57 protein-coding genes (1 of these 57 cut by a window edge) are annotated in these 55,015 nt (G+C 63.9%); 31 read left to right on the forward strand and 26 right to left on the reverse strand.

The features are described from left to right. Positions 1-293 precede the first annotated feature (293 nt). Entirely contained in the window at positions 294-1,088 is a 795-nt protein-coding gene (locus VC352_RS21900; RefSeq protein ID WP_322981618.1) for an OmpA family protein, read from the reverse strand. Positions 1,089-1,135: 47 nt separating this feature from the next. Further along, positions 1,136-1,549 carry a DUF4398 domain-containing protein gene (locus VC352_RS21905; protein ID WP_322981619.1) on the reverse strand — a complete coding sequence of 138 codons (414 nt, stop codon included), beginning with the start codon at positions 1,547-1,549 and terminating at the stop codon, positions 1,136-1,138. A gap of 278 nt (positions 1,550-1,827) precedes the next feature. Between VC352_RS21905 and ppc the strand changes: the two genes are divergently transcribed. The 7 genes from ppc to VC352_RS21940 all read left to right on the forward strand — a co-directional run bounded on the left by ppc (position 1,828) and on the right by VC352_RS21940 (position 9,249). Then, on the forward strand, positions 1,828-4,455 hold the full coding sequence (gene ppc, locus VC352_RS21910; protein WP_322981620.1) for a phosphoenolpyruvate carboxylase: 2,628 nt from the start codon (positions 1,828-1,830) through the stop codon (positions 4,453-4,455). Positions 4,456-4,724: 269 nt separating this feature from the next. Beyond that, complete coding sequence (adk, locus tag VC352_RS21915) at positions 4,725-5,372, forward strand: adenylate kinase (RefSeq protein ID WP_322981621.1); 648 nt, start codon at positions 4,725-4,727, stop codon at positions 5,370-5,372. A 220-nt stretch (positions 5,373-5,592) separates the two neighbouring features. Beyond that, positions 5,593-6,378 carry a 5'-nucleotidase, lipoprotein e(P4) family gene (locus VC352_RS21920; RefSeq protein ID WP_322981622.1) on the forward strand — a complete coding sequence of 262 codons (786 nt, stop codon included), beginning with the start codon at positions 5,593-5,595 and terminating at the stop codon, positions 6,376-6,378. 128 nt (positions 6,379-6,506) lie between these two features. Next, positions 6,507-7,187 carry a tRNA (adenosine(37)-N6)-threonylcarbamoyltransferase complex dimerization subunit type 1 TsaB gene (gene tsaB, locus VC352_RS21925; RefSeq protein ID WP_322981623.1) on the forward strand — a complete coding sequence of 227 codons (681 nt, stop codon included), beginning with the start codon at positions 6,507-6,509 and terminating at the stop codon, positions 7,185-7,187. A 104-nt stretch (positions 7,188-7,291) separates the two neighbouring features. Beyond that, positions 7,292-7,636: a hypothetical protein gene (locus VC352_RS21930; protein WP_322981624.1), complete on the forward strand. Its 345-nt coding sequence runs from the start codon at positions 7,292-7,294 to the stop codon at positions 7,634-7,636. Between the two features lie 29 nt (positions 7,637-7,665). After that, entirely contained in the window at positions 7,666-8,535 is an 870-nt protein-coding gene (locus tag VC352_RS21935) for a DUF72 domain-containing protein (RefSeq protein WP_322981625.1), read from the forward strand. Between the two features lie 6 nt (positions 8,536-8,541). Continuing rightward, positions 8,542-9,249, forward strand: a complete 708-nt coding sequence (locus VC352_RS21940) for an extensin family protein (protein ID WP_322981626.1) — start codon at positions 8,542-8,544, stop codon at positions 9,247-9,249. 76 nt (positions 9,250-9,325) lie between these two features. On the opposite strand, the gene VC352_RS21945 is transcribed toward VC352_RS21940, so the two are convergent. Next, positions 9,326-10,093 (reverse strand): hypothetical protein, encoded by a 768-nt coding sequence (locus VC352_RS21945; protein WP_322981627.1) that lies wholly within the window; start codon positions 10,091-10,093, stop codon positions 9,326-9,328. A 106-nt stretch (positions 10,094-10,199) separates the two neighbouring features. Between VC352_RS21945 and VC352_RS21950 the strand changes: the two genes are divergently transcribed. Beyond that, entirely contained in the window at positions 10,200-10,979 is a 780-nt protein-coding gene (locus VC352_RS21950; protein ID WP_322981628.1) for a class I SAM-dependent methyltransferase, read from the forward strand. 18 nt (positions 10,980-10,997) lie between these two features. Here VC352_RS21950 and VC352_RS21955 read toward each other — a convergent pair whose 3' ends face one another. Next, the gene (locus VC352_RS21955) at positions 10,998-11,648 is read right to left on the reverse strand and encodes a TetR/AcrR family transcriptional regulator (protein ID WP_322981629.1); all 651 of its coding nucleotides are present in this window, start codon (positions 11,646-11,648) and stop codon (positions 10,998-11,000) included. 91 nt (positions 11,649-11,739) lie between these two features. Here VC352_RS21955 and VC352_RS21960 point away from each other — a divergent pair, with 91 nt between their 5' ends. Both VC352_RS21960 and VC352_RS21965 read left to right on the forward strand, forming a co-directional pair. Further along, a complete protein-coding gene (locus VC352_RS21960; RefSeq protein ID WP_322981630.1) occupies positions 11,740-12,843 on the forward strand; it encodes an efflux RND transporter periplasmic adaptor subunit in 1,104 nt (367 codons plus the stop codon). 4 nt (positions 12,844-12,847) lie between these two features. Then, complete coding sequence (locus VC352_RS21965; protein ID WP_322981631.1) at positions 12,848-15,919, forward strand: efflux RND transporter permease subunit; 3,072 nt, start codon at positions 12,848-12,850, stop codon at positions 15,917-15,919. A gap of 121 nt (positions 15,920-16,040) precedes the next feature. Here the strand turns inward: VC352_RS21965 and bfr are convergent, their stop codons facing one another. From bfr to VC352_RS21980, 3 genes are all read right to left on the reverse strand, one after another. After that, positions 16,041-16,511, reverse strand: a complete 471-nt coding sequence (bfr, locus tag VC352_RS21970) for a bacterioferritin (RefSeq protein ID WP_322981632.1) — start codon at positions 16,509-16,511, stop codon at positions 16,041-16,043. A gap of 276 nt (positions 16,512-16,787) precedes the next feature. Then, positions 16,788-18,314, reverse strand: a complete 1,527-nt coding sequence (gene glpD / locus VC352_RS21975) for a glycerol-3-phosphate dehydrogenase (protein WP_322981633.1) — start codon at positions 18,312-18,314, stop codon at positions 16,788-16,790. Positions 18,315-18,514: 200 nt separating this feature from the next. Further along, positions 18,515-19,273, reverse strand: a complete 759-nt coding sequence (locus tag VC352_RS21980) for a DeoR/GlpR family DNA-binding transcription regulator (protein WP_322981634.1) — start codon at positions 19,271-19,273, stop codon at positions 18,515-18,517. 98 nt (positions 19,274-19,371) lie between these two features. Here VC352_RS21980 and ybaK point away from each other — a divergent pair, with 98 nt between their 5' ends. The 4 genes from ybaK to VC352_RS22000 all read left to right on the forward strand — a co-directional run bounded on the left by ybaK (position 19,372) and on the right by VC352_RS22000 (position 23,076). Further along, on the forward strand, positions 19,372-19,842 hold the full coding sequence (gene ybaK / locus VC352_RS21985) for a Cys-tRNA(Pro) deacylase (RefSeq protein WP_322981635.1): 471 nt from the start codon (positions 19,372-19,374) through the stop codon (positions 19,840-19,842). 82 nt (positions 19,843-19,924) lie between these two features. Beyond that, a complete protein-coding gene (gene glpK / locus VC352_RS21990) occupies positions 19,925-21,412 on the forward strand; it encodes a glycerol kinase GlpK (RefSeq protein WP_322981636.1) in 1,488 nt (495 codons plus the stop codon). A gap of 8 nt (positions 21,413-21,420) precedes the next feature. Continuing rightward, positions 21,421-22,179, forward strand: coding sequence for a transporter substrate-binding domain-containing protein (locus tag VC352_RS21995; RefSeq protein WP_322981637.1), 759 nt, complete (start codon positions 21,421-21,423; stop codon positions 22,177-22,179). A gap of 90 nt (positions 22,180-22,269) precedes the next feature. Next, entirely contained in the window at positions 22,270-23,076 is an 807-nt protein-coding gene (locus VC352_RS22000; protein WP_322981638.1) for a PhzF family phenazine biosynthesis protein, read from the forward strand. A 3-nt stretch (positions 23,077-23,079) separates the two neighbouring features. Here VC352_RS22000 and VC352_RS22005 read toward each other — a convergent pair whose 3' ends face one another. Further along, on the reverse strand, positions 23,080-24,183 hold the full coding sequence (locus tag VC352_RS22005; RefSeq protein ID WP_322981639.1) for an ABC transporter ATP-binding protein: 1,104 nt from the start codon (positions 24,181-24,183) through the stop codon (positions 23,080-23,082). After that, positions 24,180-25,100: an ornithine carbamoyltransferase gene (gene argF, locus VC352_RS22010; protein ID WP_322981640.1), complete on the reverse strand. Its 921-nt coding sequence runs from the start codon at positions 25,098-25,100 to the stop codon at positions 24,180-24,182. Before argF ends, VC352_RS22005 begins: the two co-directional genes overlap by 4 nt. Before the next feature lie 335 nt (positions 25,101-25,435). Between argF and VC352_RS22015 the strand changes: the two genes are divergently transcribed. From VC352_RS22015 to grxD, 3 genes are all read left to right on the forward strand, one after another. Beyond that, positions 25,436-25,867: a hypothetical protein gene (locus VC352_RS22015; RefSeq protein ID WP_037049308.1), complete on the forward strand. Its 432-nt coding sequence runs from the start codon at positions 25,436-25,438 to the stop codon at positions 25,865-25,867. A 144-nt stretch (positions 25,868-26,011) separates the two neighbouring features. Next, the gene (locus VC352_RS22020; RefSeq protein WP_322981641.1) at positions 26,012-28,120 is read left to right on the forward strand and encodes a molybdopterin oxidoreductase family protein; all 2,109 of its coding nucleotides are present in this window, start codon (positions 26,012-26,014) and stop codon (positions 28,118-28,120) included. A 118-nt stretch (positions 28,121-28,238) separates the two neighbouring features. Continuing rightward, a complete protein-coding gene (grxD, locus tag VC352_RS22025; RefSeq protein WP_322981642.1) occupies positions 28,239-28,565 on the forward strand; it encodes a Grx4 family monothiol glutaredoxin in 327 nt (108 codons plus the stop codon). Between the two features lie 65 nt (positions 28,566-28,630). On the opposite strand, the gene VC352_RS22030 is transcribed toward grxD, so the two are convergent. Genes VC352_RS22030 through VC352_RS22040 form a run of 3 tightly spaced genes read right to left on the reverse strand, consistent with a single transcriptional unit; the run spans position 28,631 to position 31,683 of the window. Further along, a complete protein-coding gene (locus VC352_RS22030) occupies positions 28,631-28,969 on the reverse strand; it encodes a YdbL family protein (protein WP_322981643.1) in 339 nt (112 codons plus the stop codon). Positions 28,970-29,003: 34 nt separating this feature from the next. Continuing rightward, positions 29,004-29,195, reverse strand: a complete 192-nt coding sequence (locus tag VC352_RS22035; RefSeq protein ID WP_322981644.1) for a YnbE family lipoprotein — start codon at positions 29,193-29,195, stop codon at positions 29,004-29,006. 4 nt (positions 29,196-29,199) lie between these two features. Then, a complete protein-coding gene (locus VC352_RS22040; protein ID WP_322981645.1) occupies positions 29,200-31,683 on the reverse strand; it encodes a YdbH domain-containing protein in 2,484 nt (827 codons plus the stop codon). A 181-nt stretch (positions 31,684-31,864) separates the two neighbouring features. Between VC352_RS22040 and VC352_RS22045 the strand changes: the two genes are divergently transcribed. From VC352_RS22045 to rmuC, 4 genes are all read left to right on the forward strand, one after another. Then, the gene (locus VC352_RS22045; protein WP_322981646.1) at positions 31,865-32,233 is read left to right on the forward strand and encodes an antitoxin Xre/MbcA/ParS toxin-binding domain-containing protein; all 369 of its coding nucleotides are present in this window, start codon (positions 31,865-31,867) and stop codon (positions 32,231-32,233) included. A gap of 17 nt (positions 32,234-32,250) precedes the next feature. Beyond that, positions 32,251-33,003 carry an RES family NAD+ phosphorylase gene (locus tag VC352_RS22050; protein ID WP_322981725.1) on the forward strand — a complete coding sequence of 251 codons (753 nt, stop codon included), beginning with the start codon at positions 32,251-32,253 and terminating at the stop codon, positions 33,001-33,003. Between the two features lie 439 nt (positions 33,004-33,442). Continuing rightward, complete coding sequence (locus tag VC352_RS22055; RefSeq protein ID WP_322981647.1) at positions 33,443-33,694, forward strand: sel1 repeat family protein; 252 nt, start codon at positions 33,443-33,445, stop codon at positions 33,692-33,694. A gap of 178 nt (positions 33,695-33,872) precedes the next feature. Then, positions 33,873-35,234: a DNA recombination protein RmuC gene (gene rmuC / locus VC352_RS22060; protein WP_322981726.1), complete on the forward strand. Its 1,362-nt coding sequence runs from the start codon at positions 33,873-33,875 to the stop codon at positions 35,232-35,234. Between the two features lie 184 nt (positions 35,235-35,418). On the opposite strand, the gene VC352_RS22065 is transcribed toward rmuC, so the two are convergent. From VC352_RS22065 to VC352_RS22075, 3 genes are all read right to left on the reverse strand, one after another. Beyond that, on the reverse strand, positions 35,419-36,366 hold the full coding sequence (locus tag VC352_RS22065) for an alpha/beta fold hydrolase (RefSeq protein WP_322981648.1): 948 nt from the start codon (positions 36,364-36,366) through the stop codon (positions 35,419-35,421). Positions 36,367-36,619: 253 nt separating this feature from the next. Continuing rightward, positions 36,620-37,876, reverse strand: coding sequence for an MgtC/SapB family protein (locus tag VC352_RS22070; protein WP_322981649.1), 1,257 nt, complete (start codon positions 37,874-37,876; stop codon positions 36,620-36,622). A gap of 81 nt (positions 37,877-37,957) precedes the next feature. Then, on the reverse strand, positions 37,958-41,446 hold the full coding sequence (locus VC352_RS22075; protein WP_322981650.1) for a PAS domain-containing hybrid sensor histidine kinase/response regulator: 3,489 nt from the start codon (positions 41,444-41,446) through the stop codon (positions 37,958-37,960). A 195-nt stretch (positions 41,447-41,641) separates the two neighbouring features. Here VC352_RS22075 and VC352_RS22080 point away from each other — a divergent pair, with 195 nt between their 5' ends. The 4 genes from VC352_RS22080 (at position 41,642) to VC352_RS22095 (ending at position 44,139) form a co-directional block, all read left to right on the forward strand. Next, positions 41,642-42,211: a GNAT family protein gene (locus tag VC352_RS22080; RefSeq protein WP_322981651.1), complete on the forward strand. Its 570-nt coding sequence runs from the start codon at positions 41,642-41,644 to the stop codon at positions 42,209-42,211. A gap of 2 nt (positions 42,212-42,213) precedes the next feature. After that, a complete protein-coding gene (locus VC352_RS22085; RefSeq protein ID WP_322981652.1) occupies positions 42,214-43,035 on the forward strand; it encodes an AraC family transcriptional regulator in 822 nt (273 codons plus the stop codon). Positions 43,036-43,099: 64 nt separating this feature from the next. Then, entirely contained in the window at positions 43,100-43,810 is a 711-nt protein-coding gene (locus tag VC352_RS22090) for an AzlC family ABC transporter permease (protein ID WP_322981653.1), read from the forward strand. Beyond that, positions 43,810-44,139, forward strand: a complete 330-nt coding sequence (locus VC352_RS22095; protein WP_322981654.1) for an AzlD domain-containing protein — start codon at positions 43,810-43,812, stop codon at positions 44,137-44,139. The genes VC352_RS22090 and VC352_RS22095 overlap by 1 nt, the downstream gene beginning before the upstream one ends. Before the next feature lie 8 nt (positions 44,140-44,147). On the opposite strand, the gene VC352_RS22100 is transcribed toward VC352_RS22095, so the two are convergent. From VC352_RS22100 to VC352_RS22135, 8 genes are all read right to left on the reverse strand, one after another. Beyond that, a complete protein-coding gene (locus VC352_RS22100) occupies positions 44,148-44,735 on the reverse strand; it encodes a putative glycolipid-binding domain-containing protein (protein WP_322981655.1) in 588 nt (195 codons plus the stop codon). Between the two features lie 164 nt (positions 44,736-44,899). Beyond that, complete coding sequence (locus VC352_RS22105; RefSeq protein ID WP_322981656.1) at positions 44,900-45,241, reverse strand: HopJ type III effector protein; 342 nt, start codon at positions 45,239-45,241, stop codon at positions 44,900-44,902. Next, on the reverse strand, positions 45,238-45,531 hold the full coding sequence (locus tag VC352_RS22110; RefSeq protein WP_322981657.1) for a DUF1244 domain-containing protein: 294 nt from the start codon (positions 45,529-45,531) through the stop codon (positions 45,238-45,240). Before VC352_RS22110 ends, VC352_RS22105 begins: the two co-directional genes overlap by 4 nt. An 80-nt stretch (positions 45,532-45,611) precedes the next feature. Then, entirely contained in the window at positions 45,612-45,983 is a 372-nt protein-coding gene (folX, locus tag VC352_RS22115; RefSeq protein ID WP_322981658.1) for a dihydroneopterin triphosphate 2'-epimerase, read from the reverse strand. Beyond that, positions 45,983-46,543, reverse strand: coding sequence for a GTP cyclohydrolase I FolE (folE, locus tag VC352_RS22120; RefSeq protein WP_322981659.1), 561 nt, complete (start codon positions 46,541-46,543; stop codon positions 45,983-45,985). Before folE ends, folX begins: the two co-directional genes overlap by 1 nt. A gap of 21 nt (positions 46,544-46,564) precedes the next feature. Next, positions 46,565-47,275: a dihydromonapterin reductase gene (gene folM / locus VC352_RS22125; protein WP_322981660.1), complete on the reverse strand. Its 711-nt coding sequence runs from the start codon at positions 47,273-47,275 to the stop codon at positions 46,565-46,567. A 319-nt stretch (positions 47,276-47,594) separates the two neighbouring features. Then, a complete protein-coding gene (locus VC352_RS22130; protein WP_322981661.1) occupies positions 47,595-48,161 on the reverse strand; it encodes an antibiotic biosynthesis monooxygenase in 567 nt (188 codons plus the stop codon). Positions 48,162-48,274: 113 nt separating this feature from the next. Beyond that, positions 48,275-48,712: a DUF393 domain-containing protein gene (locus tag VC352_RS22135; RefSeq protein WP_322981662.1), complete on the reverse strand. Its 438-nt coding sequence runs from the start codon at positions 48,710-48,712 to the stop codon at positions 48,275-48,277. An 89-nt stretch (positions 48,713-48,801) separates the two neighbouring features. On the opposite strand from VC352_RS22135, the gene VC352_RS22140 reads away from it, so the two are divergent. Then, a complete protein-coding gene (locus VC352_RS22140; protein ID WP_322981663.1) occupies positions 48,802-49,755 on the forward strand; it encodes a MerR family transcriptional regulator in 954 nt (317 codons plus the stop codon). 5 nt (positions 49,756-49,760) lie between these two features. Here VC352_RS22140 and VC352_RS22145 read toward each other — a convergent pair whose 3' ends face one another. Both VC352_RS22145 and VC352_RS22150 read right to left on the reverse strand, forming a co-directional pair. Continuing rightward, positions 49,761-50,396 (reverse strand): hypothetical protein, encoded by a 636-nt coding sequence (locus VC352_RS22145; RefSeq protein WP_322981664.1) that lies wholly within the window; start codon positions 50,394-50,396, stop codon positions 49,761-49,763. Positions 50,397-50,434: 38 nt separating this feature from the next. Beyond that, a complete protein-coding gene (locus VC352_RS22150) occupies positions 50,435-50,881 on the reverse strand; it encodes a PAS domain-containing protein (protein ID WP_276487160.1) in 447 nt (148 codons plus the stop codon). 101 nt (positions 50,882-50,982) lie between these two features. On the opposite strand from VC352_RS22150, the gene VC352_RS22155 reads away from it, so the two are divergent. Next, positions 50,983-51,432 carry a flavodoxin gene (locus tag VC352_RS22155; protein WP_276487159.1) on the forward strand — a complete coding sequence of 150 codons (450 nt, stop codon included), beginning with the start codon at positions 50,983-50,985 and terminating at the stop codon, positions 51,430-51,432. Between the two features lie 110 nt (positions 51,433-51,542). Here the strand turns inward: VC352_RS22155 and VC352_RS22160 are convergent, their stop codons facing one another. Then, the gene (locus VC352_RS22160; protein ID WP_322981665.1) at positions 51,543-52,475 is read right to left on the reverse strand and encodes a LysR family transcriptional regulator; all 933 of its coding nucleotides are present in this window, start codon (positions 52,473-52,475) and stop codon (positions 51,543-51,545) included. Between the two features lie 87 nt (positions 52,476-52,562). On the opposite strand from VC352_RS22160, the gene VC352_RS22165 reads away from it, so the two are divergent. The 4 genes from VC352_RS22165 to VC352_RS22180 all read left to right on the forward strand — a co-directional run. After that, positions 52,563-52,943, forward strand: coding sequence for a CidA/LrgA family protein (locus VC352_RS22165; RefSeq protein ID WP_322981666.1), 381 nt, complete (start codon positions 52,563-52,565; stop codon positions 52,941-52,943). Next, positions 52,933-53,619 carry an LrgB family protein gene (locus VC352_RS22170; RefSeq protein ID WP_322981667.1) on the forward strand — a complete coding sequence of 229 codons (687 nt, stop codon included), beginning with the start codon at positions 52,933-52,935 and terminating at the stop codon, positions 53,617-53,619. The genes VC352_RS22165 and VC352_RS22170 overlap by 11 nt, the downstream gene beginning before the upstream one ends. Before the next feature lie 147 nt (positions 53,620-53,766). Then, positions 53,767-54,543 (forward strand): class II aldolase/adducin family protein, encoded by a 777-nt coding sequence (locus VC352_RS22175; protein WP_322981668.1) that lies wholly within the window; start codon positions 53,767-53,769, stop codon positions 54,541-54,543. Next, a protein-coding gene (locus VC352_RS22180) for an alpha/beta fold hydrolase (protein WP_322981669.1) crosses the window boundary here: on the forward strand, positions 54,540-55,015 show its 5' portion. It continues 436 nt past the right edge of the window; the window shows 476 of its 912 coding nt (coding positions 1-476); its start codon is at positions 54,540-54,542; its stop codon lies beyond the right edge, outside the window. The genes VC352_RS22175 and VC352_RS22180 overlap by 4 nt, the downstream gene beginning before the upstream one ends.

Genomic DNA, 55,015 nt, shown 5'->3' on the forward strand with positions numbered 1-55,015 from the left:
TGCTCCGTGATCAGGCTCATTTCAGGCCTCAAGTGACTTGACGCTGGACACGGTTGCTCGCCCGGGAGGGCGAAACCAGAAACATCAGCAAAAACGCGGCAACTCGGAACAGACACACAGAACAACCAACACCGAATTGCCAGTCCGGTATCAAACAAGCAGCGCCCTATAAAAATGGCGAGACATAAAAAAGCCGATGCCAAAACCTGGCATCGGCTTTTTAGGGCGGTTCCGTGAAGTAAGCAGCCTTACGCCGTCAGGCGGGTCGCTGCTCTACCTCCGGGGGGAAGGTATCAGGCCCCACTGGCCGAACGCGGCACCACCGGCTGGTTATCGTTGGAGATGGTCACCTCCACCCGGCGATTCTGCGCCCGTCCGGAGTCGGTAGAGTTATCCGCCACCGGATACTCCTTGCCATAACCCTGAGCGACGATGCGTGCCGGGTCGACACCGGCGCGCACCAGCGCCATGCGTACGGTGTTGGCGCGGCGCTCTGACAGGCTCTGGTTGTAGCTGGCCGAGCCGACGCTGTCGGTATAGCCCTCGACGATCACCTTGCGCTCCGGGTTTTCCTGGAGGAAACGCGCCAGCTGGGTGATGTTCGGGTAGGCGCTGCTCTTGAGCTCGGCCTTGTTGAAGTCGAACAGCACATCGCCAAAGGTCACCAGGGTGCCGCGCTCGGTCTGCTTGGTGTTGAGGTCTTTGAGGCTGTCCTGCAACTTGCGGATCTGCGCATCGCGCGCATCCAGCAGAGCCTGGGCGCGCATGGATGAGGCGTTCTTCAGTTCATCTTCAGCCTGGCGCAGGGCGATGGTCTGTTTGGCCACCTCGACGCGTTGGTTGGTCAGGTAGGCGAGCTGATCGACTTTCTTCTCGTCAGCGTCGTTCATGTAGGCCTTGTCGGCCTTATCCAGCCATTCCTTGGCTTCCTTGGTTTCCAGCGCCGCGAGCTTGCTGGCCTGTGGGTCACCCTGCAGCGAGGAGAAATTGCTGCGTGCCGATTCCAGGTTGGGGTTGGGCTGGCTGGCGCAGGCGACCAGGCCGATGCTCAGGGCCAGCAGAGTCGGAAGCATGATGTGTTTACGCATGGCGTTCATCCTTTGATCAGTCGTTGAATGGAGGCGTCGACTGCCCTTTACTGGGCGTTGCGCATGCCTTCTTCACGCAGCTCTTGAACCCCCTGACGGGCATCTTGCAGGGCACGTTCGGCCTTGGCAGCCTCGGCCTTGCGCTCGGCGAGGCGGGCGTCCCACTCAGCCTGTTCGGCCAGGCGGCGAGCCTTTTCGTAGTCCTCGTCATGCATGGCGAACTCGGCTTCCTTGAGTTTGTCCTGCGCGGCTTTCATCTCTACGGGGGCGTATTCGGTACCGCCTGCGCTGATGGCCGAATTGACCGCCGACTGCGTCACGGCGTATTGCTCGCTGGGTGGGTTGCCGGCGCAGCCGGCCAGTACCAGGCTGCTGCCCAGCATCAGGGCCGCCAGCCTGAGCACATATGAACGTGAGCCTGTGGCTTTCGCGTTAAGGGTCTTCATGGTGGTTAACTCCATTTGCAACACTCCTATGAATGACGAGTTCCGTAACGGGTGGCGTATTGACCCTGCGGCGAGCCCTGTTCGAGCTGCCTGGTTTAGCGTCATCGCCTAGGGTTTCCGACAGGCATGTTCAACGGATGGTTCAGAAAAAATGACAGCCTGCTCATGATTTTCTGACTGACTGGTTAGTCATTTTCCTGCGCCAGAGCGGTGTGCAGCAGGCAGCAAACCTTGAACCCATGCCCCTTGCTGGGCCACTCTGTGAGGCACGAATCCGGGGTGGAGAAAGCCTGATGACCGATATCGATCTGCGCTTGCGTAAAGACGTGCATCTGCTTGGCGAGCTGCTTGGCGACACCATTCGCCAGCAGCACGGCGAAGCCTTCCTGCAGAAGATCGAAGCCATCCGCCACAGCGCCAAGGCCGATCGCAGCGGCAGCTCCGAGCGCCTGAGCGCCACGCTTGCCAGCCTGGGCGAAGACGAGCTGCTACCGGTGGCACGAGCGTTCAACCAGTTTCTCAACCTGGCCAATATCGCCGAACAGCAGCACCGGGTGCGTCGCCGCCGGCCAGATGAGCCCACTCTGTTCGAAGATACCGTGCTCGACGAACTGCTCGAACGGCTGAGTGCAGCCGGACAGACACCAGACGATCTCGCTCGGCAGATCGCTCGTCTGGACATTCAACTGGTGCTCACGGCGCACCCCACCGAAGTCGCACGCCGCACGCTGATCCAGAAGTACGATGCCATCGCCGCGCAACTGGCCGCGCTGGATCATGACGACCTGCTGCCGGCCGAGCGCGAAACGGTGGTCGAGCGCCTGCAACGGCTGATCGCCGAGGCCTGGCACACCGAGGAAATCCGCCGCAGCCGGCCGACGCCGGTGGACGAGGCGAAGTGGGGCTTCGCCGTCATCGAGCATTCCCTGTGGCATGCCGTGCCGCAATTCCTGCGCCGCACCGACCGCAGTTTGCAGGCCGCCACTGGCCTGCGCCTGCCGTTGACGGCGGCGCCGATCCGCTTCGCCTCGTGGATGGGCGGTGATCGCGATGGCAACCCCAACGTCACCGCCAGCGTCACCCGCGAAGTGCTGCTGCTGGCGCGTTGGATGGCCGCCGACCTGTACCTGCGCGATGTCGACAGCCTGGCTGCCGAGCTGTCCATGCAGCAGGCCAGTGACGCGTTGAAGAGCCGTGTCGGCGATGTGCCCGAGCCCTATCGGGCGCTGCTCAAGCAGTTGCGCGAGCGTCTGCGCGCCACGCGCCAGTGGGCGCACGAGTCGCTCGCTGGTGAGGTGCCAGCGCCTGCGAGCGTGCTGCAGGACAATCAGGAGCTGCTCGAGCCGCTGCAGCTCTGCTATCACTCGCTGCACGCGTGCGGCATGGGCGTGATTGCCGATGGCCCGCTGCTCGACTGCCTGCGCCGGGCGGCCACCTTCGGCCTGTTCCTGGTGCGCCTGGACGTGCGTCAGGACTCGACGCGACATGCCGCAGCGCTGTCGGAAATCACCGATTACCTCGGCCTCGGACGCTATGCCGACTGGGACGAGGAGCAGCGCCTGAGCTTCCTGCAACGCGAACTGGACAACCGCCGGCCGCTGTTGCCCGGCGACTATCGACCCAGCGCGGATACCGCCGAAGTACTCGCTACCTGCCGCGAGGTCGCGGTTGCACCAGCCGCCTCGCTGGGTTCCTACGTGATTTCCATGGCCGGCGCCGCTTCCGATGTGCTGGCGGTACAACTGCTGCTCAAGGAGGCCGGGTTGCGCCGGCCGATGCGTGTGGTGCCCCTGTTCGAAACCCTGGCCGATCTGGATCATGCCGGCCCGGTGATCGACCGCCTGCTGCAGTTGCCGGGCTATCGGGCCCGGCTGCACGGGCCGCAGGAGGTGATGATCGGCTATTCCGACTCGGCCAAGGATGCCGGCACCACGGCGGCGGCCTGGGCGCAATATCGGGCACAGGAGGAGCTGGTTCGCCTGTGCCGCGAGCATCAGGTCGAACTGCTGCTGTTCCATGGCCGTGGTGGCACCGTCGGGCGAGGCGGTGGTCCAGCGCACGCGGCGATCCTGTCGCAACCGCCGGGCTCGGTGGCCGGGCGTTTCCGCACCACCGAACAGGGGGAAATGATTCGCTTCAAATTCGGCCTGCCGGATATCGCCGTACAGAACCTCAACCTCTACCTGGCGGCGGTTCTGGAGGCCACGTTGTTGCCACCTCCGGTGCCGGAACCCGCCTGGCGGGCGATGATGGATCGCCTGGCTGAAGCGGGCGTGCAGGGCTATCGCGGCGTGGTGCGTGAGCATCCGCAGTTCGTCGAATACTTCCATCAGGCGACGCCGGAGCAGGAACTGGGGCGCCTGCCATTGGGCAGCCGACCGGCCAAGCGGCGCGCCGGTGGCGTGGAAAGCCTGCGGGCGATCCCGTGGATCTTCGCCTGGACGCAGACCCGCCTGATGCTGCCGGCCTGGCTGGGCTGGGAGCAGGCACTGGGCCAGGCGCTGGTGGCAGGGGAGGGCGATCTGCTGCGGCAGATGCGCGAGCGCTGGCCCTTCTTCCGTACCCGCATCGACATGCTGGAGATGGTGCTGGCCAAGGCCGACATGGCCATTGCCGAATTGTACGACAGGCGCCTGGTTGAGGCGGCGCTGCAGCCCCTGGGTGCGCAGTTACGCGACCTATTGTCGCAGGCATGCTCTGGCGTGCTGGAAGTGACCGGCCAGTCTCAGCTGCTTGCGCACAGCCCGGAGACCCTGCAATCGATCAGCGTGCGCAACACTTACCTCGATCCCCTGCACCTGCTGCAGGCCGAGCTGCTGGCGCGCTGCCGACTGCGCGAACAGGCGCCGGAGAGCCCTCTGGAGCAGGCGTTGCTGGTCAGTGTGGCGGGTATCGCCGCGGGCTTGCGCAATACCGGTTGAGGACTGAGCAGGGGCCCGAATCCTCTGTCTGGACGAGGCCCCATGCGCTCGAGAGTAGGGGTTTGCTGCGACTTTTGGCTGCTTGTGCAGCAGGGGGGCGCTGTGTATCTTGGACAGCCTTTTGGCCGCTTCGGCAGCCATAAACCACTTGAGAGATTGGCACCACGAGGGTGCTTCTAAAAACCTGGCGCTGACAGCTCAGGCCGTTTTTAGAAGTGCCCACGAGGCGAATCCGACCGATAACTATACAAATCTTGAGGAGCACATCGATGCGCGTGATTCTGCTGGGGGCGCCCGGTGCCGGCAAAGGTACCCAGGCTCGCTACATCACCGAGAAATTCGGCATTCCGCAAATCTCCACGGGTGACATGCTGCGCGCAGCGGTCAAGGCGGGTACCGAACTGGGCCTGAAGGCCAAGAGCGTCATGGACGCCGGTGGCCTGGTCTCCGATGACCTGATCATCAATCTGGTCAAGGAGCGTATCGCTCAGGCCGATTGCGCCAATGGCTTCCTCTTCGATGGCTTCCCGCGCACCATTCCCCAGGCCGAAGCCCTGCGTGACGCCGGCGTTGCCCTCGACCACGTGGTGGAAATCGCCGTGGACGACGAGGAAATCGTCAAGCGCCTGTCCGGTCGTCGCGTACACCCGGCTTCCGGCCGCGTCTACCACACCGAGTACAACCCGCCTAAGGTCGCCGGCAAGGACGACATCAGCGGTGAAGAGCTGGTTCAGCGCGAAGACGACAAGGAAGAAACCGTGCGTCATCGCCTGTCCGTCTACCACTCGCAAACCAAGCCGCTGGTGGACTTCTACCAGAAGCTCTCGGCCGAGACCGGTACGCCCAAGTACACCCACATCCCGGGTGTTGGCAGCGTCGAGCAGATCACCGAGAAGACCCTGGCTGCACTGTCCTGAGTCGATCCGCAGCATCCCGAGCCCTGCCTGACAGCAGGTGCTCTGCACAAAGGCCCGTTACGGGCCTTTGTCGTTTCTGAGGGGTTGACCCGCGGTTTCGGTCGGCAGCGGGTATGAAGCTCTCGGCCAGGCGCGTTAGCATCAGTCTGCTGTCTTCGGCTCAGGCCGCTTCGTGACACGCGCGCGGCATGGGTCATCACCCCAGGAAAGAGGACATTCAATGACCGAGAAATCAGCGCATCGCCGTATCTGGTTGGGGCTGGCTGCAGCCCTGTTGAGCGTTCCCGCAGTGCAGGCCGCGGACACATCGTCTGCCAAGCCCGATTGCGCGGTGTCGGAATTCACCATGGGGCTGCGTTTCCAGCAGCAGTCGGCAGAAATCCAGGCGCTGCAACTGCAGGCCTACAACATCGCCACGGAGAAGCTGGACAAGGCCGTCGCGGCCGCCAAGGATCCCTCGAAGTTGGCCATCGTCACCGACCTCGATGAAACCGTGATCGACAACAGCGCCCTGCTGGCGCGTGACCTGGCCAACTGTCACCAGTACGACGCCTGGGACACCTGGCTGCCCTGGGAGCGTGAAGGTACGCCGGCATTGATTCCTGGTGCCAAGCAGTTCCTCGATCATGCCGACAAGCTCGGCGTGACCATCCGCTACATCTCGGATCGCGCCGACGAGCAGAAGAAGTACACCCTTGCCACCCTGAGCAAACTGGGCCTGCCGCAGGTTTCCGAAGAGAGCGTGCTGTTGCTCGGCCCGCCCAAGGTGGAGCGCCGCGCCCTGGTCAGCGCCGATCATCAGATCGTCCTGCTGCTCGGCGATACCCTGCACGATTTCGATGCGCGTTTCCGCAAGACGCCGCTCGATGAGCAGCGCAAGACACTTGCTGAGGAAGCCGGCAAGTGGGGCACCGAGTGGATCGTGTTCCCCAATGCGGCCTACGGCACCTGGTCCAAGGCACCGCTCAAGGGCTGGGACGCCAAGATGGAAATCCAGCCCTGGTAACGGCCTGCTGAGCCTGGCGGCATGGCCAACCGGCCATGCCGGTCGTCCCGGGTGCCGCTACCGTGCTGGAAAAAAAAGCGCTGAGCCGGTCTAATGCCGGCTCTTTTTCATTGCGCCGTACAAACACGATGACCACTCTCCTGGCCCTGGATACCGCCACCGAAGCCTGTTCCGTTGCTCTGCTGCATGACGGCCGTGTGCTCAGCCACTACGAAGTGGCGCCGCGCCTGCATGCGCAGCGTCTGCTGCCGATGATCCAGCAGATGCTCGGTGAGGCGGGCATCGCCGCAGCGGCGCTGGACGCCATCGCCTTTGGGCGTGGCCCCGGTGCCTTCACCGGGGTGCGTATCGCCATCGGTGTCGTGCAGGGGCTGGCTTTCGCTCTGGATCGACCAGTGCTGCCAGTGTCCAACCTGGCCGTGCTGGCGCAACGCGCACTGCGCGAGCAGGGTGCGCGACAGGTGGCTGCCGCCATCGATGCGCGCATGGACGAGGTCTATTGGGGCTGTTACCGCGAAGAGAGCGGTGAGATGCGCCTGTTCGGCCAGGAAGCGGTGCTGCCGCCGGAACAGGCCGAGGCGCCGCGTGGTGCCGAGGGCGACTGGTTCGGTGCGGGTACCGGCTGGGGCACGCATGCTGCGCGTATCGCCCTAAAGCCGAACGCTATTGACGGCAGCCTCCTGCCGCACGCAGAAGACCTGCTCAGCCTGGCGCGCTTCGCCTGGGCCCGAGGTGAGGCCGTGGCGGCCGATCAGGCGCAACCGGTGTACCTGCGTGATCAGGTGGCGACACCGAAAGCCCCTGCATGAGGCTGAGCCGAACACGCTGTCTGCTGACGTTTGCCAAGGCGCCTCAGCACCGCTACATTGCCAGCACCCTTTCCGTTTTTATCGAGTTCGCCGAGCACTTCTGAATGCGCATCGACGGTTATCTTCCCTCCTATTCGCCTGATCGCGGCCCCCGTTCGGGGACGGCGGTCACGCCTTATCGCGAGGCGCAGCGTGAGGTGGAGGTGCGGCGTGAACAACCCGCCGCACCGTCGAACAGCCAGGGGCTGGAGCAACAGCCGCAGATTCGTCGCGTCCAGGCCAGCAGCGCCAATACCGACAGCCTGCCGGCGCGCACCCAGAATGCCAGCTACGCCCAGCCGCAACTGAGCAGCCGCAGCGCTCAGGCGCTTGCCAGCTACAGCACCACGGCCAGCTACGCCAACGAATCCGACGCACAGGAAGTGCTCGGGCTCGATCTCTACGCCTGACGCCCTCCCGGCGCGGCGCGCATCATTCGATGACTTCGACACTTCCCTATTACCTCGGTTGTCCGTCCTGGAGCGAGGCTGCCTGGCGCGCCACGCTCTATCCCGCCGATACCCGGCCCAACGATTTTCTCGCGCGCTACACCGAGGTGTTCAACGCGGTGGAAGGCAACACCACCTTCTACGCCCGGCCCAGCGAGCAGACGGTGGCGCGCTGGGCGCTGGCGATGCCGGCGCATTTTCGCTTCTGCGCCAAGCTGCCGCGTGACATCAGCCATAGCGACGACCTGTACCAGCAACTGGAGTCAAGCCTCGACTTTCGTCAGTTGCTGGCGCCGCTGGGCGAGCGGGTGGCGCCCTATTGGTTACAGCTTCCGGCCAGTTTCGGCCCTTCGCGCCTGGCCGAACTCGAGGCCTTCATCGAGGCCTGGGGCGATACGGCACTGGCCGTCGAAGTGCGTCATGGCGAGTTCTTCGCCAAGGGCGATGCCGAACGTATGCTCAATCGCCTGCTGCATGAACGCGGGGTCGAGCGCATCTGCCTGGATTCGCGCGCGCTGTTCAGTTGCGCTTCGCAGGAACCTGCGGTGCTGCACGCACAGGCCAAGAAACCGCGCCTGCCGACTCGGCCAACCGCCTTCAGCCAGAGCCCGCAACTGCGCTTCATCGGCCATCCCGAGCTGCTGGCCAACGACCCCTTCATGACGCCCTGGCTGGACAAGGTCGCCGGCTGGATCGAGCAGGGTCTGAGCCCCTACGTATTCCTGCACACCTCGGACAATCGCTTCGCCCCCGAGCTGGCGCGGCGCTTCCACCAGCGGCTGAGCGAGCGCCTGCCTGGCTTACCCGAACTGCCCCAATTGCAGATGGAGCCGGAACTGGAGCAACTGGGCCTGCTCTGAGAGTGCATGAGCATCTTGATGAGGATCGTCGGTCGCACCCTGTTACTGGCGCTGTTGCTGGGCGCCGCGCTGCTCCTGGCGATCTGGCGTGGTTGGCTGGAAGTGCCGCCGCGCTTCGATCCCTGGGCGCTGCTGGACGTGCGCGACACACCGAACCTGCTGACCCGCTTCAAGCTCTGGCGCCTGAGCGATGATCGCGCCTTGTGTGACCAGGCCCTGGCGACTTCCGGGCTGCGTGTCACGCGTCTGGCCGACAGCACGCCGCAGCCGGGCTGCCCGATCGAGAACGCGGTGCGTTTCCACAGCGCCGAGGTCGGTTTGAGCAGCAGCTTCATGGCCACCTGCCCGCTGGCGGTGAGTTTCGCCCTGTTCGAGCGTCATGGCCTGCAGCCGGCTGCGCAGGCCGTATTTGGCCAGCCCGTGGTGCGTCTCGAACACGTCGGCAGTTTCGCTTGTCGCAGCATCGCCGGCAGCCAACGGCCCAGTCAGCACGCCTATGCCAACGCGCTGGATATGGTCGGCTTCCGTCTGCGTGATGGCCGGCACATCAGCGTGCTGCATGACTGGACGGGGCAGGGCGACAAGGCGCGCTTTCTGCGCCTGGTGCAGGAAGCCGCCTGTGACAGCTTCAATGTCACCCTGGGGCCGCAATACAACGCTGCGCACCGTGATCACTTTCACGTGGACATGGGCCTGTGGCGGATGTGTCGCTAAGGCGCTTGCGATCCGTAGGGCGGTACAACCCGCCACAGCGCCAATGGCGGGTTGTACCCGCCCTACGGAGCAGACTCTAGCGTTTGGCCAAGAGCAGGTCGGCGGCCTGTCCGCTGCGCCCGTCGGCGAACTGGAATTGACCCAGTTGCGCGATCTGGTCGTAAGCACCCAGCGCGATATTCACATCACGGGCACGCAGATCGATGGCGCTGACACCTGCCTCGCTCAGGGACTGCAGTTGCTGTCGACCCTGGGCGTCGAAACGCAGCAGGCGTAGCTGGTCGAAGACGCTGTCGGCGGCGTCGATGCGGCCGTCGCCGTTGTCATCGAAACGGGCCAGCTCGGCGAAGCCATTGGCGGCGCCATGCTGATCACCGAATACCTCGCGGCCATCGTCGATGCGTCCGTTAGCGTTACGATCCAGCGCCAGCAAGGCATCGTCACCGCTGGGGGCGCTGATAGAGTCCATGCGTCCATCGGCATCGAGATCGAAACGCACCGGGCGACCCAGCCCACTGGTGGCAAAGCCGTTGCCAGCCAAGTCCAGCACCAGCGGATCCACCTGCTGAGGTGTCACTGTTGCTGTCACGTTGAGCTCCAGGCTGCGCTGTTCGACCACGGCCTGGCTGAGCGTCGCTGCGCTGCTGGAGACGGCGGGCGGTTCCGGCGTCTGGCCGAGTTCGCGGGAGAGGTCGCCTGGTGTGGGCTGATCCTCGATCCCCAGGGTGCGGCGCAGAATCTGATAGTCGACCGATTCGCGCGTGGCGCGGTCGAGCTCATCGTCCGAGGGGCGCAGTCGGGCCGATGCGCTGCTTGCACGTGGAGCGGAGAGGGCGTCGAACATGATCACACTCGATGCGGCTGTTGGCGGCCGGGTCTGGCAGAATGCCGCTTCTTCGATATCGGCCGAGTGGCTGATGCTTTGAGTGATTTTTGAGCAGAACGAGCCAATGACCGACGAGCGGCACAACGCCAGTATTCGCATGCAAGCCTTGCATCCTCAGTACGCCGAAGCAGCCACCCAGTGGGCGACGCGGCTCGGCCTGGCTGTCGAGGGGGACACCGAGTACGCCTTGCAGTTGGGCGATGAAGGGCTGCAACTGGTCGAGCTGGGCGATAAGGCGCCTGGCCCGGTGCGGGTGGATTTCGTCGAGGGTGCGGCCGCCCATCGCCGTCAGTTCGGCGGCGGCAGCGGCCAGATGATCGCCAAGGCCGTCGGTGTGCAGTCCGGCATTCGCCCGCGTATTCTCGATGCAACGGCCGGGCTGGGGCGCGATGCCTTCGTGCTCGCCAGTCTGGGCTGCGACATGACGCTGATCGAGCGGCAGCCGCTGGTTGCCGCGCTGCTGGAGGATGGCCTGCAGCGGGCGGCGCTGAATCTGGAGGTTGCGCCGATTGCGGCGCGCATGCGCCTGCTCACCGGTAATGCCATCGAGCTGATGCAGGGCTGGCAGGATGAGGCGCCACAGGTGATCTACCTCGATCCGATGTTCCCGCACCGCGACAAGAGCGCGCTGGTGAAGAAGGAGATGCGTCTGTTCCGGCCCTTCGTCGGTGACGATCTGGATGCACCGGCGCTGCTGGCGGCGGCGCTGGCGCTGGCGACTCATCGAGTGGTGGTCAAGCGTCCGCGCAAGGCGCCGGCCATCGAGGGGTTCAAGCCGGGTTACGTGCTGGAGGGCAAGTCCAGCCGTTATGACATCTACCCGAAGAAAACGCTGGAAGCCTGAACCTCGGACAGAGCCTCGTTACTGCGCGCCAAGTTCTGGTCGATAGGCGCGCAGGAACAGCTGCACGGCATCCTGGACATGGTATTCGGCATCTGCGTCTTGCAGCGGGGCGCCGCAGCCGATCAGCAGGCGGAAGTGCGCGCCACCCTTGAGCAGACAGAAGAAATGATCCGCCGCGCGCGGCGCGTCATCGATGTCCAGCAGGCCGCGCTGCGCGGCCTTGCCCAGCAGCAGTTCCATCTCCTGCTGAATGCGCAGGGGGCCTGCCTCGTAGAACATCTGCGCCAGCTTCGAACCCTGGCTGGCCAGGTTGACCATCATGCGGTGCATTTCCACCGACTCGCGACTGTTGATCAGCGTGAGGAAGCCACGGCCGATCTCGAGTAGCTGCTTTTCCAGCGGTACGTCATCCGGCAGTTCGAACAACAGCTCGGGCAGTTGCTCTTCGCACTTGGCCTTGACCGCTGCGGAGAACAGCGTCTCCTTGTCGGTGAAGTGGCTGTACACCGTGAGCTTGGAAACGCCAGCCTCGGCGGCGATGGCGTCCATGCTGCTGCCGTCGTAGCCATGGCGCAGGAACAGGCATTTGGCCGCATCCAGAATGGCGCGGCGCTTGGCAGGATCCTTTGGTCGACCGGGTCCGGAAGGCTGTAACAACTTGTTGGGCATTGGCGGATTTTAATACTGGACTGGCGAGTTTGCTATTTTTACTATACCCGGCAGTACAAATATTCCAAACCTTCCCCGAAAGGTCGCCAACATGTTTCGCCACGCCCTTCCGCTCGTTGCGTCTCTGGGTCTCGCCATGCTGCTCGCTGCCTGCAGCAACGATGAGCAGACCGAACAATCCCTTCGTCCTGCCATGGTGGTTCAACCACAACCTGCCGCCGCTCTGGTCGACAGCTACCCCGGTGAGGTGCGGGCACGTTTCGAGCCGGAGCTGGCCTTCCGTATCGCGGGCAAGGTGAGCAAACGCCTGGTGGATGTCGGTGATCGGGTGAAGAAGGATCAACCGCTGGCCCAGCTCGATCCTCAGGACGTGCGTTTGCAGCTCGACGCTTCGCGTGCCCAGGTGGCGGCAGCCGAAGCCAATCTGCAGACCGTGCGCGCCGAGCGTGAGCGCTACAAGACCCTGCTGGCCCGCAACCTGGTCAGCCGCTCGCAATTCGACAACATCGAAAATCAGTACCGCTCCGGCGAGGCGCGACTGAACCAGGTCAAGGCGGAGTACGACGTGGCCCGCAACCAGACCGACTACGCCGTGCTACGCGCGTCTCAGGACGGTGTGATCGCCCGCCGTTCGCTGGAGGTCGGGCAGGTGGTGGCGGCCGGGCAGGGCGTTTTCACCCTGGCGGCCGATGGCGAGCGTGAGGTGCTGATCAGCCTGCCGGAGCAGAGCGTTGGGCGGTTCCAGATCGGCCAGGCGGTTGAGGTGGAGCTGTGGTCACAGCCGGGGCAGCGCTTTCCCGGTCGAATCCGCGAGATGGCGCCAGCGGCTGACTCGCAGTCGCGTACCTTCGCCACGCGCGTGGCCTTCACCGAGGGCCAGGTGCCCGCCGAGCTGGGGCAGAGCGCGCGGGTCTTCATCGTCAGCGATGGTCAGGTGCCACTGGCCGTCCCTCTGTCTGCGCTCAGTTCCGAGCAGGGCCAGCCGTTCGTCTGGGTGGTCACTCCAAGTGAGCACAAGGTCGAACGGCGGGCGGTGCGCGTCGGCGCTTATGGTGACAACCAGGTACCGGTGCTGGAGGGGCTGAAGGCGTCCGACTGGGTGGTGGCTGCAGGCGTGCAGGTGCTGCGCGAAGGGATGCAGGTGCGGCCGGTGGATCGCGCCAATCGCAACGTCGAAATGGCCGCCAAGGAGTAAGCCGATGAGCTTCAACCTCTCTGCCTGGGCGCTGCGCCACCGCGAGATCGTGCTCTATATCATGCTGCTGCTGGCCATCGTCGGTGGGCTTTCCTACACCAAGCTGGGGCAGAGCGAAGACCCGCCTTTCACCTTCAAGGCCATGGTGATCCGCACCCTCTGGCCGGGCGCCAGTGCCGAAGAAGTGTCGCGTCAGGTCACCGAACGCATCGAGAAGAAGCTGATGGAAACCGGCGAATACGACCGTATCGTCAGTTTCTCCCGGCCGGGTGAGTCGCAGGTCACCTTCATGGCGCGCGACTCCATGCACAGTTCGGAGATTCCCGACCTGTGGTACCAGGTTCGCAAGAAGATCGGCGACATTCGTTACACCTTGCCCTCCGGCATCCAGGGCCCGTTCTTCAACGACGAGTTCGGTACCACCTTTGGCAACATCTATGCGTTGACCGGCAAGGGGTTCGACTACGCAGTGCTCAAGGACTACGCCGACCGCATCCAGTTGCAGCTGCAGCGCGTCAAGGACGTGGGCAAGGTGGAACTGGTCGGCCTGCAGGACGAGAAAATCTGGATCGAACTGTCCAACACCAAGCTGGCCACTCTCGGTCTGCCGCTGTCTGCGGTGCAGCAGGCGCTGGAGGCGCAGAATGCGGTGGCGGCCGCTGGCTTCTTTGAAACCGATAGCGAGCGCATCCAGTTGCGTGTCACCGGCCGTTTCGAGTCGGTGGACGAGATCCGCAGCTTCCCCATTCGCGTCGGTGACCGCACCTTCCGTATCGCCGACGTGGCCGAGGTCAAGCGCGGCTTCAACGATCCGCCCGCGCCGCGCATGCGCTTTATGGGTGAGGATGCCATCGGCATCGCCGTATCGATGAAGGACGGTGGCGACATCCTCGTGCTGGGCAAGGCGCTGGAGGGAGAGTTCGCCCGTCTGCAGCAGACCCTGCCGTTGGGTATGGAGCTGGGCAAGGTGTCCGATCAGCCGGCTGCGGTGAAGACTGGCGTGGGCGAGTTCGTCAAGGTTCTGGTGGAGGCATTGACCATCGTCCTGCTGGTCAGCTTCTTCTCCCTCGGCCTGCGCACCGGGCTGGTGGTGGCGTTGGTCATCCCGCTGGTACTGGCCATGACCTTCGCGGCCATGTACTACTTAGGGATAGGCCTGCACAAGATTTCCCTCGGCGCGCTGGTGTTGGGCCTGGGCTTGCTGGTGGACGACGCGATCATCGCGGTGGAGATGATGGCCATCAAGATGGAGCAGGGCTATGACCGTCTCAAGGCGGCCAGCTTCGCCTGGACCAGCACGGCCTTCCCGATGCTCACCGGCACGCTGATCACGGCGGCGGGCTTTCTACCCATCGCCACGGCGCAGTCGGGCACCGGCGAGTACACCCGCTCGATCTTCCAGGTGGTGGTGATTTCCCTGGTGGCATCGTGGATCGCTGCGGTGATGTTCGTGCCCTATCTGGGCGACAAGCTGTTGCCGGATCTGGCCAAGCTGCATGCCTCCAAACATGGCGATGGTGGCGCTCACGATCCGTATGCGACCCCCTTCTATCGACGTGTCAGAGCGCTGGTGGAGTGGTGCGTACGCCGCCGCAAGACGGTGATCGTGCTGACCCTGGGCTTGTTCGTGGCTTCAATCGTGCTGTTCCGCTTCGTCCCGCAGCAGTTCTTCCCGGCCTCCGGGCGGCTGGAGCTGATGGTCGACATCAAGCTGGAGGAGGGCGCCTCGCTGCTGGCCACCGAGGCTGAGGTCAAGCGTCTGGAAGAGATGCTCAAGGCGCAGAGCGGGATCGACAACTACGTGGCCTACGTGGGAACCGGTTCGCCGCGTTTCTACCTGCCACTCGATCAGCAATTGCCTGCAGCCAGTTTTGCCCAGTTCGTCGTGCTGGCCAGCAGCATCGAAGAGCGTGAACGGCTGCGTACTTGGCTGATCCAGGTGATGCGTGACGAATTCCCCACGCTGCGCAGCCGTGTCAGCCGTCTGGAAAATGGCCCGCCGGTGGGCTATCCGGTGCAGTTCCGCGTCAGTGGCGAGCACATCGACGAGGTGCGCGCCCTGGCTCGCCAGGTGGCGGACAAGGTGCGGGAGAACCCGCACGTGGCCAACGTGCACCTGGATTGGGAAGAACCGAGCAAGGTGGTCATCCTCAATATCGACCAGGATCGCGCGCGGGCGCTGGGCGTCAACACGGCCGAGCTGTCGCGCTTTCTGCAAGGGTCGCTATCCGGTACCAGTGTCAGCCAGTACCGTGAGGACAACGAGCTGATCGAGATTCTGCAGCGTGGCACGCCCGAGGAGCGCAAGGCGCTGAGCCAGCTACCGAGCCTGGCGGTGCCGACCGACAGCGGGCGTAGCGTGGCGCTGTCGCAGGTGGCGACGCTGGAGTACGGCTTCGAGGAAGGCATCATCTGGCACCGTAACCGCCTGCCTACCGTGACCGTGCGCGCCGATGTCTATGGTAAGGAGCAGCCGGCCAGTCTGGTGATGCAGATTTCCCCGACGCTGGATCCGATCCGCGCCGAACTGCCCAGTGGTTACCTGCTGGAAGTCGGCGGTACCGTGGAGGACTCCGCACGCGGGCAGAAGTCGGTCAATGCCGGCATTCCGCTGTTCATCGTGGTGGTGCTGACCCTGCTGATGCTGCAGCTGCGCAGTTTCTCTCGCTCGGCCATGGTGTTTCTCACCGCGCCGCTCGGGCTGATCGGGGTGACCCTGTTCCTGCTGCTCTTCCGTCAGCCGTTCGGCTTCGTCGCCATGCTCGGCACCATCGCCCTGGCGGGGATGATCATGCGTAACTCGGTGATTCTGGTCGACCAGATCGAACAGGACATCAGCCATGGACTGGGGCGCTGGCAGGCCATCATCGAGGCCACCGTCAGGCGTTTCCGCCCCATCGTGCTGACGGCCCTGGCCGCCGTACTGGCGATGATTCCGCTGTCGCGCAGCGTATTCTTCGGGCCGATGGCGGTCGCCATCATGGGCGGCCTGATCGTCGCCACGGCATTGACCTTGCTGTTTCTGCCGGCGCTGTATGCGGCCTGGTTCCGGGTCAAGGAAAACGAAGCGCATTGATTGGCATGAGGTGCTTCAGCGGTTGTCGTGGCTGAAGCCTTACCATGCAATGCCTTGCAAGCGGATAGCGGCAATAAAAAACGGGAGCCCTTGGCTCCCGTTTTTCGTGTTGCGGATGGAATTATTCGTCCATCTGCGATTGCAGGTAGTTCTGCAGGCCAACGGCGTCGATCAGGCTCAGCTGGGTTTCCAGCCAGTCGATGTGCTCTTCCTCGGACTCCAGAATGTCTTCCAGCAACTCGCGGCTGGCGTAGTCACCGGCACTTTCGCAGTAGGCGATGGCGGCTTTCAGGTCGGCATGGGCCTTGTGCTCGATCTTCAGGTCGCACTCGAGCATTTCCTTGGTGTTTTCACCGATCAGGATCTTGCCCAGATCCTGCAGATTGGGAATGCCTTCGAGGAACAGGATGCGCTTGATCAGCTTGTCGGCATGCTTCATCTCGTCGATGGACTCGTGATACTCGTGCTCGCCGAGTTTCTTCAGGCCCCAATCTTCGTACATGCGCGCATGCAGAAAATACTGGTTGATCGCGACCAGCTCGTTACCAAGGATCTTGTTCAGGTGTTGGATAACTTTCTTGTCGCCTTTCATGGTCGCTCCTGCTGATGTAGCCGATAGGTTTACAAGACGGGATTTTCAGCCTCGTTCTACCAACTGTCAAACCTAAGTATTTGAAAGATAAGCGAAAATAAAACTGAATAAGAATGTTTAGATTCCGCATCGAAGCGCAAGTATCTGAATTCAAATAACAAATAAAACGGGGCAGGGCGCGCCGCGTCAAAAACGGCGAAAGATGACAGAAAAAATAATTTCTGCCGCGCGATAAAAAGCCCCGCTGAGCAGGGCCTGGGTGTACGCAAGAAGTCGTCAGGCCGCCACGGCGGAGGGGTGATGCTGTTGCAGGTACTGCTGCAGGCGCGTTTGCTGACCGGGGTTCATGAACAGGCCGAGCTTGCTGCGCCGCCAGAGGATATCGCTGCTGCTGCGCGCCCATTCCTCGCGGCAGAGATAGTCCACTTCGCGGGTATAGAGCCCTGCGCCCAGGTGTTCGCCGAGGTCGGTCAGGTTGTTCACGCCTTCGAGCAGGCGCCAGGCCCGGCTGCCGTAGCTGCTGGCCCAGCGCTGAGCCAAGGGGCTTGGTAGCCAGCCGAAACGCGCGCTCAGCGCTTCGCTGAGGCTGGCAACGTCCTGCATCTGCTCGCCGCCAGGCAGCGTGGCACTGGCCGTCCAGCTACCGCCCATGTGGGCAAAGCTCGGTTGCAGCAGTTTCATCGCCGATTCAGCCAGCTTGCGATAGGTGGTCAGCTTGCCGCCGAATACCGACAACAGCGGCGCTTCGCCCGGAGCGCCGGCCAGCGACAGGGTGTAGTCACGGGTAATCGCCGAGGGTTCGTCGGATTCGTCATCGCACAGCGGGCGCACCCCGGCGAAGCTGTGCAGCACATCGTCACGCGCAAGCTGCTTGCGGAAATGGTCGTTGACCACCTTGAGCAGGTAGTCGGTCTCCTCGGCGGTGATCGTCACCTTGGCCGGGTCGCCCTGGTACTCGCGATCAGTCGTGCCGATCAGGGTGAAGCGCTCCAGGTAGGGAATGGCGAAGACGATGCGGCGATCCTCGTTCTGCAGGATATAGGCCTGTTCGCCCTCGTAGAGCTTGGGCACCACGATATGGCTGCCCTGGATCAAACGGATGCCATAAGGCGATTGCTGCTTGAAGTCTTCGCGCAGCAGACGCGCGACCCAGGGGCCGGCGGCATTGACCAGGCCACGCGCGCGGATCGAGAACAAGCTGCCATCGGCACGCTCCAGATGCACATGCCAGAGGCCCTTGCTGCGCCTGGCGCTGACGCAGCGCGTGCGCGGGTGAATGTGTGCGCCGTGCTCGCGTGCGGCCATGGCGTTGAGCACCACCAGGCGGGCGTCGTCCACCCAGCAGTCGGAGTATTCGAAACCGCGGGTGATCTCGCGCTTCAGCGGGCTGCCGGCACCGAAGCGCAGGCCTCGCGAACTTGGTAGACGTTCGCGCTTGCCCAGGTGGTCATAGAGGAAAAGCCCGGCGCGGATCATCCAGGCCGGGCGCAGGTGCGGGCGGTGCGGCAGGACGAAGCGCATGGGTTTGACGATGTGCGGCGCCTTGGCCAGCAATACTTCGCGCTCGGCCAGAGCCTCGCGCACCAGGCGAAATTCGTGATGCTCCAGATAGCGCAGGCCGCCATGGATCAGCTTGCTGCTGGCCGAGGAGGTATGGCTGGCCAGGTCGTCCTTTTCGCAAAGGAACACGGATAGCCCTCGACCCGCCGCATCGGCGGCGATCCCCACACCATTGATACCACCGCCGACGACGGCGAGGTCATAGACTTCTGCAACTGGGCTGGCGAGATGGTCGTGAGGCATGGCGGCACGCTCGGCTATTGAATTCGAATGTAGTGATGTTCACTTTCGAAAATATGCTAGACGAAGATGTGCGCTTCCGCCAGTCGGCTGCACAGTGACGCGCCGAGCGGTAGTCAAGGGATGGGTTTGCTGTGGGGCGGGTGCAACCCGCCGGCGTGTTGATGGCGGGTTGCGCCAGCCCTACTTGAAACCTTCGTCAATCAAACCAGGTCGAGCTGAACCTTGTTGGCCCGCAGCAGGCGTTGCACCGCGCTGGGTGGCTCGCTATCGGTGAAGACGCGGTCGACCAGGGTGATGGAGCCCAGGCGTACCACGGCGTTGCGGCCGAACTTGCTCGAGTCGGCAGCCAGGAAAACCTGCCGGGCATTGTCGATGATGGCTTGGGAGACGCGCACTTCCTGATAGTCGAAGTCGAGCAGGCTGCCGTCTTCGTCGATGCCACTGATGCCGACGATGGCGTAGTCGACCTTGAACTGCTGGATGAAATCCACCGCTGCCTGGCCGACGATGCCGCCATCGCCGCGCACCGTGCCGCCGGCCACCAGCACTTCGAAGTCCGCCTTGGCACTGAGTTGGGCGGCGACATGCAGGTTGTTGGTGATGATCTTCAGGCCCTTGTGGTTCTGCAGCTCGCGAGCGATGGCTTCGGTGGTGGTGCCGATGTTGATGAACAGCGAGGCATGATCAGGGATCTGCGCTGCCACGGCTTCGGCGATGCGCTGTTTCTCCTCCCGCATCTGTCCGGCACGCATGCCGTAGGCGGTGTTCTGGATGCTCGAAGCCTCGCAGGCCGCACCGCCGTGAGTGCGTCGCAGCAAGCCATGCTCGGCCAACTGGTTGATATCGCGGCGGATGGTCTGCGGCGTGACGGCGAAGGCCTGTGCCAGTTCGTCGATGCTGACATAGCCGCGTTCGCGGGCGAGATTGAGGATGTCGTGCTGGCGCGGAGCGAGGTTCATGAGCGCTTCCTGTGAGGGTTGCCCATTATAGGGTGTAGCGATGGGCGTTTTCCGCCTGCTACTGTAAGGCATCTTCCCTCGCGTTTTCACATTCGAACATGACGCCTGCAATCGATCTGTTGAAGAAGGCCAAGGCCGAACACCGTGTGCACAGCTACCAGCATGACCCCAAGGCGCCGTCCTACGGGCTGGAAGCAGCGGAAAAACTGGGGCTGGCGCCGGAAACGGTGTTCAAGACGCTGCTCGCCGCCACCGAGAAGGGCGAGCTGCTGGTGGCGGTGGTGCCGGTGGCCGGCACCCTCGACCTGAAGGCGCTGGCCAGTGCGGCCGGTGCGAAGAAGGCGGATATGGCCGACCCGGCAGCCGCACAGCGGGCGACCGGTTACCTGGTCGGAGGCATCAGCCCATTGGGGCAGAAGAAGCGTCTGCGCACCTTCATCGACGAGTCGGCCCGGTTGTACCCAACCATCCATGTCAGCGGCGGCCGCCGCGGACTGGAGCTGGAACTGGCGGCCGAAACCCTGGCCCTGCACACGCAGGGACAATTCGCTGCTATCGGCAAGGCTTGAACAGCGGGTTATGCTGCCCCTCAGAATGATTCAACATGTAGGCAAAAGCGGCGAACGTTGCCGATAACAACAAGGAAATGCCATGTCTCACTACCTGTTAGCCATCGATCAGGGCACCACCAGCTCGCGCGCCATCGTCTTCGATCGCGAAGGGCGGCCGGTGGCCCGCGCGCAGCAGGAGTTCCGGCAGTTTTTTCCGCAGGATGGCTGGGTCGAGCACGATGCCGAGGAGATCTGGACGTCCACCCTCGAGGTCTGTCGCAGCGCCATCGTCAGCAGTGGGCTGAGCAGTCAGGCCATCGCCGGCATCGGTATCACCAATCAGCGGGAAACCACCCTGGTGTGGGATGCCAGCAGCGGCGAGGCCATTCATCCGGCCATCGTCTGGCAGGATCGTCGCACCGCCGACTATTGCGCGCGCCTCAAGGCCGATGGCCACGAGGCCGACGTCACGGCGCGTACGGGTTTGCTGATCGACCCCTATTTCTCCGCCACCAAGCTGCGCTGGATCCTCGAGAACGTACCGGGTGCGCGCCAGCGGGCCGAACGCGGTGAGCTGCGCTTCGGCACCGTCGACAGCTTCCTGCTCTGGCGTCTGACCGGTGGCAAGGTGCACCGCACCGATGCCAGCAATGCCTCGCGCACGCTGATGTTCAACATCCATACCCAGCAGTGGGATGACAAGCTGCTGGAGCTGTTCGACATCCCCGCCAGCCTGCTGCCTGAGGTGCTCGACTGCGCCGCCGAGTTCGGCCATACCGATGCCGAGCTGCTCGGTTCGTCCATTGCCGTGCTGGGCATGGCGGGTGATCAGCAGGCCGCCTTGATCGGCCAGGCCTGTTTCCAGCCAGGCATGGTCAAGAGCACCTATGGCACGGGCTGCTTCATGATTCAAAACACCGGCAGCGAGCCGGTCAGCTCGAAGAATCGTCTGCTCACTACGGTTGGTTACCGCCTCGGTGGCAAGGTTACCTATGCGGTCGAGGGCAGCATTTTCGTAGCGGGCGCGGCCGTGCAATGGTTGCGCGATGGGATCAAGCTGATTGGCCATGCTCGCGATAGCGAAGCGCTGGCCGAAGCCACTGGCGAGGCATGTGGTGTCTACCTGGTGCCGGCCTTCACCGGTCTCGGTGCGCCGTACTGGGATCCCAAGGCGCGCGGTGCGATCTTCGGTCTGACTCGTGATACCGGGATCAAGGAGATCGTCACTGCCGGTCTGCAATCGGTGTGCTACCAGACTCTCGATCTGCTCGAAGCCATGCGCCAGGACGGTGCGGCCGCGCCCAGCGCCTTGCGCGTAGATGGCGGCATGGTGGAGAACAACTGGGTCATGCAGTTTCTTGCCGACATCCTCGGCGTCAGTGTCGAGCGGCCTGAGGTGACCGAGACCACTGCGCTCGGCGTGGCCTACCTGGCTGGTCTGCAGTTGGGCTTGTACGCCGATCTCGACGCCATTGCCCGCCACTGGCATCGCCAGCAACGCTTCGAGCCGAAGATGGACGAGGCCACGCGAGGACGCCTGTACGCCGGTTGGCTGGATGCCGTGCAGCGCGTGCGCAGCGGCGGCTGAGCAGAGCCATGCGCGCCTGGCTGCTGGCGATGCTATGGCTGCTGAGCGCCGGCACCTTGCGTGCCGAAACCCTGGTTATCGCCGGTGACCTGTGGTGCCCGGTCAACTGCGCAGCCGATGCCGAGCGCCCGGGAATCTTCGTCGAATTGGCGCAGCAGATTTTCGCTGAGTCGGGTATCGAGGTCGAATACCGCGTGCTCAATTGGGCGCGGGCCGTCGCCGATACTCGCAGTGGGCGCCTGGGTGCGGTCATCGGCGCCGGTGTGCAGGATGCGCCTGACTTCGTCTTCACGCCGACCGCCCCGGGGCTCTCGCGCATGTGTTTCTACGCCCTGCGTGGCGATTCGTGGCGTTATCAGGGCTTGGAATCCTTGGGGCAGCGGCGCCTGGGGGCGATCAACGGCTACAGCTACGGTGCCGAGCTGGATCTGTATCTGAACCGTCATCTGCAATCGCCCCAGGTGCAACTGGTGATAGGTGATAAGGCCCTGGCCACCAACCTGCGCAAGCTGCGTCGCGGGCGCGTCGATGTACTGGTGGAGAACGCCTGGGTGATGGAGGCCGTGCTCGCCGAGCGTCATCTGTTCAATGAAATTGTCGAGGTGGGCTGCCGACAGGGTGATATCCCCATCTATCTCGCCTTTTCGCCGCGCCTGCCGCGAAGCGCCGACTATGCGCGGCTTTTCGAGCAGGGGCTGCAGCGCTTTCAGGCCGATGGTCGCCTGCAGGCGCTGATGAGCCGTTACGGCGTGAGCAGCATGCGCTGATCCAACTGTTATGCGCCAGCTGTGTCTGGTTTGCGCGCTGGCTTGCAGGCAAGCTCGGTCGACTTGTCTTTCAGCCAGGAACCGCTGCCCATGCCCCTCGACTTTCATCAGATCGATGCCTTCACCGACCAGCCCTTCGCCGGTAATCCTGCCATGGTCTACCGCCTGGATAGCTGGCTCGATGACGCCCGGATGCAGCGTATCGCCGCCGAACACAACCTGGCGGAAACCGCCTTCGTGGTGAAGGAGGGCGACGTCTGGCATATCCGCTGGTTCACCCCCGGCAGTGAAGTGCCGCTATGTGGGCATGCCACGCTGGCGACCGCCAAGGTGCTGTTCGATCTGTATGACGAACCCGGCGAGTCGCTGGACTTTACCTGCCTGTCCGGATCGCTGCGCGTGACCCGTCAGGGCGAGCGCCTGGAGCTGGATTTCCCGGTACGCCCGACCGTGCCGGTGACGCCTGCGCTACAGGCCGATGTCGAGGCGGCGCTGGGCCGTCCGGCGCGCGAGATTCGCGCATTGCTCAATCCCGACGGTAGCGTGCAGGAGTTGATGGCCGTGCTGAGCAGCGAGGCAGAGGTGCGCACATTCGAGCCTGACCTGCAGGCGCTGGCGGCCCTGCCGGGACTCGGTGTGCTGATCACTGCGCCAGGTGAGCGGCATGATTTCGTCTCGCGTTATTTCGCCCCGGCTATCGGTATCAACGAAGACCCGGTGACCGGCTCGACGCACTGCATGCTGGTGCCTTACTGGGCCGAGCAGCTTGGGCGTGAGCGCTTCAACGCCTTCCAGTGCTCGGCGCGTGGTGGCGAGCTGCACTGCCAACTGCAGGGTGAGCGGGTGAAGATCGCCGGGCATGCCTGGCATGTTGCCAGCGGTCAGTTGTTCGTCTGACGCTCAGTCGCTGCTGGCCCGGCGTACGCCGCTGGGCTCGCCGAGGCTGATCTGGGCGGCCACGCTGCCCTGAGCCGGGAACGCCACCAGATGGTCGGCGGCGATGCGGATTCCCACTTCGTCGCCCGGCTGATGGTCGGCATGGCTGGGGAAGATCGACTCCAGCTGGCTGCCGGTGGGCAGTTGCAGGCGATACAGGGTGGCGGCGCCGAGGAAGGTCTTGCCGACGATGCGCGCCTTCAGTGCGCTGCCTTCGTCCGGCACGATGTCGTCCGGGCGCAGCAGTACGTCGACCGCGCTGCCTGTTGCCCAGGTATAGGCGCGGTTGCCACGGATCTCGCCCAGTTCGGTCTGCACCGTGTCCGGGCTGCGCAGTTGGCCACGGATGAAGTAGCCCTGGCCGATGAAGCTGGCGACGAAAGGTGTCAGCGGCTCATGGTAGAGGTTGAAGGGGGTGTCCCACTGCTCCAGGTGGCCGCTTTTGAATACGCCGACGTGATCGCTGACGGCGAAGGCTTCTTCCTGATCATGGGTGACCAGAATGGCGCTGGTGCCGCGCGCCTTGAGAATCTCGCGCACCTCATGGCTCAGGCGTCGGCGCAGTTCGCCATCGAGATTGGAGAAGGGCTCGTCGAGCAGCAACAGTTGCGGTGAGGGTGCCAGCGCGCGAGCCAGGGCGACACGCTGTTGCTGACCGCCAGACAGCTCGTGTGGGTAGCGCTTGGCCAGATGGCCGAGCTTGACCAGATCGAGCAGTTCCTGGGTGACGCGCTCGGCGTCCGCTTGCTGGCGGATGCCGAAGGCGACGTTCTGCGCCACGTTCAGGTGCGGGAAGAGGGCATAGTCCTGAAACACCATGCCGATGCGGCGTTTCTCCGGTGCCAGGGTGAAGCCGGGACGAGAGATGATCTCGCCACCCAGTTCGATCTCACCCGTCAGGATCGGCTCGAAGCCAGCGATGGCACGCAAGGTGGTGGTCTTGCCGCAGCCGGAGGGGCCGAGCAAGCAGCCGATATCGCCGGCGTTGAGGTGCAGATCGAGTTTCTGCACCACGGTGTGCGCGTGGTAGCCGCAGCTCAGCCCGCGCAGCTGCAGCAATACACTCATGCGTGGTGGTACGCCGGCTCGACCAGCAGCTCCAGCAGCGCCTTCTGCGCGTGCAGGCGGTTCTCGGCCTGATTCCAGGCGACCGAGCGCGGATCATCGAGCAGGTCGACGCTGATTTCTTCGCCACGGTGCGCCGGCAGGCAGTGCATGAACAGCACGTCATCGGCGGCGAGATCGAGCAGGGCAGGGGTGACCTGATAGGGGCGGAACAGCGCCATGCGCTGCTCGGCTTCGTCTTCCTGGCCCATCGAGGCCCACACGTCGGTGCTGACCAGATGAGCGCCGGCCACGGCTTCGCGCGGGTCACGCACGACCTGCACGCGGTCACCGGCCAGGGCCAGGAAGCGCGCATCCGGTTCGTAGCCTTCTGGGCAGGCGACCTTCAACTGGAAGTCGAACTGGATCGCCGACTCGATGTAGGAATTGCACATATTGTTGCCGTCGCCGATCCAGGCCACCGTCTTGCCAGCGATGCTGCCGCGGTGCTCGAGGAAGGTCTGCATGTCGGCCAGCAACTGGCAGGGGTGCAGGTCATCGGACAGGCCATTGATCACCGGTACTCTGGATTTGGCGGCGAACTCGGTGAGGTTGCTGTGGGCGAAGGTGCGGATCATCACGGCATCGAGCATGCTCGACATGACGATGGCAGCGTCGCCGATCGGCTCGCCACGGCCCAACTGGGTATCGCGTGGCGAAAGGAAGATGGCCTGGCCGCCGAGCTGGATCATGCCGGCCTCGAAGGACAGGCGAGTGCGGGTCGAGGCCTTCTCGAAGATCATGCCCAGCACGCGATTCTTCAGCGGCTCGAACAGCACGCCGCGATTGCGCAGATCCTTCAGCTCGATGGCTCGGCGGATCAGCCCCACCAGTTCGTCCGGTGTGTAATCCATCATCGAGAGAAAGTGTCTGACGCTCATCGTTAACTACCTATATGACTACAGTTCGCAAGTTTGGGCCTTCGGCGTAACCGCTGAAAACGGCGAAACTTGCGGCAAGAGGCCGCAGGATGCGACGAAACAGGGGGAGGCGCGATCTTATAAGGAAATGACGAGACGGCGCAAATTGCCGCCCCATAACCGACAAATTCCTGTTTTGTAAGCCTTTTCCCAAAGGCGCGTGCGAGATGTCACAAAACTGACATTCTCGCTTGCGCCGCTCTAGCGCGCGCTTCTAGGATTGCGCCGCCTTTCCAAGGCAATGCATTGCCCCCGTAATGGGGTACCCATGGAAAAATTGTGCAAAGGAGTTTTGCATGAAACACGTAGCCTACGCCGCAGCCTTCTCCGCTCTCGCCCTGCTGACTGGCTGTGCCAGCCAGAACGTTAGCCAACCCACTCTGCCCCTGGGCGGTGATGTTGAAACTAACCTGAAGGCAGACGTCAAGGTCGGCGAATCCATCTCCGGTCAATCCTCTGTGAACATCCTGTTCGGTGTTCTGAAGCTGGGTGGCGACACTCAGTTCGCCGACGGCGTGACCTACGGTGGTGGCGAGGGTGGTTTCGCGCTGGGTCTGGATCCGGTCGCTTCCGCCAAGTCCGCAGCTGCTTACAAGGCAGTCAAGGCCTCGGGTGCTGACGTAATCGTCGCCCCGCGTTACGAAGTGAACGTTCAGGATTACTTCGTATTCAAGACCGTTAACGTCAGCGTTACCGGCAAGAAAGGCACCGTTACCTCCATCCGTTGATCGGATCGGTAATTGCCTGAATCGGCAGGCTTGATGCCTGCCGATTCATGAGACGAACGCTGCTGGCGTCGTCGTCTCGCCCGGCCCATAGTTCTAGACCTGCGACCTGACCGGTCGTCTCGGATCAGAACAAGAGGCCAGGCCATGACCAAGTCCCTCCATTACCGTGCATGCCATTTGTGCGAAGCCATCTGCGGCCTCGCCATCGAAACCGAAACCCAGCCTGACGGCAGCACGCAGATTCGCTCGATCAAGGGCGATCCTCAGGACAGTTTCAGCCGTGGTCACATCTGCCCCAAGGCCGTGGCCCTGCAAGACATCCAGCACGATCCCGACCGTATCCGCCAACCCATGCGCCGCATTGGTGAGCAGTGGCACGCTATTGCCTGGGATGACGCCTTCGCGTTGGTCGCTGAACGCCTGAGTGCGATCCAGGCTGAACACGGCGCGAACGCCGTGGCGGTCTATCAGGGCAACCCCAGCGTGCATAACTATGGGCTGATGACCCACAGCAACTATTTCCTCGGTCTGCTGAAAACCCGCAGCCGTTTCTCCGCTACCTCGGTGGATCAGTTGCCCCACCACCTTACCAGCTACCTCATGTACGGCCATGGTTTGCTGATCCCGATTCCCGACATCGATCACACCGATTTCATGCTGATCCTCGGCGGCAATCCGCTGGCGTCCAATGGCAGCATCATGACCGTGCCGGATGTGGAGAAGCGTCTGAAGGCCATCCAGGCCCGTGGCGGCAAGGTGGTGGTGGTCGACCCACGGCGCAGCGAAACGGCCGCTATCGCCGATCAGCATCTGTTCGTACGGCCCGGCAGCGATGCTGCCTTGCTGCTGGGCATGCTCAATACCCTGTTCGAGGAGGGGTTGACCCGTACCAGTCACTTGCCGGTCGAGGGGCTGGAGCAGGTGCGTGCCGCCATCGCCGGGTTCCCCGCCGAGGCCATGAGCGCCCGTTGTGGCGTGCCGGCGCACAGCATCCGCCAACTGGCGCGTGACTTCGCCGCTGCCGACAAGGCGGTGTGCTACGGGCGCATGGGCGTCTCCACTCAGGCCTTCGGTACCCTGTGCCAGTGGCTGGTGCAGGTGATCAACCTGGTCACCGGCAATCTCGATCGCGTGGGCGGTGTGCTGTGTACCTCGCCGGCGGTGGATCTGGTCGCCAGCACCTCGGGTGGGCATTTCAATCGCTGGCAGAGCCGCGTGTCCGGCCTGCCGGAATATGGCGGCGAACTGCCGGTCTCGGCACTGGCCGAGGAGATGCTGACGCCGGGTGAGGGGCAGATTCGGGCGCTGGTCACGGTGGCCGGCAACCCGGTGCTGTCCACACCCAACGGTCGCCAGTTGGAACAGGCGCTGGACGGCCTGGACTTCATGCTGTCGGTGGATTTCTACATCAACGAGACGACGCGTCATGCCGACCTGATCCTGCCGCCGACCGCGCCGCTGGAACATGATCACTACGACACCACCTTCAATGTGTTCGCGGTGCGCAATGTCACTCGTTTCAACGAGGCGGTGCTGGCCAAGCCGGACGGTGCGCTGCACGACTGGGAAATCTTCGTGGGTCTGGCCAAGGCATTCGCGGCGCGCAACAACCTCGAGCTGAAACCGACCATGGCGCCGGAGCAGATGATCGATATGGGCCTGCGCTTCGGCCCCTATGGTGATCGCAGCGAGCACAAGCTCAGCCTGGCGGCGCTGCGCGAACATCCGCACGGGCTCGACCTGGGGCCACTGCAGCCGAACCTGGCCGCTCGCCTGAAAACCTCGAGCAAGACCGTGCAGACTGCTCCTGAGTTGTTGCTGGCCGATCTTGCGCGTTTTGCCGAGCAGGAGCAGCCGGGCGAGCATGAGCTGCTGCTGATCGGCCGCCGCCATGTGCGCAGCAACAATTCCTGGATGCACAACTATCACCGCCTGGTGAAGGGCAAGCCGCGTCATCAGTTGCTGATGAACCCGACGGATCTGGCCAGCCGTGGCCTGACCGATGGTCAGCGTGTGCAGGTGCGCTCACGTGTTGGCAGCATCGAGGTGGAAGTGGCGGCCAGCGACGAGGTGATGGCCGGTGTGGTCAGTTTGCCGCACGGCTGGGGGCATGCTCGCCCCGGCGTGCAGATGGATATCGCGCGTGCCCAACCTGGCGCCAGCGCCAACGACCTGACCGACGAGCGCCAGCTCGATGAGCTGTCAGGTAATGCAGTGCTCAATGGCGTACCGGTTGAGGTAGTGGCTGCCTGATCCGGGGTCGTATTAAGGCAAGGTGGCGACGGCAAGGCCGAGCATTGTGCTCGGCTTTTCGCTACAATCGCGCCACCGTGGCGACCGTCGGGTCGCGAAGTCTATGCTGAGGTGCCCCATGGATATCATCGAAACCATCAAAGAGCAGATCGCCAACAACACCGTTCTGCTGTACATGAAAGGCTCGCCCAACGCCCCGCAGTGTGGCTTTTCCGCCCGTGCTGCACAGGCTGTGATGGGCTGCGGCGAGAAGTTCGCTTACGTCGACATCCTGCAGAATCCGGAAATCCGCGCCAACCTGCCCAAGTACGCCAACTGGCCGACCTTCCCGCAGCTGTGGGTGGGTGGTGAGCTGGTCGGCGGTAGCGACATCCTCTCCGAGATGTACGAGAAGGGCGAGCTGCAGACCCTGATCAAGGATGCCGTGAGCAAAGCTGGCGCCTGATCGCCGCTCTCGCAAAAAAGAACCCGCCTCGGCGGGTTCTTTCGTTTCTGCGGTTGGCCTGGGCGTTATTTCTGCACCCACTGGCCGTTCAGCTGGATGAACTGGCCCTTGGGCGTACGCTCGAGGGCTTTCTTGCCAGCAATGGCTTCGACGTCGCCAAGTGCGATGCCGTTGTCCTTGGCCACCTTCTGGTATTCGGCGCGCCGTGCCTGGTTGATCAGGCGGGCAATCTCCTCGGCCTGAGCGCCTGGCTTGACCACGCCGAGGTAGCCGTTGGGCTGCTCGCCCAGTTGGCCGCTGGCCTTGGCGTCGCCCAGGGCGCTCATGGCCTGGTTGAGGTTCAGCGCATAGGCCGGCAAGCTCAGGGTCAGCGCCAGCAGCAGGGTCGACAGGTATCGCATCATCGTCTCTCTCCTTGGAGTCTGTGGGTGACCGGGCTCAGAACAGGCCGCTGTCTTCGTTGAATACGTTGTCCAGCGCCTTGTCCACCTTGATGTAGATCTCGTGCTCGACCTTGACGTTGAGGTTGATGTTGATCGGCTCGTTGGGCATGGCCAATTGCACGGTCGGGGTGCAGGCCAGTATCGACAGCCCCAGGCCGAGGACTGCGAGCAAGCGGCACAAAGGCATGGCGCTACTCCTTGTTTTCATGGGGGACACGCTGGCGCATCCGTTGCTGAATCCGTTGCTGGATGATGTCACTGACCTTGTCGGTCAGTTGCAGGCTGGCCAGCAGGGTTGGAATGTCTTCTTCCAGGTTGATGCTGAAGTGAATCGGCCGGCCCTGCTCGATAGCGGGGTTTTGCCCGTGCAGGCGCATACCGAGACGCAGTGTGCCGGACGGTTGGTAGTCGAGGCTACTGCTGAGCAGGTCGTAGTGGAAGTCTTCCAGCGCATCGGTGACCAGCTTCATGCCGGGGTTGGCCTGGCCCATGGCGCGAATGCGTGGCGAGTGAAAGCTGAGCTGTCCACCGGGCGCGCGCGCCTCGATATGGCCCTGCTCGATGCTGATGCCCTGGCCCAGGCGCAAGGGCAGGGTGCCATCGAGTCGCCCACTGCCGGCCAGGCCTTCGGCAGGGTAGACGCGAAACAGCGTCTGCAGATCCAGGCCGCTGAGTTTCAGCGGCAGCACCTGTTCAGGCTGCGCCAGATCCCACTGAGCGGCATCCAGGCTGAGCTGGCCGCCGAGCACACCCAGATCGGCACGTTGCAGGTGGACGTTGCCACGTGCCGGGGCGCTCGCCGCAGCCTGGTATTCGCCCTGCAGATGCAGCGGGCCAAGGGCGATGCCGGGGTTGATTTCGCGGGCGCTGAGGCTCGGTAGTTGCAGATTCAGTTTCTGGCCCTGCTGGTTCAACTGCAGGGTGGCGTCGAGGCCGCTCAAGGTGCTGCGGTCATAGATGCCGGCGAGGCCCTTGGCGACCAGCTCGGCCTTCAGGCGCAGCGGTTGCCCGCTGGTCAGGTCGAGGCGGGCGCTGCCCTGCAGGCGGCCATTGTCCAGCGTCAGCAGCGGTGGCCAGTCGGCCAGAGTGGTTGGCAACGGGTTGCCGGCGCGCAGGAACAGCTCGTCGAGGCGTGCGTCCAGCTGCAGCTTGCCGGACTGTTCACGCTGCAGGTGCAGTTCCAGTTGCAGGCCGGAGTCGGCCAGTAGCGGGCCCTGCAGTGACTGAGCCTGGAGATTGGCCTGTAGCTGGCTTTGCCATTGCCAACCCTGGGTGTGCAGCGCTGCGTGTTGCAGGTCGCCGATGCTGAACTGCAGTGGCCCCAGCAGTTCGGGGGCTTGCGGCGTCCCCCCGATATGCAGACCACTCAGCGCGACCGCCAGGCGTTGCGCCTTGATGCCTTCGACTTGCAGGCGTTGGATCTGCAGGCGTGAGTCTGGCAACAGTTGCAGGCTCAGTTGCTGTGCATCGAGTTTGCCGCTCAATTGCAGGTCAACGCCGGCCTTGTCGAGCTGGCCGTCTGCCAGGCTCAGGCGCTCGCTACTTGCCTGCAGGCGTGCAGCGGCGATCTGCAGCGACCAGTCCGGCTGCTGTCCGAGTAGCAACGTGGCTTCGCCTTGCAAATGCAACGATCCCTGGCTGGTCAGTTGCAGGTGTACACCGAGGTTGGCGTCTTCTGTTGCCGGTAGCGCGGCCAGAGCGAGCGTCAGCAAGCCGGGTTGCAGTCCCTGGGTGACGTCGGCTAGCCAAGGGGTGCCCTGCGGATCGAGCTGCAATTCGCCCTCGGCGCGGTGCGCTTGCCAGCGCCCGCTGTCGTTGATCAGGTTCAGTGTCAGCGCGCCGCTGAGCAGGCCCATTGCCGGCACCGGCCAGGGCTGCGGCAGGCGTGCATCCAGATTCAGCCAGCCGGGTGACGCCAATAGCTGTTGCAGGGGGTTGGCTGCATCGAGCTGTACCTGCCACTGCGCATTGAGCGCCGCTTGTTGCGGCAGGTTGCTCAACGATTGGGTATCGAGCAGCGACCACTCGCCCAGCCAGGCGACGAACCAGGCAATATCGGTGGTGCCCGGCGTATTGAGCCGTCCCTGCCACTGCAGGTGCTCGTCACGACGCTGCACCCGCGTGTCCAGTTGCAGTTGCGCCTGGCCGTCGAGCCGCAGTTCCGCCGACAGATGGCGGGCGCTCAGGGCGGCGGGCTGCAGCCCCTGTAGCGTGGCGTCCAGTTCGGCGTCGTGCTCGCCACGCAGTAGGTGAGTGTGTAGGTGCAAGGTATCTTCACGATGCGACAGTTCCAGGTCGCCTTCGAGCAGGCAGCGGCCGCTGGCGCAGGGCAGCAGGGCGGTGAAGCGCTGTAGCTGGATCTGGCTCGGCAGCCAGGCGAGCGCTTTGACCAGCGACTGCCAGTCGAGAGCGGTGCTGCTGTCCTGCATTTGCGGCGAGGCTGGTTGCAGATCCAGTTGCAGATCGTCGAGCAGCAGGCGCGAGCGCGGCCACAGTTGCCATTGAGCCTGGCCGGCGTGCACCTGCAGGCTGCCGTCCAGGCGTCGCAGCGTCAGGTCATGCATCCGCACACCGTGCAGCGTCGGGCCAAGGCTGCGCCAGTCGAGCTGCAGGCCTTGCTCGTCCAGCAGGCGCTGCAGGCGGTAGCTGGCGTAGCTACCGAGCCCCACCAGCATGACCAGCAGTCCTGCCAGGCTTCTCAGCCAGAGTCGCCGGCTGCCCATTCCTTGTCCTCTTGAGCGGATTTCCGGCGACGGTACCCCAAGGGGCTGATGAGTGCCAGGCCAGGGGGATTCTGCTTTGTGAAAATGCAACTTTATGAGCTAGTATTGATTGAAACAGACGTAGGAGATGAGCATGAGTGCCATCAGCCAGCAGTTGCCGGATGCCGACGCCGTATTGGCCAAGGCGCTGCTCAATACCCGTGAACAACTGGGCCTGACCCAGCAGGAACTGGCTGCCATCGTCGGTGTGCACCGCAGTGCCATCAGCCGCTGGGGAGAGGGTGGTCTACGCCCACAGAGCAAGAGCGGTGAACTGGCCCTGCTGTTGATTCGCGTGTACCGCGCCCTGTTCGCCCTGTTCGGCGGCAACCAGCAGGACATGCGCCATTTCTTGCGCACCGAGAACCACCATCTGGCCGGCGTACCGCTGCAGCTGATGGGGCAGGTGCAGGGCCTGGTGCGGGTGGTGGAATACCTCGACGCGATACGCGGCAAGCTGTGATGAGGGGCGGCATGGCCATGGACATCTGGCAGGCATGTGAGGGCGAGCGACAGATTCGCCCGTTGGGCGGCACCTTGTTGCGCATGGTGGAGAGCCAGGTGCAGGTGGCGACCCTGCAACTGGTGGATAACCTGGCCGAGCAGGCCCTGCTCGAGGAGTTGCTGGAAGGCAGCAAGCCGCCTTTGCCGGCCGGTAGCGAGCCGCTGCATTACCTGCTGAAAACGCCGTTTCGTTATCCGCCGCTACGGTGGGGGTCGCGCTTCGGCAGCGTGCATGAGCCCAGCCTGTTCTATGCCGCGCAGCGCCTGGAAACGGTGCTGGCCGAAGCCGCCTATTACCGCTTCGTGCTGTGGGCCGGCATGGCCAGCCCGCCGCCCAGCGGGCGCATCGTCTCCGAGCATTCCACCTTCGAGGCGCGTTACCGCGTCGAGCGTGGCATTCAATTGCAGCTGCCACCTTTCAGTGAACACCAGGCAGTGCTGGCGCACCCCAGCGATTACCGAGCGACTCAGGCCATTGGCATGGCCATGCGCGCAGCCGAGGTGCAGGCGTTCCAGTTTCGCTCGGCGCGCTGCCCGGTCGGCGGCAGTAATGTCGCGCTGTATACACCTTCGGCCTTCGCCGAGAAGAAACCACGCAATCTGACCCCCTGGCTGTGCGAAACCATGGCCGACTACGTGGCCTTCAAACATGCCCAGGCACCGGATCAGCCTCGTCTGTTTTACCGCGAGCAGTTTCTGGTGCAGGGACGGCTGCCACAGCCTGCCTGAACGATCAGCAAAAGCCCTCCTATGCCCTGAAACAGAGCGCTGCGCGGATTTGCCGCACAGACTTGTGCACAATGGCGGCGCAGCCTGTCATGTCACTGTCAGAAAGTGTCGTAACCGTTTGATTTTTCGTGGAGCCTCAATAAGTCAATGAAAAATATGCAATTTTTTCATTGGTGAAAAAATCGACAGTTTGTCTGGAAGCCCCATTTCATCGGCCTTCAAGCGCCTTTCGCCCAAGTTGTTCACGGAGTTATCCACAGGTTCTGTGGATTGTGCCAAGCAAGCGCTCTGGAACGCGAGTCGGGCCGTCTGGCAAGTCTTTACCTTGGCGAAAAAAGGAGTAGAGTGGCGCGCCCCGGCAGCAACCCCCCCTTTATTTATGCCTCGCGCTCTACCAGCTCCATCGTCCGTAACGCGTTCCAACCGTGCCCGTCTGCCCATGCGTGTCGCGCTGTGGCTGCTCGACCGCCCGCGCCTGGGTCAGGCGCCCAGTGTCAAACGCATCGCCGGCAACCTGCTCAAGCAACCGGCGCGCAAAGGCTGCGTGCAGGCGCAAAGCCGCCTCGGCCAACTGCTGTGCCGTGATTGCGGCAACACCCGTGATCGCCGCATCGGCCTGGAATTGCTGCGTCAGGCTGCCCGCGCCGGCGACTCCGGTGCCCAGCAGGAGCTGGATCGCCTGTCGCGCTGAGCCGTGCTGGCCCCATGCACGAGGCCGGCTGGGTATACTCCCGGCGCTCAAACATGGAGTGTCTATGCCCGTCGATCCCCTTTCCCTCGTCATTGGCGTCACCGTCGCACTGGTTCCGCTGTTGGCTGCTGTCTGGTCGTTGCAGCGCCGCATTGGCCATGAGCAGAGCGAGCAGGCGTTGTTGCAGGAGCGCCTGGAGCATGCCCAGCTGAGCCAGGCCGGCCTGCTCGCCCAACTCGATGCCTGCCGCGCCGAGCTGGCCGAGGTCAGTGAGATCAAGGTCGAGCAACAGACCGAACTGGCCGGCCTGCGCCGCGAGAATGAATTGCTGCAGCAGGAGCGGCAGATCGCCCGTGAGGCGGCGCAATCCTGGAACCAGCAGCGCGAGCGCAGCGAGGCCGAGCTGCGCCGACTGACCGCCGAATGTGCGGCGCTGTCCGCCGAGCTGCAGGAAAATCGCGAGAACCAGCAACAGCGCCTGGATGATCTGCAGGGCGCGCGTGATGAGTTGCGTGCGCAGTTCTCCGAGCTGGCGACGAAGATCTTCGACGAGCGCGAGCAGCGTTTCGCCGAGACCAGCCAGCAGCGCCTCGGGCAATTGCTCGACCCGCTCAAGGAGCGCATCCAGGCCTTCGAGAAGCGCGTCGACGAGAGCTACCAGCAGGAAGCGCGCGAGCGTTTCTCCCTCGGCAAGGAGCTGGAGCGCCTGCAACAGCTCAACCAGCGCCTGGGCGATGAGGCCACCAACCTGACCCGCGCCCTGAAAGGGCAGAAGACCCAGGGCAACTGGGGCGAGCTGGTGCTGGAGCGGGTGCTGGAGCACGCCGGCCTGGAGAAGGGCCGCGAATACCGCACCCAGGTCAGCCTGAAGAGCGCCAGTGGCGAGCGTTACCAGCCGGATGTGCTGGTCAATCTGCCGGGTGATCGCCAGGTGATCGTCGACGCCAAGGTCAGCCTCAGCGCCTATCAGCAGTTCGTCGCGGCCGAGGATGAAGCCAGCCGCCAGCAGGCGCTGCGCCAGCACCTGGTGTCGTTGCGCAGCCACCTCAAAGGACTTTCCGGCAAGGATTACCAGCGCCTGGAAGGCTTGCACAGTCTGGATTTCGTGCTGCTCTTCGTGCCCATCGAAGCCGCCTTCGCCACAGCCCTGCAGGCCGAGCCGGATCTGTTCCAGGAAGCTTTCGAGCAGCAGGTGGTGATCGTCAGCCCGACCACCCTGCTGGCGACCCTGCGCGTGATCGACAGCCTCTGGCGCCAGGAGCGTCAGGGGCAGAACGCCCGTGAGATCGCCGAGCGTGCCGGCCAGCTCTACGACAAGTTCGTGGCCTTCATCGCCGACCTCGACGAAATGGGCAGCCGCCTGCAGCAACTGGACAAAGCCTATGGCGCCGCCCGCAACAAGCTGGTCGATGGGCGCGGTAATCTGGTCGGGCGAGTCGAGAACCTGCGCTTGCTGGGCGCCCGCGCGAGCAAGAACCTGCCGGCTGACCTGCTCGAGCGCTCGGCCGACCTGCCGGCGCTGGACGAGTTGCCAGACTAGGCTCTGTACGAAAAGTCGTCGAGCGAAGGTCAGGCGATACCGATGGCGGCCCCGCAAAAACAGGTTAGGAACGGACTGGGCTCGCATTCGAGTTTACGAGCTGTAAATGAGCATTCGACCGGGCTGGCGTTCCAGCCTGTTTTTAACGAAGCATCACCGAGTGCAGGCACTTTTCGTACAGAACCTAGCTCGTCATGGCCCGTGCCGGCCGCTCGCAGGTACCACGGCCTTCCAATTGCCCGACATAGTCACGCAGCCAGCCGGCCAACTCATGAGGCTTGGCCAATGGCTGCCAGTGGCCGGCGGCGATCTCGCGTCGGGTCAACAGCGGCGCCCACTGCTGCAAGTCCTCGAACAGTTGCGGCCTTACGAAGCGATCATGGCGCGCCACGATCAACTGTACCGGTACCCGGGTCGAGCGCCGTCGCGGCCTGAGCAGGCAGTCGAGGAAATTGGCGCGATACAGCTGCACGCCATGCATGCCATCGGCGCGCTGGCTGGCTGAGCGGTGTGGCGCTTCGACACCTTCGAACTGGCGCAACAGCCAGGGCCAGGCGCGATCCAGGCCCAGACGCCAGCTCAGCTCGGGCAGCAGTGGCAGATGGAAGAAGGCGATGTACCAGGAACTGAGCAATTGCCCGCCCGCTTGCAGCCAGGGGCGCAGGCGGCGTTGGCCCAGGCGCTCGCGCAGCCAGTGACCGACATGATCCAGGCAAGGGCCGGACAGGCTGGTATAGGACGCCAGCAAGGGCTGCATATGCGGTTCGGTCACCGCCTCCCAGGCCTGGATCGAGCCCCAGTCGTGCGCGACCAGGTGCACGGGGCGATCCGGGCTGGTGGCCAGGATCACCGCTTCGAGGTCGCGTGCCAGGTGCTGCAGGCGGTAGGCCTGGCGCTGGCGAGGCTTGTCCGAGGTGCCGAAACCGCGCACGTCATAGGTGATCAGCTGGAAGTCGGCGGCCAGCGCATTGATCAACGGCAGCCACACACCATGCTGATCCGGGTAGCCGTGCACCAGCAACAAGGGTGTCGCGCCAGTCCGACCCCAGCATTGCACCGCCAGATCCACGCCGTCGCCACGTACGATCAGGCGCCGCATGGGCTGTAGAGGTCGCGCCAGTGCTGTGTTCACGCTGCAGTCCACTCGGCTCGGTTGTGGGGAAAGCTCGACATGCTCGGCTCCGCGCAAGGGGTGGGGGGGAGAACGCTCGCCGGCATTGTTGTGCCCAATGCCTGGCTTGCCTAGCCATCGGGATGAGCGTGTGGAGCCGTAACCGCAGCGCTACAACGGCTCTGGCACGCGGCTCTGCGGGCAAATCAGGGACGATGCGCACCGCTTGGGCGGAGGCAAGTCCAGCCCTTGGTTCGGGTGAGTGGACAGCCGCTCAGAGCAGGAGCAGTGTGCTGGCTCCGATGAGCAGGCCGAGCGCCATGATCGGCAATGTGCGGATGGCCAGGTGGCGCCCGCCGATCAGGGCGATCAGCCCGCCCTTGACCAGGCTGTTGCTCAACGCCGCGAGAAAGATGCCGCGCACAGCCACCTGCGGATCCAGTTCCCCCGAGGCGCTGCGGGCCAGCGATAGGGTGATGGCGTCGACGTCCGCCAACCCTGAGAGCAGCGCCACCAGATACACGCCAGCATCGCCTACGCCATGTTGGGCGGCCTCGACGAGGGACAGGATGAGCAGCAACAGGGCTGCGAAGCGCAGTGCGGGTGCCAGCTCGAATGGGTTCTTCAGCGGTGGCTCGCCGGCGTTGGCTGGCTCGCGCCCGGCCAGGCGATAGAAAAGCAGGGCGCCGCCCGCGTAGACCAGCGCGGCGCTGAGCAGCGGCCAGGCCAACTGCATGAGCAGGCTGTGATTGACCAGCCCCACCTCCAGCAACACCCGGGGAAACATCAGCGCCGAGGTCGCCAGCAAGCCGCAGGCGAGCAGCGCCAGCAGCTGGCGTTCGCCCTGCAGGCGTGCCAGGGTGAGGGTCATGGCGGTGGAGGAGACGATCCCGCCGAGCAGCGCCGTGATCAGCAGGCCGTGGCGCGTGCCCACCAGGCGGATGGCGACGTAGGCGGCAAAACCGATGGCGGCGATGGCCACCACCATCCACCAGATCACGTATGGATTGAACACGTCCCAGGGGCCATAGCCCTGATCGGGCAGGGCAGGCAACAGCACCAGGGAGATGAACAGCAGCTTCAGGGCGCCGAGCAGTTCGTTTTCACTCAGATGCTGCAAGGCGCCATGCAGCGTACGTTTGAGACTCAGCAACAAGGCCACCGCCACCGCCCCGGCAGCTGCCAGCGAGGCCTGGTCTGCAACCGCCAGACTGCCAAGGGCGAAGGTGATCAGCAACGCCACCTCGCTGGTCATGCCCAGCTCCTGACGCTGAATCAGATCGCCGATATAGGACGCCAGCACCAGCGCCGTGAAACCGATGAACATGGCGGCCCAGGCCAGTACGCCGAAGCGCTCGCCGAGCAACATGGCGAAGCCACCGAGCAGCCCGGCTAGGCCAAAGGTACGGATGCCTGCCGCCAGGCGCGCATCGTCGTGATTGCGTTCCTGCCAACCGCGCTCGGCACCGATCAATAGCCCTGCAGCCAGGGCGCTGGCGAAGTTGAGCAGCAACTGCAGGGCATCGGGCATGGCACCTCCTTGGAGCGGCAGGACTGCGAACAGTCTAGCCGTGGCCACTGAAGGCGCCTTTGCTTCAGGTCAGCCTCTGCTTCAGCCGCGCAGGGGCAGGTGGCGGCTGAGCAGGGCGCGCAGCGCGGCCGGCTTGACTGGTTTGGGCAGGTAGTCGAGGCCGGCGGCGTGCACTTCGGCGACCAGTTCGGGGCGGCCATCGGCGCTGATCACCACACCGGGCACCGGTTCGCCCAGGCGTGTGCGCAGCCAGGCCATCAGCTCGGTGCCGGTCTCGCCTTCGTCGAGGTGGTAGTCGATCAGTGCCAGTTGTGGGCGCACTTCCTCGCTCAGCAGATGCTCGCACTCCAGGCGATTGCGCGCCGTCCACACCTGGCAGCCCCAGCGTGACAGCAGGCTGTGCATACCGGTGAGAATGCTGTCCTCGTTGTCGATGCAAATCACCTGGGTGCCCTGCAGGGGTTGGCCATCGCTGGCCGGTGAGGGGACGCCCTGAGGTTTGGGCGCAGGCTTGCGCGCCAGCGGCACGCTGACGCTGAACACACTGCCCTTGCCTGGCCAGGAGCGCACCTCCAGGCGATGGCCGAGTACCCGGCACAGTCCGTCGGCAATCGCCAGGCCCAGGCCCAGGCCTTTCTCGGCGCGTGTCTGGTGGCTGTCCAGGCGTTTGAACTCCTCGAAGATCACCTTGCGCTTGTCCTCGGGAATACCGGGGCCGCGATCCCAGACTTCCAGGCGCAGTTGGCTGCCTTCACGGCGCACACCCAGCACCACGCGACCCTTGGCGTAGCGGAAGGCGTTGGTCAGGAAGTTCTGCAGCACCCGGCGCAGCAGCTTGATGTCGCTGTCGATCCACTGACGGCTGCCGTGCACACGCAGATCGATGCCCTGTTCGGCGGCCAGCACGCCGAATTCGGCAGCGAGGGTGTCGAACAGGCTGGAAAGGGCGACCGGGTGGCGATCCGGGGTGATGCGGCCGTTCTCCAGGCGCGAGATGTCGAGCAGGTCGGTGATCAGATCCTCGGCCGAGCGCAGCGAGCTGTCGAGGTGGCGCACCAGTTCCTGGGCTTCACCGGGCAGCGCGTCCTCCTGGTGCGAGAGCGCGGCGGAGAACAGCCGCGCGGCGTTCAGCGGCTGCATCAGGTCATGACTGACTGCGGCGAGAAAGCGCGTCTTGGACTGGTTGGCGGCTTCGGCATGGGCCTTGGCTTCGGTCAGTGCCTGGTTCAGCTGCGACAGTTCAAAGGTGCGTTCGGCGACGCGGCGTTCCAGGCTCTCGTTGGCTTCCTTCAGCGCGCGCTCGGCCTGGCGGAACTCGGTGATGTCGGTGAAGCTCATGACGAAACCGCCGCCCGGCATGGGGTTGCCGATCAGTTCGATCACCCGGCCGTTGGGGAATACCCGCTCATAGCTGTGCGCGGTCCCCTGGCGCATCCAGTACAGGCGCTTGGCCACGTTCTCCTCGACATCGCCGCTGCCGAGCATGCCGCGTTCGGCATTGAAGCGGATGATCTCGGCAATCGGCCGGCCGACGTAGACCAGCCCATCGGGGTACTCGAACAGCTCCAGATAGCGCTGGTTCCAGGCCACCAGACGCAGGTTCTGGTCGACCACGCTGATGCCCTGGGTGATGTTCTCGATCGCGCCTTGGAGCAGGGCGCGGTTGAACTGCAGCACCTCGCTGGCCTCGTCGACGATGCGCACCACGTCCTCGACCTGCATCTCGCGCCCTTCGATGGCCGCCTTGACCACCGCGCGGGTGCTGGAGGCGCCCAGCACACCGGCGAGCAGGCGCTCGGTATGGGCGATCCATTCACTGTTGGCCGGCTGGTTGGGGTCGAAGTCCTTGCCTTTGCCCTGGCGCAGGGCGAAGCGGGTGAAGCTCTGGCGGGCGCGTTCCTCGCCAACGAAACGACTGGACAGGATCAGCAGGTCGGCTACCTGCACCGCCAGCAGGCTGCGGCCGCTGGGCTTGGTGCCGAGGTCATGGCCGATGAAGCGCCCGGCCTGCCAGTGCTCGGACACGCGCGTGCGGGAGAACCACGACACCCAGGCGAACAGCAGCATGTTGCCGGCCAGCGACAGCACCACGCCACGGGTCAACGGGTCGACATGCAGGCCGATGGGGGCATGCAGCAGGGTGGTCAGGCCGGGGAAGCTGGCCAGCGACCAGCCCATGCCGCGTGCGGCCAGCGGCAGCACCAGGGTGTAGAACCACAGCAGCGAACCGACGATCAGCCCGGCGAATACACCGCGACGGTTGGCTTGCTTCCATACCAGGGCGCCGAACATGGCTGGCGCCAACTGGCCGATGGCGGCGAAGGACACCTGGCCGATGGTGGCCAGGCTGGTGCCTTCGCCGAGCAGGCGATAACAAACGTAGGCCAGCAGCAGGATCAGCACGATGCTCACGCGTCGCGCCGTCAGCATCCAGTGGCGGAAGGCCTCGAACGGGCGCTCGGTGTTCTGCCGACGCAGCAGCCAGGGCAGCAGCATGTCGTTGGAGATCATGGTCGACAGCGCCACCGAGGCGACGATCACCATGCCGGTAGCGGCCGACGCTCCGCCGATGAAGGCCAGCACCGCCAGGCCCGGGTGCGCCTCGGCCAGCGGCAGGCTGATGACGAAGGAGTCCGGGGTGACGCCGCTGGGCAGCAATATCTGTCCGGCCAGGGCGATGGGCACCACGAACAGCGCCGCCAGCACCAGGTAGGCCGGGAACACCCAGCGGGCCAGGCGTAGATCCTTCGGCTCGATGTTCTCCACCACGCTGACGTGGAACTGCCGGGGCAGGCAGACGATGGCAATCATCGCCATGCCGGTCTGCACCAGCATCGCCGGCCAGTTCACGGCCTCGTTCCAGAATGCCTCCAGCTCCGGGGCCTCGTGGGCCTGGGCGATCAGGTCGTTGAAACCGTTGTACAGGCCGAAGGTGACGAAGGCGCCGACGGCGAGGAAGGCCAGCAACTTGACCAGCGACTCGAAGGCGATGGCCAGCACCATGCCGCGGTGATGCTCGGTGACGTCCAGGTTGCGCGTACCGAACAGGATGGTGAACAGGGCCAGGGCCAGCGACACGATCAGGGCGGTGTCCTGGGCGCTGGTGCTGATGGTCTGCGAGTCGACGCCGATCAGCAGGTTGACGCCGAGGACGATGCCCTTGAGCTGCAGGGCGATGTAGGGCAGCACACCGACCAGGCAGATCAGCGCCACGACCACGGCCAGCGACTGCGATTTGCCGTAGCGTGCGGCGATGAAGTCGGCGATGGAGGTGATGTTCTCCTGCTTGCTGATCATCACCATCTTCTGCAGCACCCAGGGCATGGTCAGCATCAGGATGATCGGCCCCAGGTAGATCGGCAGGAACGACCACAGCTGCTCGGCCGCCTGGCCGACCGCGCCGAAGAAGGTCCAACTGGTGCAATACACCGCCAGCGACAGCGAGTAGACCCAGGCGCGTACCTTCGGCGGCATGGGGGTGCTGCGCCGGTCGCCATAGAAGGCGATGGAGAAGAGGACGGTCATGTAGATCAGGGCGACCGCAGCGATCAGCCCGGTGGACAGCGACATGCGGACACTCCGGAACGCAGGTATACGAATGGGGCCGCGCACTCGGTGTGGCGCGGGAACAGGTGCAGTGTTGCACCAAAGCGCGAGTCCGTCAGTTGCGACCAAGGTCGCACGGACCGATTGCCGCAGCGGCCAATTGTGCCGCAGGCGTGTGCCTGATAGCGTGAGCTGCTCGTAATCTCGCCGGGGGAAAGGATGTTCAAGCCGCAACTGGTAACGCTGCAGCGCGGAGCGCTGCGCCTGGAGCCGCTGGCCGATGCCGATATTCCGGCTCTGGTGACATTGGCCGAGGCCAACCGTGAAGCGCTGCTGTACATGAACGGTACCCTGCGCCTGGACTGGTACCGCAGCGCCCTGGCCGACCTGCGCGAACAGCGCGCCCTGCCTTTTGTCATTCGCCTGGGTGACCAGCTGGTGGGCACTACGCGTTTCGCCGACTTCCTCAATGCCCTGCCGGCCTGCGAGATCGGCTGGACCTGGCTCGATCAGGCACAGCATGGCAGCGGCCTGAACGCCACCATCAAGTACCTGATGCTCAGGCACGCCTTCGATAACTGGGGCATGGTGCGCGTACAATTGAAGACTGCGGCCAGCAACCTGCGCTCGCAACGCGCCATCGAAAAACTGGGGGCGGTGCGCGAAGGCCTGTTGCGTAATCACCGCCGCCTGGCCGACGGCCGCCTCGACGATACCGTGATGTACAGCATCACCGATCAGGAGTGGCCGCAGGTGCGCCAGGCGCTGGAGGCTGGCTTCGGTAGCTGATCATGAGTGGTGAGCGCACACGCTTCTGGCGCGCCAGCGCTCTGGGCAAGGTGGAACTGTTGCATGCCCATTACCGTGAGCAGCGTTTCGCCCCACATGTACATGCGGGTTACGTGTTCACGGTGATCGAGTCTGGGGCGCAGCGCTTTCGTCACCGTGGCAGCGATCATCTGGCGGCGTTGGGCAGCATGGTGCTGATCAACCCCGATGAGCTGCACACGGGTTCCAAGGCGCATGAGCAGGGTTGGCGCTACCGCGCCTTCTATCCTGAGCTGGAAGCGGTCGGTAGCGTACTGGAGGAGCTGGATATCGCCACGGGTGGGTTACCGGGTTTTGCCAGCAGCGTGTTGCATGATCCGCAGGTTGCCGGGCATTTCGTCGCGTTGCACCAGTTGTCCGAGCGGGGCGCCAGTGCACTGGAGCAGCAACTGGCCTGGCGCGAGGCCTTGCTCCTGCTGTTTCGCCGGTATGCGCGGGTTGGTGAGCCGCGTCCGGCTGGCCGCGAGCCGCTGGCCGTGGCACGGGCGCGTGAGCTGATGAGTGCGCGCCTGATCGATCCGCCTTCCCTGGACGAGCTGGCCGGGGAAGTGGGACTTTCGCCGTTCCATTTCGCCCGCACCTTTCGCCGCGCGACAGGCCTGCCGCCGCATACCTGGCTCAAGCAGCGTCGCCTGGAGCAGGCTCGTGGCCTGTTGAGCGAAGGCTGCGCGCCGCTTGCGGTGGCGATGCAGTTGGGCTTCGCCGACCAGAGCCACATGTCGCGTCAGTTCAAGCAGGCCTACGGTATCGCGCCCGGCGAATACCGGCGGGCTTGCCAGCGCTGAGGCGCAAGAACGTTCAAGACCTCCCCTCTGGCAGCGGTTACCCTCGCTGGATCAAGGAGGTTCCATGTCCCGTCATCACGAATTCACTCAGGGCACGCGCGACATGCTGCCGATGCTACTCGGCGCCATGCCTTTCGGCGTCATTTTCGGCAGCCTGGCCGGCGCAGCCGGGCTCGACCCGCTGCAGACCCTGGGCATGTCGGCGCTGGTCTTCGCCGGTTCGGCGCAATTCATCGCCATCAGCCTGCTGAGCGGTGGTGCCGGCGTTGCCGTGGTGCTGCTGACCACGGTCGTGGTCAACCTGCGGCATGCCCTGTACAGCGCCAGTCTGCAGCCCTACGTACGTCATCTGCCCAAGCGCTGGCGCATGCCGCTGGCGTTCTGGCTGACCGACGAAGCCTATGCGGTGGTGCAGCAGCGCTACCTGCGCGGCGATCAGGCCGAGCATCGGCATTGGTATTTCCTCGGCGCGGCGCTGGCCATGTACGTCAACTGGCTGGCATGCACCCTGATCGGCGTTCTGTTCGGCCGGGCGATCCCGAATATCGGCGACTGGGGGCTGGACTTCGCCATGCTGGCGACCTTCATCGGCATCGTCGTGCCGATGCTGCGCAATCGTCCGCAGGTGGCTGCGGCGCTGGTTGCGGCTGGCGTGGCGCTGGTCTGCCACGGTTTGCCGTACAAGCTCGGGCTGATGGCGGCTGCCGCCAGTGGCATCTTCGTCGGCGTGTGGCTGGAACGGTGTGGGCTGCCGGCGATGGAGGAGGGCGCGTGATGGATATCTGGTGGTTGATTCTCGGCATGCTGGCGATCACCTTCGCCACCCGTTACAGCCTGTTCGCCTTTCCTGAGCTGCGCTTTCCGCCGTTGGTACGTCAGGGCCTGCACTACGTACCCACCGCCGTGCTGACGGCGATCGTGGTGCCCGGCATGCTGATGCCCGACGGCCAGCACTGGGCGTTCGAAGTGGACAACGCCTACCTGATCGCCGGTCTGGTGGCCATCGGCATTGCGGCCTTCAGCCGGCATCTGCTGGCGACTATCGGCGGCGGTTTGCTGGTGTTCTTTCTGCTGCGCTGGATGTTCGGGCAACTGCCTATTTAAGCTGAGCCTTACACCAGCGCGCTGACCTTCAGGTCGCGCTGGCTGAGGCGCAGGTACTTCTCGCTGACCTTGAGCAGCAGGGCCTGGTCGTCGACGCTGAGTTCCTCGTCGGCACGACCTTCCACCTGGCTGTGGTACAGGCTTTCGCCAGCCTGGTGGTGCACGCAGCGGTAGCGCTTCCAGCGGGGTTCGACCTTCAGGCTCAGCATGTCCACGTAGGCGACCTGAAGCTCCTCGCTCTGCCCGGCTTCCAGGGCACTGCGTTGCAGGATCGGCGTGTGGGTGAAGGGCGAGGCCGAGAGCATGACGTGCTGACAGTCCTGCAGGTCGGGGCGGGGTTGACCGTCTAGCAGCCAGTTGCCGCGCATATCACGTTGCAGGCACAGGCTGCGCTGGCCGTGATTGTCCACCTTGAGCCAGAGGCGGCGGAAGCGCCAGCGCGAATCACAGTCGATGAGGTAGTTGGCGACGATGCTGTCGCCCTTGACCACCTGCATGAGATGGCTGGTGGCATGGATGCCATTGGCATCGTGGCTGAGGCGCAGGGTTTCCACGCCAGGGGTGTACCAGGGCTTCCATACCAGGGTCTGCTGCATCGTGCGACTCCATGCCAGGCATGGAACAGGAGGGGGCGCAGACACTGCGCGCAGAACACATTCCCTCGTGTTCCATGAATCGTGATGGCGCGCAGAATAGCGTGATGGCTAAGTGATGTCTGTCAGCTTTTTGCTACAGTTGTGCAAGTTTTTGCGCGACTGCCTCAGACTTTGTGGGACAGGGGCTGGCGCTCGAACTGGACGCCTTCCAGGCCATGGGCCATCAGCGCGCGAATGTTGCCGTGGTCGCTGCCCTCGGGAGTGGCCAGCACGCTGCGGTAGTGCTCGCCAAAGGCGCGTAGCGCTTCATCCGTGCTGAAGCCTTCGAGCAGGGCAAGACCCAGGGTCTTGCAGGAGCCTTCGTTCTGACCAGCGGCGTTTTCCACAGTGCCATTACGGAAGGCGCTGGGCTGATAGTCGTAGTACTCGGCGACGAAGGCCAGGGTCTCGCTGAAGGCGAAGTCGTCCTGCTGCAAGCGGTTGCGCAGGTCGGCGAGGGTGGTCATTGCGGTTTTCCTTTTTCGAAAGCGGCTTTCTGTTCGGCGGTTGCTTCTTTCTGGTACTTGGCTTTCCAGTCGGCGTAGGGCATGCCGTACACCGCTTCACGTGCCTGATCCGGGCTCAGTTCGACGCCGATGTCATCGGCAGCGGCCTTGTACCACTTGGACAGGCAGTTGCGGCAGAAGCCGGACAGGTTCATCAGGTCGATGTTCTGTACATCGGGACGGGTGCGCAGATGCTGCACGAGGGCGCGAAAGGCGGCGGCTTCCAGTTCGAGGCGTTCTTGCTCGGTCATGCTGGGCTCTCCGGGGGCAGTGGGTGGCGGCGATGATATAAAGCCGCCCCGCAGGCCGGCAAGCCGAGCACGAAGCCGGTCTAGCGATGACCGGCCAGGGTGATCGATACCGACTCGGCGAAGCGCAGCGCGTGCGGCTTGTCTACTTCGACCTCGGCGTAGCGCACGGCCTGGTGGGTCATGATCAGGTCGAGGATTTCCTGGGTCAGGCGTTCGAGCAGGGCGAAGCGATTGCCTTCCACATGGGCGATGATCGCCTTGGTGATGGTGCGGTAGTTGAGGGCATGCTCGATGTCATTGACCTGTACCGCGTCCACGGCCGGATAGAGGATGGTCAGGTTGATCAACACGTCCTGCTTGTTGTTGATCTCCTCTTCCTTGATACCGATGTAGGTGCGCAGGCGCAGATCCTTGACGCGGATGCGCGCCATTCCGGGTTCCAGTCGCGGCATCAGTTGTTCCGTCCGATCAGTTGCAGGAATTCATGACGAGTGTTGCACGACTCGCGGAAGGCACCCAGCATCACCGAGCTGCTCATCACCGAGTTCTGCTTCTCCACGCCGCGCATCATCATGCACATGTGCTTGGCTTCGATCACCACGGCCACGCCTGCCGCGTTGGTGACACGCTGGATGGCATCGGCGATCTGCTTGGTGAGGTTTTCCTGGATCTGCAGGCGGCGAGCGAACATGTCGACGATGCGAGCGACCTTGGACAGCCCCAGTACCTTGCCGGTGGGGATGTAAGCCACGTGCGCCTTGCCGATGAAGGGCAGCAGGTGATGCTCGCACAGCGAGTACAGCTCGATGTCCTTGACGATCACCATCTCGTCGTTGTCGGACTCGAACAGCGCGCCGTTGACGATTTCTTCCAGCGACTGCTGGTAGCCATGGCAAAGGTACTGCATGGCTTTGGCCGCGCGCTTGGGCGTGTCGAGCAGGCCTTCGCGTTCCGGGTTTTCACCGAGGCCGACAAGAATCTCGCGATAGTGTTGGGAGAGGGGTTCGCTCATGGCAGTGTCCTGGGCAGAGCGTCACTTGAGGTGACGGCCGCCGTTGAGGGTAAGGGTTGTTCCGGTGACGTAGGGGTTGTCCAGCAGGTAGCGCAAGCTCTGGTAGAACGCTTGTGGCCCAGGCTCGATGCCCAGTGCCGATTTGGCCAGGGTCTTTGTTCTGTAAGCCTGGTCGTCCGTGTCGTTGAACATCAGCAATGCCGGGGCGATGGCATTGACCTTGATGCGGGGCGCCAGGCGCGCAGCGAACGACAGCGTGAGGCTTTCCAGCCCCGCCTTGCTGGCACAGTAGGCCGGACGATTGGCGCTGCCCTTGCGCACCACGTCATCGCTGACATGGACGATATCGGCCTGCGCCGACTGCAACAGCAGGTCGCTGCAATGCAGGTTGATCAGGTAGGGCGCGAGCATGTGCACGCTGAACAGCTGGCGGAAGGCTTCGGCTTCCTCGCCCGGTGTTTCGGCGAGCCATTGCGAGGCGTTGTGGACGATGGCGCGCAGGCCGCTGCATTGCCCCTTTAGCTGTTCGACGAAGGCCAGGATGCCGGCCTCGTCACCGAAGTCTGCCTGCAGGGCGATGGCGCCGCGCTCACGCAGGCGCACGATGCTGTCGCGCTCCTGGCGGTAGCTGACGATCACCGACTGGCCTTCGTCGAGCAGGCGCTCGGCGCAGTACAGGCCGACCCGTTGGCCGGCGCCGGTAATCAGAATGGGAAAGCTGGCAGCGCTCATGTGCGACTCGTGCAGGAAAGATGAAGGCCTGGCTGTACCGCCTCGGGATACCTGACCAGTGGCAGGCGGTACTCACCAGGCCGAGGACAAAGTTATACCAGAGTCCTATGTTGTACAACCCTGCGTGATATGTGGTTTTGCGGCTGGCAGTGCGGAAGAGGCCTATTTTATTGAGATAAAAGGCTTTTGTTCGAAAAAGTGGCGGCCTGTCATTTTGTACTTATCCTGTACTTAGTGATTGTTTTGTACAGGTCTGGGCTTTCGGCGTCAGAACGAAATCGGCCAGCATCAAGCTGGCCGAGGAGGTGCTGCATGGCGATCAGGATTTACCGATGCTGGCCGCCTGACGAGTAGGGCGGTGGCTGGTCGGGGCGTGTAACCAGGGTTCCAGCAGGCGTGTCGACAGCGGGATGAACAGGTAGGTCATCAATGGCGTCAGCGCCAGGGTTGAGAGCAGGATGCGCGTGACCAGCGAGAGCTCGCCGAGCCAGGCGCCGAACAGCAGGTTGAACGCCAGCGATACCGGAAAGAACGCCAGCCAGATGGCCACGCTCTGCTTCCAGCGCGGGGGCTGGCGATGGGCGCTGCCGAACCAGGCATCGAGGCCGACTGCACGTTTTTCCTGGGGTTGGGCGAACAGGCCGCTGCCGCGTGTGAGCCAGGCCTGGCGCGAGGCTGAATGCTCCCAGGCCGCCATGGTTTGCTCATCGCTGAAACGGAATACGATCTGGAATTCATCATCGCCCGGCGGTGGTGCCAGCACGCCGGAGCCCAGGTAGCCCGGAAAGTCGGTGGCCAGATGCTCGCCTTCGCGCAGCCAGGTGATGAAGTCGTGATAACGGCCATCGGCGACGCGGCGCGCCACCATCAGGGTAACGGGGGACATTGTGTATCTCCTCGAGTGTTGCCGTCAGCCGGGGTAGGGCGTTGGGCGTGGTCGAGCACGGGGTGATGTGCTCGACGAACAATGCAGCAAGGATTATTCCCGTTTTGCGAAAATTAGCCAGCGCCCGCTGACGGTGGGCGTTGGGTTGAGCAGGCGCCGCCTTTTCGGCAGCGCGCTGCACCGTCAGGGTGCGGCAACCGCGCCAGGTGAGGGCGCAGGCGGCAAAACAGTCGATAGCCCCATTCCAGCAGGGGGCGCAGCGCTCGCCAGCGCAAGGGCGCCACCCAGGCTCCCAGGCCCGCGGCTTCCCAGCTCCAGAGGCTGGCATCGAGGCCCTGCAACCAGGTGCCATCGGCCCAGCGGGCGTGCAGGCGATCCTGCATCGCCGTCAGTGAGTGGCCCAGCGGCAGTGGATCGAAGTCCTCGGCAGAAATATCCACCAGAAGCAGACGCTCCGGCGCTGCGTGGCGGCTGAGCATGCGGATTTCACGCGCGCAGAGCGGGCAGTCTCCGTCGAAATAAAGGGTCAATGGCCAGGCAGGGTTGTGCATGAGATTGCCTTGTATAACTTTTGCACAATGTAAGCCCGGTAAAGCTGGGTTACAATCCCCGTACATTCGTTGCCACGATGCCCGAAGCCATGCCCGAACTCGCCTCCGTCACATCGCTAGCGTCCAGCGCTTTGAAGCAGGAAGAGCTGTTCCCCATCCGCGAGGTTTCCCGTCTTACCGGGGTCAACCCGGTGACGCTGCGTGCCTGGGAGCGGCGTTATGGTCTGATTCAGCCGACCCGAACCGACAGCGGCCATCGCTTGTATTCGCAAGCCGATATCGATGCGGTACGCAGCATCCTCGCCTGGATCGAACGTGGTGTCGCGGTCAGCAAGGTCGGCTCGATCCTGGCCAAGAGCGCCAGCAACCGCAGCGTCGTCACGCCCGCCTACGAGGAGGTCAGCAGCGATGACTGGGGGCAGTGGCAGGAGCAGGTGCGGCTAGCCCTGCAAGGCTTCGATGAACGACGACTGGAACGGCTGTACGGGCAGATCTTCTCCTGCTACCCCTTGCCGGTGGTGTTCCAGGACATCTTCATGCCGCTGTGGCAGGAGTTGCTCCTGCGCCAGGATGAGGTCGGCCAGCGTAGCGAGTGGCTGATGCTCGACGGCTTTCTGCGCGGGCGTTGCTGGCAGCGACTGCAGCTTGGGCGTGACGATACGCGCGAGCCGATTCTGCTGACGGCACTGCCCGGCCATTGCCGCGAGCTGGAACTGCTGGTAGCTGCGTTGATGCTGAGTGGTCATGATGCTCAGGCCACGGTCATGGGGCCCGGTATTCCGTTCACCGATCTGGCATTGATCTGCGAGCGCATGCGGCCTCAGGCCTTGGTGGTCTTCAGCAACCAGCCGCCGGGCGATGAATTTCCGCGGCAACTGGCACGTTTGGCGCTCAGCCTGGATTGCCCGCTGTTGCTGGCGGGCGACAGCTCGGATCTCGCCGAAGACGCCCTAGCCGGTTCGCCCATCGCGTGCCTGGGCAATGAAGGGCGCTTGATGCAACGGCGGCTGCGGCAGTTTCTCGCCGGCCATCTGGACACCTGAGCCGCTCAGGCGATCGCTTCGCTGAGCTGCCCAGCGCGGTGATGCTCGAAGAGAAATTCCCGCAACTGCTGCTCGTCCTGTGCGCACAGCGGTTGCAGGTGATAGGCGTAACGGCCACGGCCGACGCGTCTGACCAGGTGCCCCTCGATCCGTACGCAAACCGTGTCCGACAACTGCAGGCTGCCGCGCAGCAGGCGCTCCGCAGGCATCACAGTGCGTTGCCGCAGCAGCATGCCGTTGCTCGACAGTTCCAGCACCATAAGATCAGGCACTGCTTGACCATGGTTGTCCAGTAACGGCAGGGCTTGCGGCAGGCGCAGACGCCACGGCCTTTCGACTTCGCCCGTTTCCAGAATCAGTGGCGCGCCCAGTTCCAGGCGTGCGGGTTGGCGTCCTGTACGCACCAGGCGCAGGGGATAGCTGAGGTGCTCGTTCTGGCTGTGGGTATCCAGGCTGAGCTGTTCGTCGGCGCCAAGGCGCTCCAACAGCTCGCCGAGCTGTTCGCCGATGGCCAGCTTGGCGTCTTCCGGCAACGCCGCCCTTGGGCTGGGCTGCGTGCTCAGGGTCTGGATGAAGTCGATTTCAGCCTGGGTCAGGAGTGTGTCGTTGTGCATGACGGTCACTGCAAGAGGTTCACTCACAGCAGACCGTGCCTCGGGCCGTTAGTTTTGTACGTTCGTCAGTTTTTCAGGCGTTCGATCTCGGCTTTCAGCGCCGCCACTTCGCTTTCCAGCTCGCGCACGCGCTGCTGGGCTTCCACCTGCTCGGTGACGTCCTTCTGGATGCCGATGTAGTAGGTGAGCTGGTCGCTTTCGTTGAGCACCGGGGTGATCGACAGTTCGTTCCAGAACGGGCTGCCATCCTTGCGGTAGTTGCGGATGATCTGGCGGCAGGGTTTGTTGGCCTTGACCGCCTCGCGAATGGCCTGCAGGCCAATCTGGGCACGGTCTCCGGCCTGCAGGAAGCGGCAATCCTGGTAGAGGATGTCGTCGCTGGCATAGCCGGTCAGGCGTTCGAACGCAGCATTGGCGTAGATCAGGATATTGTCATCGCCCTCCTGCTCGGCCACCACGATTCCATCGTTGGAGGCGTCGACTACCAGTTGCAGCAGTTTGGCATTGATCATGGAGGCAATTCCGCAAGAAGTATCGCTGCATTCTAAAACATCGGGTCAGGCTGTCCACTTGCGGCATAATGCGCGGCGTTTTTCCTGTATCCGGAGTTGTCATGAAAGTCGCCATCCTCTCGGGCTCGGTCTACGGTACGGCCGAAGAAGTTGCTCGCCATGCCGAGCGCCAGCTCAAGGCCGCCGGGCTGGAAGCCTGGCACAAGTCGAACATGAGCCTGGAAGAACTGCTGGCCTTTGCGCCGGATGCATTCCTTACCGTGACCTCCACCACCGGCATGGGCGAACTGCCGGACAACCTGCTGCCGCTGTACAGCGAAATCCGCGACCGCCTGCCGGCCTGGAGTGGCCGTCCGGCGGCGGTGCTGGCCCTCGGCGATTCCAGCTACGACACCTATTGCGGCGGCGGTGAGCTGATCCGCGAACTCTATGCCGAGCTGGGGTTGCGCGAGGTGGTTGAGATGCTGCGCCTGGATGCGAGCGAAACCGTCACTCCGGAAAGCGATGCCGAACCCTGGCTGCAGGCCTTCGCCAAGGCGCTGCAGGCCTGATAGTCGCGTTGGCCGTCGCGGCTGAGCGGTGATGGCTATTGGCTTTGAGGGTACCGCTAAACCTCTCCTCTTGTGATTCGCTAACGCCTGCTCCGGGTAGCCCTCGTTTGTCACTCCCGTTGCTCGTTGTGCCTTGCGCTGGCGGTCTCGCCCAGGTTTTCAGCGGTGCCCTGCGCTGGAGCGAGCAGGTCGAGCCAGGCCTGCGCGGCTCGCGACAGGTAGGCGTCGCGGCGCCAGATGAACGCGATATCCCAGCGCAGATCCGAGCCCAGTAGCGTTCTCCTGACGACGCCTGGCCGTTCGAGGCTGCGCGCCACTACGCGGGGTAGCAGCACCACACCCTGACCGGCGGCCACCAGGGCGGCGAGGAAGTCCGCCTGGCCGCTGCGTCCACCCTCCTGCGGGGTGAAACCCAGGCGCTGGCAGGCCAGGAGCAGGCGATCATTGAGGGTGAAGCTCTGCTGGTAGAGCAGAAAGGGTGTCTCGGCCAACTGTTCCAGGCGCAGGCCCTGCTGGCTTGCCAGCGGATGCTGGGCGGGCAGGAGGATATCCAGGGGTTCGTTGCAGAACGGTCGGTAGGCGAAAGACGGATCGCTCGGCTGCAGAGCTGCGCCGATCTCCAGTTCGCCGTTGAGCACCATGCGCTCGACCATCTTGCTGCCCCCCTCGGCGAGGCTGATGGTGATCTTTGGATAACGGCGCCGGTATTCAGCGAACAGGCCGGCGAACAGTGCGTCGCTACCGAGCATGGGCAAGCCCAGACGCAGTTCACCGCGAACCAGCTGGTTCAGGTCGTCGAGTTCGCGCGACAGCTCCTGCTGCAGGCGCAGGAAGTCCTCGGCGCGACGGCGCACGACCTCGCCGGCATCGGTCAGGCGCAGGTGCGGGCCGTGCCGTTCCAGCAGACGGACACCCAGGCGAGACTCCAGTTGGGCGACCTGTTTGCTGACGGCCGACTGACTGGTATGCAGCACGGCGGCGGCCTGGGTGAAACCGCCCTGACGCACCACCTCGGCAAAGCTGCGCAGTTGTTTGAATTCCATTATGGAATGGCCTCGATTCTGACAATTCGCTTTGGTGATGATAGGCCGGGGAATAAGCTGTCGGCCATATCCTCTGGAGCTTTACGCATGGCTCGCATCCGCCGTTTTTCCCGTCTTTGCTTCGAACTGGCGATCCTGATCGGCCTGTATCTGTTCGGTAGCTGGCTGGCTGCCTATCTGGGCTGGCCGGTTCCCGGTGGCGTCATCGGGCTGGGTTTGCTGCTGGCGGCTTTTGCCAGTGGCCGGGTCGAGCCGGCAGCGCTACAACTGGGCGCGGGTTTGCTGCTGGCGGAGATGCTGCTGTTCTTCATCCCGGCACTGATGAGCCTGCTCGACTATGGCAGCCTGCTGCGCAGCGAAGGCTGGCGCATTCTGCTGGTGATCGGCAGCAGCACACTGTTGGTGATGGTATTCACCGCCCTGACCGTGGAGCTGTTGTGCCGCAGGAGCTTGCGCCATGAGCCTTGAGCCCATGCCCCTGCTGTGGCTGGCACTGACCCTGGGCGCCTATGGCCTGAGCCGCTGGCTGTATCGGCGCAGTGGCCGTTATCTGCTCTCGCCGCTGATCATGGTGCCGCTGCTGTTGCTGGCGCTGGCCATTCCGCTGCATACGCGTTATGCGGAGTACATCGGCAACACTCACTGGCTGATGATGATGCTCGGCCCTGCCACGGTGGCCTTCGCTGTACCCATCTGGCAGCAGCGCGCGTTGCTGGCGCGACACTGGCCGGCATTGCTCGGTGGCATGTTGGTGGGGAGCACGGTGGCCATCGCCAGTTCCTGGTGGCTGGCCGGTGCCCTGGCACTGGATAGCGAGGTCAGTCGCTCGCTGGTGCCGCGTTCGATCACCACGCCCTTCGCCATGCCCATCGCCCAGCGCCTCGGCGGCGTGGCCGAACTGACAGCGATCTTCGTCATGCTCACCGGCGTTTTCGGTGCGGCAGCCGGTGGCTTGCTGCTGCGTTGGTTGCCGCTGAAGACGGCGCTGGCGCGTGGTGCGCTGCTCGGCGTCGGGGCTCACGGTGCCGGCGTGGCCAGGGCGCTGGAGGTGGGCAACGAGGAGGGTACCGTCGCCGGGCTGGTGATGGTGCTGATGGGATTGCTGAATTTCTTCGCCGCGCCGCTGTTGCTCCTGCTTCTATAACGAAGGCGAATATCCTGCTATCGCAGCGTCCCGCCGGCCTTCTGACCTGCAAAGCCATGAAGATGGCTGCCAGGGCGACTAGCATGCTCTGGCGCCACGGCTAGACTGCCGACACCACCGACCCATAACAAGATCGAGGTGTCCGCCGTGAACGCTCCGTTGCAACTGCCCGTCGTCAAGAATCAGGTTTCCGAAGCCGAATGGCGCGCCCGTGTCGACCTGGCCGCCTGCTACCGGCTGATCGCGCTGTATGGCTGGGACGACCTGATCTTCACCCATATCTCCGCCAAGGTGCCGGGTACCGAGGATTTCCTCATCAACCCCTACGGTCTGATGTTCCACGAGATCACCGCCTCGAGCCTGATCAAGGTCGACCTGGCCGGCACCAAGCTGATGGACAGTCCCTTCGACATCAACCCGGCGGGCTACACCATCCACAGTGCCGTGCATGAGGTGCGCCCCGATGTCGGCTGCGTGCTGCATATCCATACGGCCGCCGGCATCGCCGTGTCGGCGCAGAAGCAGGGTTTGTTGCCGCTGTCGCAGCAATCGCTGTTCGTCCTCGCCAGCCTGGCCTATCACGGCTATGAAGGGGTGGCGCTGAACCACGACGAGAAGGCGCGGCTGCAGGCGGATCTGGGCGACAAGAACTTCATGATCCTGCCCAACCATGGCCTGCTCACCGCTTTCGGCAACATCGCCGATGCCTTCCTCGGCATGTTCATCATGCAGCGTGCCTGCGAGATCCAGGTCATGGCGCAGAGCGGCGGCGCCGAGCTGATCCATATTCCGCAGCAGATTCTCGATGGCGCCCAGGCGATGATTACGGGCGTGATGAAGACGCCACAGGGCATGGGCGGCTCGCTGCCCTGGCCGGCGTTGCTGCGCAAGCTCGACCAGCAGATGCCGGGTTACGACCAGTGAGCGACTTGCCAGGGATCGCCCTGGAGGACTGGCGCGCTCGGAGCCGGACGCTGGATTTTCACGGCCATGCCATCCGCTACTGGGTCGCCGGCTCTGCCGAGGCCGAGCCGCTACTGCTGATCCACGGCTTTCCCACCGCGAGCTGGGATTGGCATCGCCTGTGGGCGCCGTTGGCCGAGCGTTATCGCCTGATCGCCTGCGACATGCTCGGCTTCGGTTATTCCGCCAAGCCCCGTGGCCATGCCTACAGCCTGCTGGAGCAGGCCGATCTGCAGCAGGCGTTGCTGGCGCATATCGGCGAGCAGCGCCCCGTGCACGTGCTGGCCCATGACTATGGCGACAGCGTGGCGCAGGAGCTGATCGCCCGGCATCAGGACGGGCGCCTGGCGCTGGCCAGTTGCGTGTTCCTCAATGGTGGGTTGTTCCCCGAAACCCATCATCCGGTGCGCGTGCAGAAGCTGTTGCTCGGGCC

Source organism: Pseudomonas sp. C11 (assembly GCF_034683865.1).
Taxonomy (GTDB): Bacteria; Pseudomonadota; Gammaproteobacteria; order Pseudomonadales; family Pseudomonadaceae; genus Aquipseudomonas.

Coding starts and splice junctions, on each gene's coding strand:
- VC352_RS21900 (WP_322981618.1), bottom strand. CDS start 1,088: ATGCGTAAACACATCATGCTTCCGACTCTGCTGGCCCTGAGCATCGGC.
- VC352_RS21905 (WP_322981619.1), bottom strand. CDS start 1,549: ATGGAGTTAACCACCATGAAGACCCTTAACGCGAAAGCCACAGGCTCA.
- ppc (WP_322981620.1), top strand. CDS start 1,828: ATGACCGATATCGATCTGCGCTTGCGTAAAGACGTGCATCTGCTTGGC.
- adk (WP_322981621.1), top strand. CDS start 4,725: ATGCGCGTGATTCTGCTGGGGGCGCCCGGTGCCGGCAAAGGTACCCAG.
- VC352_RS21920 (WP_322981622.1), top strand. CDS start 5,593: ATGACCGAGAAATCAGCGCATCGCCGTATCTGGTTGGGGCTGGCTGCA.
- tsaB (WP_322981623.1), top strand. CDS start 6,507: ATGACCACTCTCCTGGCCCTGGATACCGCCACCGAAGCCTGTTCCGTT.
- VC352_RS21930 (WP_322981624.1), top strand. CDS start 7,292: ATGCGCATCGACGGTTATCTTCCCTCCTATTCGCCTGATCGCGGCCCC.
- VC352_RS21935 (WP_322981625.1), top strand. CDS start 7,666: ATGACTTCGACACTTCCCTATTACCTCGGTTGTCCGTCCTGGAGCGAG.
- VC352_RS21940 (WP_322981626.1), top strand. CDS start 8,542: ATGAGCATCTTGATGAGGATCGTCGGTCGCACCCTGTTACTGGCGCTG.
- VC352_RS21945 (WP_322981627.1), bottom strand. CDS start 10,093: ATGTTCGACGCCCTCTCCGCTCCACGTGCAAGCAGCGCATCGGCCCGA.
- VC352_RS21950 (WP_322981628.1), top strand. CDS start 10,200: ATGACCGACGAGCGGCACAACGCCAGTATTCGCATGCAAGCCTTGCAT.
- VC352_RS21955 (WP_322981629.1), bottom strand. CDS start 11,648: ATGCCCAACAAGTTGTTACAGCCTTCCGGACCCGGTCGACCAAAGGAT.
- VC352_RS21960 (WP_322981630.1), top strand. CDS start 11,740: ATGTTTCGCCACGCCCTTCCGCTCGTTGCGTCTCTGGGTCTCGCCATG.
- VC352_RS21965 (WP_322981631.1), top strand. CDS start 12,848: ATGAGCTTCAACCTCTCTGCCTGGGCGCTGCGCCACCGCGAGATCGTG.
- bfr (WP_322981632.1), bottom strand. CDS start 16,511: ATGAAAGGCGACAAGAAAGTTATCCAACACCTGAACAAGATCCTTGGT.
- glpD (WP_322981633.1), bottom strand. CDS start 18,314: ATGCCTCACGACCATCTCGCCAGCCCAGTTGCAGAAGTCTATGACCTC.
- VC352_RS21980 (WP_322981634.1), bottom strand. CDS start 19,273: ATGAACCTCGCTCCGCGCCAGCACGACATCCTCAATCTCGCCCGCGAA.
- ybaK (WP_322981635.1), top strand. CDS start 19,372: ATGACGCCTGCAATCGATCTGTTGAAGAAGGCCAAGGCCGAACACCGT.
- glpK (WP_322981636.1), top strand. CDS start 19,925: ATGTCTCACTACCTGTTAGCCATCGATCAGGGCACCACCAGCTCGCGC.
- VC352_RS21995 (WP_322981637.1), top strand. CDS start 21,421: ATGCGCGCCTGGCTGCTGGCGATGCTATGGCTGCTGAGCGCCGGCACC.
- VC352_RS22000 (WP_322981638.1), top strand. CDS start 22,270: ATGCCCCTCGACTTTCATCAGATCGATGCCTTCACCGACCAGCCCTTC.
- VC352_RS22005 (WP_322981639.1), bottom strand. CDS start 24,183: ATGAGTGTATTGCTGCAGCTGCGCGGGCTGAGCTGCGGCTACCACGCG.
- argF (WP_322981640.1), bottom strand. CDS start 25,100: ATGAGCGTCAGACACTTTCTCTCGATGATGGATTACACACCGGACGAA.
- VC352_RS22015 (WP_037049308.1), top strand. CDS start 25,436: ATGAAACACGTAGCCTACGCCGCAGCCTTCTCCGCTCTCGCCCTGCTG.
- VC352_RS22020 (WP_322981641.1), top strand. CDS start 26,012: ATGACCAAGTCCCTCCATTACCGTGCATGCCATTTGTGCGAAGCCATC.
- grxD (WP_322981642.1), top strand. CDS start 28,239: ATGGATATCATCGAAACCATCAAAGAGCAGATCGCCAACAACACCGTT.
- VC352_RS22030 (WP_322981643.1), bottom strand. CDS start 28,969: ATGATGCGATACCTGTCGACCCTGCTGCTGGCGCTGACCCTGAGCTTG.
- VC352_RS22035 (WP_322981644.1), bottom strand. CDS start 29,195: ATGCCTTTGTGCCGCTTGCTCGCAGTCCTCGGCCTGGGGCTGTCGATA.
- VC352_RS22040 (WP_322981645.1), bottom strand. CDS start 31,683: ATGCTGGTGGGGCTCGGTAGCTACGCCAGCTACCGCCTGCAGCGCCTG.
- VC352_RS22045 (WP_322981646.1), top strand. CDS start 31,865: ATGAGTGCCATCAGCCAGCAGTTGCCGGATGCCGACGCCGTATTGGCC.
- VC352_RS22050 (WP_322981725.1), top strand. CDS start 32,251: ATGGACATCTGGCAGGCATGTGAGGGCGAGCGACAGATTCGCCCGTTG.
- VC352_RS22055 (WP_322981647.1), top strand. CDS start 33,443: ATGCGTGTCGCGCTGTGGCTGCTCGACCGCCCGCGCCTGGGTCAGGCG.
- VC352_RS22070 (WP_322981649.1), bottom strand. CDS start 37,876: ATGCCCGATGCCCTGCAGTTGCTGCTCAACTTCGCCAGCGCCCTGGCT.
- VC352_RS22075 (WP_322981650.1), bottom strand. CDS start 41,446: ATGTCGCTGTCCACCGGGCTGATCGCTGCGGTCGCCCTGATCTACATG.
- VC352_RS22080 (WP_322981651.1), top strand. CDS start 41,642: ATGTTCAAGCCGCAACTGGTAACGCTGCAGCGCGGAGCGCTGCGCCTG.
- VC352_RS22085 (WP_322981652.1), top strand. CDS start 42,214: ATGAGTGGTGAGCGCACACGCTTCTGGCGCGCCAGCGCTCTGGGCAAG.
- VC352_RS22090 (WP_322981653.1), top strand. CDS start 43,100: ATGTCCCGTCATCACGAATTCACTCAGGGCACGCGCGACATGCTGCCG.
- VC352_RS22095 (WP_322981654.1), top strand. CDS start 43,810: ATGGATATCTGGTGGTTGATTCTCGGCATGCTGGCGATCACCTTCGCC.
- VC352_RS22100 (WP_322981655.1), bottom strand. CDS start 44,735: ATGCAGCAGACCCTGGTATGGAAGCCCTGGTACACCCCTGGCGTGGAA.
- VC352_RS22105 (WP_322981656.1), bottom strand. CDS start 45,241: ATGACCACCCTCGCCGACCTGCGCAACCGCTTGCAGCAGGACGACTTC.
- VC352_RS22110 (WP_322981657.1), bottom strand. CDS start 45,531: ATGACCGAGCAAGAACGCCTCGAACTGGAAGCCGCCGCCTTTCGCGCC.
- folX (WP_322981658.1), bottom strand. CDS start 45,983: ATGCCGCGACTGGAACCCGGAATGGCGCGCATCCGCGTCAAGGATCTG.
- folE (WP_322981659.1), bottom strand. CDS start 46,543: ATGAGCGAACCCCTCTCCCAACACTATCGCGAGATTCTTGTCGGCCTC.
- folM (WP_322981660.1), bottom strand. CDS start 47,275: ATGAGCGCTGCCAGCTTTCCCATTCTGATTACCGGCGCCGGCCAACGG.
- VC352_RS22130 (WP_322981661.1), bottom strand. CDS start 48,161: ATGTCCCCCGTTACCCTGATGGTGGCGCGCCGCGTCGCCGATGGCCGT.
- VC352_RS22135 (WP_322981662.1), bottom strand. CDS start 48,712: ATGCACAACCCTGCCTGGCCATTGACCCTTTATTTCGACGGAGACTGC.
- VC352_RS22140 (WP_322981663.1), top strand. CDS start 48,802: ATGCCCGAACTCGCCTCCGTCACATCGCTAGCGTCCAGCGCTTTGAAG.
- VC352_RS22150 (WP_276487160.1), bottom strand. CDS start 50,881: ATGATCAATGCCAAACTGCTGCAACTGGTAGTCGACGCCTCCAACGAT.
- VC352_RS22155 (WP_276487159.1), top strand. CDS start 50,983: ATGAAAGTCGCCATCCTCTCGGGCTCGGTCTACGGTACGGCCGAAGAA.
- VC352_RS22160 (WP_322981665.1), bottom strand. CDS start 52,475: ATGGAATTCAAACAACTGCGCAGCTTTGCCGAGGTGGTGCGTCAGGGC.
- VC352_RS22165 (WP_322981666.1), top strand. CDS start 52,563: ATGGCTCGCATCCGCCGTTTTTCCCGTCTTTGCTTCGAACTGGCGATC.
- VC352_RS22170 (WP_322981667.1), top strand. CDS start 52,933: ATGAGCCTTGAGCCCATGCCCCTGCTGTGGCTGGCACTGACCCTGGGC.